At 65.7% G+C, this 56328-nt stretch carries 56 protein-coding genes, 2 tRNA genes and 1 pseudogene (2 of these 59 cut by a window edge); 49 read left to right on the top strand and 10 right to left on the bottom strand.

Annotated features, from left to right (window positions below; translation table 11 throughout):
- On the bottom strand, positions 1 to 746 hold the 5' end (the start) of the coding sequence (locus B2W22_RS14290; RefSeq protein ID WP_286938240.1) for a cation:proton antiporter. It extends 2086 nt beyond the left edge of the window; only the first 746 of its 2832 coding nucleotides appear in the window; the start codon lies at positions 744 to 746; the stop codon falls past the left edge of the window.
- Between the two features lie 197 nt (positions 747 to 943).
- Between B2W22_RS14290 and cpdA the strand changes: the two genes are divergently transcribed.
- The gene (cpdA, locus tag B2W22_RS14285) at positions 944 to 1783 is read left to right on the top strand and encodes a 3',5'-cyclic-AMP phosphodiesterase (RefSeq protein WP_175123889.1); all 840 of its coding nucleotides are present in this window, start codon (positions 944 to 946) and stop codon (positions 1781 to 1783) included.
- A 358-nt stretch (positions 1784 to 2141) separates the two neighbouring features.
- Here the strand turns inward: cpdA and rpoH are convergent, their stop codons facing one another.
- The 3 genes from rpoH to fghA form a co-directional block, all read right to left on the bottom strand.
- Complete coding sequence (gene rpoH / locus B2W22_RS14280) at positions 2142 to 3026, bottom strand: RNA polymerase sigma factor RpoH (RefSeq protein WP_175137069.1); 885 nt, start codon at positions 3024 to 3026, stop codon at positions 2142 to 2144.
- Between the two features lie 140 nt (positions 3027 to 3166).
- Positions 3167 to 3856, bottom strand: a complete 690-nt coding sequence (locus B2W22_RS14275) for a hypothetical protein (protein ID WP_105236942.1) — start codon at positions 3854 to 3856, stop codon at positions 3167 to 3169.
- Between the two features lie 97 nt (positions 3857 to 3953).
- Entirely contained in the window at positions 3954 to 4820 is an 867-nt protein-coding gene (gene fghA / locus B2W22_RS14270) for an S-formylglutathione hydrolase (protein ID WP_286938237.1), read from the bottom strand.
- A 238-nt stretch (positions 4821 to 5058) separates the two neighbouring features.
- Here fghA and B2W22_RS14265 point away from each other — a divergent pair, with 238 nt between their 5' ends.
- The 4 genes from B2W22_RS14265 (at position 5059) to B2W22_RS14250 (ending at position 13345) form a co-directional block, all read left to right on the top strand.
- Positions 5059 to 5823, top strand: a complete 765-nt coding sequence (locus B2W22_RS14265) for a hypothetical protein (RefSeq protein WP_175123892.1) — start codon at positions 5059 to 5061, stop codon at positions 5821 to 5823.
- Between the two features lie 462 nt (positions 5824 to 6285).
- Positions 6286 to 11025 (top strand): glutamate synthase-related protein, encoded by a 4740-nt coding sequence (locus B2W22_RS14260; RefSeq protein WP_175123893.1) that lies wholly within the window; start codon positions 6286 to 6288, stop codon positions 11023 to 11025.
- Positions 11026 to 11033: 8 nt separating this feature from the next.
- On the top strand, positions 11034 to 12500 hold the full coding sequence (locus B2W22_RS14255; protein WP_175123894.1) for a glutamate synthase subunit beta: 1467 nt from the start codon (positions 11034 to 11036) through the stop codon (positions 12498 to 12500).
- Positions 12501 to 12703: 203 nt separating this feature from the next.
- The gene (locus B2W22_RS14250) at positions 12704 to 13345 is read left to right on the top strand and encodes an OmpW/AlkL family protein (RefSeq protein WP_175123895.1); all 642 of its coding nucleotides are present in this window, start codon (positions 12704 to 12706) and stop codon (positions 13343 to 13345) included.
- A 39-nt stretch (positions 13346 to 13384) separates the two neighbouring features.
- Here the strand turns inward: B2W22_RS14250 and B2W22_RS14245 are convergent, their stop codons facing one another.
- Positions 13385 to 14257 carry a LysR family transcriptional regulator gene (locus tag B2W22_RS14245; protein ID WP_239215077.1) on the bottom strand — a complete coding sequence of 291 codons (873 nt, stop codon included), beginning with the start codon at positions 14255 to 14257 and terminating at the stop codon, positions 13385 to 13387.
- 65 nt (positions 14258 to 14322) lie between these two features.
- Between B2W22_RS14245 and B2W22_RS14240 the strand changes: the two genes are divergently transcribed.
- The 24 genes and pseudogenes from B2W22_RS14240 to tatB all read left to right on the top strand — a co-directional run.
- Positions 14323 to 15552: a YbfB/YjiJ family MFS transporter gene (locus tag B2W22_RS14240; protein WP_286938234.1), complete on the top strand. Its 1230-nt coding sequence runs from the start codon at positions 14323 to 14325 to the stop codon at positions 15550 to 15552.
- Positions 15553 to 15578: 26 nt separating this feature from the next.
- On the top strand, positions 15579 to 16556 hold the full coding sequence (locus tag B2W22_RS14235) for a Bug family tripartite tricarboxylate transporter substrate binding protein (RefSeq protein WP_286938232.1): 978 nt from the start codon (positions 15579 to 15581) through the stop codon (positions 16554 to 16556).
- Between the two features lie 18 nt (positions 16557 to 16574).
- Positions 16575 to 17636 (top strand): NAD(P)H-dependent flavin oxidoreductase, encoded by a 1062-nt coding sequence (locus tag B2W22_RS14230; protein WP_286938230.1) that lies wholly within the window; start codon positions 16575 to 16577, stop codon positions 17634 to 17636.
- Between the two features lie 373 nt (positions 17637 to 18009).
- Positions 18010 to 18846, top strand: coding sequence for an ABC transporter ATP-binding protein (locus B2W22_RS14225; RefSeq protein ID WP_175123900.1), 837 nt, complete (start codon positions 18010 to 18012; stop codon positions 18844 to 18846).
- On the top strand, positions 18843 to 19631 hold the full coding sequence (gene mlaE / locus B2W22_RS14220; RefSeq protein ID WP_175123901.1) for a lipid asymmetry maintenance ABC transporter permease subunit MlaE: 789 nt from the start codon (positions 18843 to 18845) through the stop codon (positions 19629 to 19631). Before B2W22_RS14225 ends, mlaE begins: the two co-directional genes overlap by 4 nt.
- A gap of 12 nt (positions 19632 to 19643) precedes the next feature.
- Positions 19644 to 20144 (top strand): outer membrane lipid asymmetry maintenance protein MlaD, encoded by a 501-nt coding sequence (gene mlaD / locus B2W22_RS14215; protein ID WP_175123902.1) that lies wholly within the window; start codon positions 19644 to 19646, stop codon positions 20142 to 20144.
- Positions 20145 to 20226: 82 nt separating this feature from the next.
- Entirely contained in the window at positions 20227 to 21036 is an 810-nt protein-coding gene (locus B2W22_RS14210) for an MlaA family lipoprotein (protein ID WP_175123903.1), read from the top strand.
- Between the two features lie 38 nt (positions 21037 to 21074).
- Entirely contained in the window at positions 21075 to 21704 is a 630-nt protein-coding gene (locus B2W22_RS14205) for an MlaC/ttg2D family ABC transporter substrate-binding protein (protein ID WP_175123904.1), read from the top strand.
- Positions 21705 to 21879: 175 nt separating this feature from the next.
- Positions 21880 to 22692: an ABC transporter ATP-binding protein gene (locus B2W22_RS14200; protein WP_175123905.1), complete on the top strand. Its 813-nt coding sequence runs from the start codon at positions 21880 to 21882 to the stop codon at positions 22690 to 22692.
- Positions 22689 to 23501: an ABC transporter permease gene (locus B2W22_RS14195; protein WP_175123906.1), complete on the top strand. Its 813-nt coding sequence runs from the start codon at positions 22689 to 22691 to the stop codon at positions 23499 to 23501. The genes B2W22_RS14200 and B2W22_RS14195 overlap by 4 nt, the downstream gene beginning before the upstream one ends.
- A gap of 5 nt (positions 23502 to 23506) precedes the next feature.
- Positions 23507 to 23752 carry a BolA family protein gene (locus B2W22_RS14190; RefSeq protein WP_175123907.1) on the top strand — a complete coding sequence of 82 codons (246 nt, stop codon included), beginning with the start codon at positions 23507 to 23509 and terminating at the stop codon, positions 23750 to 23752.
- Complete coding sequence (gene murA / locus B2W22_RS14185; RefSeq protein ID WP_286938356.1) at positions 23752 to 25020, top strand: UDP-N-acetylglucosamine 1-carboxyvinyltransferase; 1269 nt, start codon at positions 23752 to 23754, stop codon at positions 25018 to 25020. Before B2W22_RS14190 ends, murA begins: the two co-directional genes overlap by 1 nt.
- Entirely contained in the window at positions 25017 to 25691 is a 675-nt protein-coding gene (hisG, locus tag B2W22_RS14180) for an ATP phosphoribosyltransferase (protein WP_175123908.1), read from the top strand. Before murA ends, hisG begins: the two co-directional genes overlap by 4 nt.
- Positions 25692 to 25756: 65 nt before the next feature.
- Complete coding sequence (gene hisD, locus B2W22_RS14175) at positions 25757 to 27061, top strand: histidinol dehydrogenase (RefSeq protein ID WP_175123909.1); 1305 nt, start codon at positions 25757 to 25759, stop codon at positions 27059 to 27061.
- Positions 27058 to 28161: a histidinol-phosphate transaminase gene (gene hisC / locus B2W22_RS14170; protein WP_286938228.1), complete on the top strand. Its 1104-nt coding sequence runs from the start codon at positions 27058 to 27060 to the stop codon at positions 28159 to 28161. Before hisD ends, hisC begins: the two co-directional genes overlap by 4 nt.
- A gap of 1 nt (position 28162) precedes the next feature.
- Positions 28163 to 28750 carry an imidazoleglycerol-phosphate dehydratase HisB gene (hisB, locus tag B2W22_RS14165; RefSeq protein WP_105236925.1) on the top strand — a complete coding sequence of 196 codons (588 nt, stop codon included), beginning with the start codon at positions 28163 to 28165 and terminating at the stop codon, positions 28748 to 28750.
- Positions 28751 to 28798: 48 nt separating this feature from the next.
- Positions 28799 to 29497 carry an imidazole glycerol phosphate synthase subunit HisH gene (gene hisH, locus B2W22_RS14160; protein ID WP_175123911.1) on the top strand — a complete coding sequence of 233 codons (699 nt, stop codon included), beginning with the start codon at positions 28799 to 28801 and terminating at the stop codon, positions 29495 to 29497.
- Between the two features lie 56 nt (positions 29498 to 29553).
- Positions 29554 to 30294 (top strand): 1-(5-phosphoribosyl)-5-[(5-phosphoribosylamino)methylideneamino]imidazole-4-carboxamide isomerase, encoded by a 741-nt coding sequence (gene hisA / locus B2W22_RS14155; RefSeq protein WP_006224535.1) that lies wholly within the window; start codon positions 29554 to 29556, stop codon positions 30292 to 30294.
- The gene (gene hisF / locus B2W22_RS14150) at positions 30291 to 31112 is read left to right on the top strand and encodes an imidazole glycerol phosphate synthase subunit HisF (protein WP_175123912.1); all 822 of its coding nucleotides are present in this window, start codon (positions 30291 to 30293) and stop codon (positions 31110 to 31112) included. Before hisA ends, hisF begins: the two co-directional genes overlap by 4 nt.
- Before the next feature lie 2 nt (positions 31113 to 31114).
- Positions 31115 to 31519, top strand: a complete 405-nt coding sequence (hisI, locus tag B2W22_RS14145) for a phosphoribosyl-AMP cyclohydrolase (protein ID WP_175123913.1) — start codon at positions 31115 to 31117, stop codon at positions 31517 to 31519.
- The gene (locus tag B2W22_RS14140; RefSeq protein WP_175123914.1) at positions 31516 to 31866 is read left to right on the top strand and encodes a phosphoribosyl-ATP diphosphatase; all 351 of its coding nucleotides are present in this window, start codon (positions 31516 to 31518) and stop codon (positions 31864 to 31866) included. Before hisI ends, B2W22_RS14140 begins: the two co-directional genes overlap by 4 nt.
- A gap of 16 nt (positions 31867 to 31882) precedes the next feature.
- On the top strand, positions 31883 to 32251 hold the full coding sequence (locus B2W22_RS14135) for a histidine triad nucleotide-binding protein (protein ID WP_175123915.1): 369 nt from the start codon (positions 31883 to 31885) through the stop codon (positions 32249 to 32251).
- A 14-nt stretch (positions 32252 to 32265) separates the two neighbouring features.
- Positions 32266 to 32493, top strand: a complete 228-nt coding sequence (gene tatA, locus B2W22_RS14130) for a Sec-independent protein translocase subunit TatA (protein ID WP_056320404.1) — start codon at positions 32266 to 32268, stop codon at positions 32491 to 32493.
- A gap of 75 nt (positions 32494 to 32568) precedes the next feature.
- Positions 32569 to 32739 (top strand): annotated as a pseudogene (gene tatB, locus B2W22_RS28535) (Sec-independent protein translocase protein TatB); the annotation flags it as partial.
- Positions 32740 to 32752: 13 nt separating this feature from the next.
- Here the strand turns inward: tatB and B2W22_RS28530 are convergent.
- Positions 32753 to 33268, bottom strand: coding sequence for a pentapeptide repeat-containing protein (locus B2W22_RS28530; protein WP_414631964.1), 516 nt, complete (start codon positions 33266 to 33268; stop codon positions 32753 to 32755).
- Here B2W22_RS28530 and tatC point away from each other — a divergent pair.
- Positions 33222 to 34013, top strand: coding sequence for a twin-arginine translocase subunit TatC (gene tatC / locus B2W22_RS14120; RefSeq protein WP_175123917.1), 792 nt, complete (start codon positions 33222 to 33224; stop codon positions 34011 to 34013). The two genes, B2W22_RS28530 and tatC, sit on opposite strands and share 47 nt — an antisense overlap.
- A 99-nt stretch (positions 34014 to 34112) precedes the next feature.
- The gene (locus B2W22_RS14115) at positions 34113 to 34520 is read left to right on the top strand and encodes a helix-turn-helix domain-containing protein (RefSeq protein ID WP_175185561.1); all 408 of its coding nucleotides are present in this window, start codon (positions 34113 to 34115) and stop codon (positions 34518 to 34520) included.
- On the opposite strand, the gene B2W22_RS14110 is transcribed toward B2W22_RS14115, so the two are convergent.
- Positions 34517 to 35674, bottom strand: coding sequence for a trypsin-like peptidase domain-containing protein (locus B2W22_RS14110; RefSeq protein WP_286938222.1), 1158 nt, complete (start codon positions 35672 to 35674; stop codon positions 34517 to 34519). The genes B2W22_RS14115 and B2W22_RS14110 overlap by 4 nt on opposite strands.
- 19 nt (positions 35675 to 35693) lie before the next feature.
- Here B2W22_RS14110 and B2W22_RS14105 point away from each other — a divergent pair, with 19 nt between their 5' ends.
- A complete protein-coding gene (locus B2W22_RS14105; protein ID WP_105236918.1) occupies positions 35694 to 36470 on the top strand; it encodes a Nif3-like dinuclear metal center hexameric protein in 777 nt (258 codons plus the stop codon).
- 87 nt (positions 36471 to 36557) lie between these two features.
- Here the strand turns inward: B2W22_RS14105 and mscL are convergent, their stop codons facing one another.
- Complete coding sequence (gene mscL, locus B2W22_RS14100) at positions 36558 to 37004, bottom strand: large conductance mechanosensitive channel protein MscL (protein ID WP_105236917.1); 447 nt, start codon at positions 37002 to 37004, stop codon at positions 36558 to 36560.
- A 138-nt stretch (positions 37005 to 37142) separates the two neighbouring features.
- Here mscL and petA point away from each other — a divergent pair, with 138 nt between their 5' ends.
- From petA to B2W22_RS14055, 9 genes are all read left to right on the top strand, one after another.
- Entirely contained in the window at positions 37143 to 37784 is a 642-nt protein-coding gene (gene petA / locus B2W22_RS14095) for a ubiquinol-cytochrome c reductase iron-sulfur subunit (protein WP_063954111.1), read from the top strand.
- 71 nt (positions 37785 to 37855) lie between these two features.
- Positions 37856 to 39244 carry a cytochrome b gene (locus tag B2W22_RS14090; RefSeq protein ID WP_105236915.1) on the top strand — a complete coding sequence of 463 codons (1389 nt, stop codon included), beginning with the start codon at positions 37856 to 37858 and terminating at the stop codon, positions 39242 to 39244.
- 24 nt (positions 39245 to 39268) lie between these two features.
- Positions 39269 to 40120: a cytochrome c1 gene (locus B2W22_RS14085; protein ID WP_175123920.1), complete on the top strand. Its 852-nt coding sequence runs from the start codon at positions 39269 to 39271 to the stop codon at positions 40118 to 40120.
- Between the two features lie 151 nt (positions 40121 to 40271).
- The gene (locus B2W22_RS14080; protein WP_006388039.1) at positions 40272 to 40883 is read left to right on the top strand and encodes a glutathione S-transferase N-terminal domain-containing protein; all 612 of its coding nucleotides are present in this window, start codon (positions 40272 to 40274) and stop codon (positions 40881 to 40883) included.
- Positions 40884 to 40896: 13 nt separating this feature from the next.
- A complete protein-coding gene (locus tag B2W22_RS14075) occupies positions 40897 to 41349 on the top strand; it encodes a ClpXP protease specificity-enhancing factor (protein WP_175123921.1) in 453 nt (150 codons plus the stop codon).
- A 68-nt stretch (positions 41350 to 41417) separates the two neighbouring features.
- Positions 41418 to 41493 (top strand) — tRNA-Thr (locus tag B2W22_RS14070).
- A 362-nt stretch (positions 41494 to 41855) separates the two neighbouring features.
- Complete coding sequence (locus tag B2W22_RS14065) at positions 41856 to 42386, top strand: DUF3304 domain-containing protein (protein ID WP_175123922.1); 531 nt, start codon at positions 41856 to 41858, stop codon at positions 42384 to 42386.
- A gap of 209 nt (positions 42387 to 42595) precedes the next feature.
- The gene (locus B2W22_RS14060; protein WP_286938220.1) at positions 42596 to 43126 is read left to right on the top strand and encodes a DUF3304 domain-containing protein; all 531 of its coding nucleotides are present in this window, start codon (positions 42596 to 42598) and stop codon (positions 43124 to 43126) included.
- An 89-nt stretch (positions 43127 to 43215) separates the two neighbouring features.
- Entirely contained in the window at positions 43216 to 45030 is a 1815-nt protein-coding gene (locus B2W22_RS14055; RefSeq protein WP_286938218.1) for a T6SS phospholipase effector Tle1-like catalytic domain-containing protein, read from the top strand.
- A gap of 101 nt (positions 45031 to 45131) precedes the next feature.
- Here the strand turns inward: B2W22_RS14055 and B2W22_RS14050 are convergent, their stop codons facing one another.
- Entirely contained in the window at positions 45132 to 46520 is a 1389-nt protein-coding gene (locus B2W22_RS14050; RefSeq protein WP_191576268.1) for a GntP family permease, read from the bottom strand.
- A gap of 173 nt (positions 46521 to 46693) precedes the next feature.
- Between B2W22_RS14050 and B2W22_RS14045 the strand changes: the two genes are divergently transcribed.
- The 4 genes from B2W22_RS14045 (at position 46694) to B2W22_RS14030 (ending at position 49666) form a co-directional block, all read left to right on the top strand.
- A tRNA-Asn gene (locus B2W22_RS14045) sits at positions 46694 to 46769 on the top strand.
- 162 nt (positions 46770 to 46931) lie between these two features.
- The gene (gcvA, locus tag B2W22_RS14040) at positions 46932 to 47843 is read left to right on the top strand and encodes a transcriptional regulator GcvA (RefSeq protein WP_286938215.1); all 912 of its coding nucleotides are present in this window, start codon (positions 46932 to 46934) and stop codon (positions 47841 to 47843) included.
- A 118-nt stretch (positions 47844 to 47961) separates the two neighbouring features.
- Positions 47962 to 48435: a RidA family protein gene (locus B2W22_RS14035; protein WP_286938212.1), complete on the top strand. Its 474-nt coding sequence runs from the start codon at positions 47962 to 47964 to the stop codon at positions 48433 to 48435.
- A gap of 34 nt (positions 48436 to 48469) precedes the next feature.
- Positions 48470 to 49666: an aminotransferase class V-fold PLP-dependent enzyme gene (locus B2W22_RS14030; protein ID WP_286938210.1), complete on the top strand. Its 1197-nt coding sequence runs from the start codon at positions 48470 to 48472 to the stop codon at positions 49664 to 49666.
- A 56-nt stretch (positions 49667 to 49722) separates the two neighbouring features.
- Here B2W22_RS14030 and B2W22_RS14025 read toward each other — a convergent pair whose 3' ends face one another.
- Positions 49723 to 50631: a DMT family transporter gene (locus B2W22_RS14025; protein WP_286938208.1), complete on the bottom strand. Its 909-nt coding sequence runs from the start codon at positions 50629 to 50631 to the stop codon at positions 49723 to 49725.
- Positions 50632 to 50802: 171 nt separating this feature from the next.
- Between B2W22_RS14025 and B2W22_RS14020 the strand changes: the two genes are divergently transcribed.
- The 4 genes from B2W22_RS14020 to B2W22_RS14005 form a co-directional block, all read left to right on the top strand.
- A complete protein-coding gene (locus B2W22_RS14020; protein ID WP_175137050.1) occupies positions 50803 to 51693 on the top strand; it encodes a helix-turn-helix domain-containing protein in 891 nt (296 codons plus the stop codon).
- Positions 51694 to 51790: 97 nt separating this feature from the next.
- Complete coding sequence (locus B2W22_RS14015) at positions 51791 to 53236, top strand: DUF2868 domain-containing protein (RefSeq protein ID WP_286938207.1); 1446 nt, start codon at positions 51791 to 51793, stop codon at positions 53234 to 53236.
- Positions 53229 to 54617 carry a GTPase/DUF3482 domain-containing protein gene (locus B2W22_RS14010; RefSeq protein ID WP_286938204.1) on the top strand — a complete coding sequence of 463 codons (1389 nt, stop codon included), beginning with the start codon at positions 53229 to 53231 and terminating at the stop codon, positions 54615 to 54617. The genes B2W22_RS14015 and B2W22_RS14010 overlap by 8 nt, the downstream gene beginning before the upstream one ends.
- A gap of 355 nt (positions 54618 to 54972) precedes the next feature.
- A protein-coding gene (locus B2W22_RS14005; RefSeq protein WP_286938202.1) for an ABC transporter substrate-binding protein crosses the window boundary here: on the top strand, positions 54973 to 56328 show its 5' portion. 252 nt of this gene lie beyond the right edge of the window; only the first 1356 of its 1608 coding nucleotides appear in the window; the start codon lies at positions 54973 to 54975; the stop codon falls past the right edge of the window.

Raw genomic sequence — 56328 nt, 5'->3', positions numbered from 1 at the left:
TGCTCGGAGATGAAGAAGGACAGGTAGGCCAGCGTCAGGGTCAGCGTGATCTCGGCGGTAGGAAAGCCGCGCAGCCAGGCAAACAGGAAGCAGGCCAGACGCCCCATCGCAAAGCCGGCCACGCCGCCGCCGATGAAGTGCACGATGAAGTCGTTGAAGATGCCGCTGACGGACAATTCGCCCTTGCCGCTCAGCACCGCCAGCAGCACCGAATACAGCGCGATGGACGCCGCATCGTTGAACAGGCTCTCGCCCTCGACCAGCGTGGTCAGGCGCTTGGGCGCGCCCACTTCGCGAAAGATGCCGACCACCGCCACCGGGTCGGTCGTGGCCACGATGGCGCCGAGCAGCAAGCACACCACCAGCCCATAGGGCGAGATGGCGTCCAGCGTCACGCCGACCACAACCGTGCAAACGACCACGGCCACGATGGCCATCATCAGGATCGGACCGATGTCGTCCATCAGACGCCGCACGTTCATCGACAGCGCCGTCTCAAAGAGCAGCACCGGCAGGAACACCATCAGGAAGGTCTCTGACGAGATCTCGAAGCGCTCCAGCGAATCGAGAAAGTCGCCGATCCAGGCCGGCGCCCAGCCGTGCACGTGAATCACGATCCCGAGCAGACAGCCAACGATGGCGAGCAGCACCGAATAGGGCAGCTTGACGCGGCCGGCCAGGGGCGGCATGAAGCAGACCAGCGTGAGCAGGCCCGCAAGACCAAATACAAGAAAACCAACATCCATGGGTAGCGCCGCGTCCCGATCGTAGTGCGTGTGGAAAGTTCCACAAGAATAGCGGCTTTTTTCCGACGCTCGCGGCCGGGGCGTGACGGGAATCGAGGAGAATGCACGTTTCGTTACCCCAATGGACGCTTGCGAAACGTGCCGCGCCATGTTTTTTGGGTAATGTGGCATCACGCGAACTTTTGCAGGAGCGGCACGTGGCACGCATCCACACCTTGACCCGGCGCCACGACGCGCCCGCGATGCTCGTCCAGTTGACCGATAGCCATCTGTTCGGCGAGCCCGAAACGTCGATGCTGGGCGTCAATACCGACGCGAGCCTGCGCGCCGTGCTGCGCCAGATCGAGGCCGATGGCAAACATCCCGACCTGCTGCTCGCCACCGGCGACCTGTCGCAGGATGGCGAGGCCGCGGGCTACCAGCGCTTTGCGCGCATCCTGTCCGAATCGGCCGCGCTGGATCGTGCAACGATCCGTTGCCTGCCGGGCAATCACGATCAACCGTCCGTCCTGCGCCAGGAATTGTCCGACTGGTCGATGCCGGTGACGGACGTGGGCGCATGGCGCGTCGTCACGCTGGACACGACGGTGCCCGGCTCGAACGCCGGCCATCTGTGCAATAGCGAACTCGACATGCTGGAAGCGGCGCTGGCCCAGGCGCCCAACCGCCACACGCTGGTGGCGATGCACCACAACCCGATGCAGATCGACAGCCACTGGCATGACTCGATGATGATCGACAACCCGCAGGCGCTCTTCAAGCTGCTGGCGCGGTTTCCGCAGGTGCGCGTGCTGCTGTGGGGCCATGTGCACCACGAGTTCGACCGCCGCCGCCACAACCTGCGCATGCTGGCCACGCCGTCCACATGCTTTCAGTTCAGCATCCGCGACGGCAAGCACATCGTCGACAACATGGCGCCGGGCTACCGGTGGATCAAGCTTTATCAGGATGGATCGATGGCGACCGGCGTGCGTCGCGTGCAGGACGCCCTGTGGCACACCGCGCTGCAACCGCCAGACAGCGCGCGCGCGGCTTGATCTGTCCGAGGACGGCGTCGAAACAGGCGCCGTTTTTTATGGGCGCTACGTTCCGAGCGCGCATAAAAAACGGGGCACCGATATGCTAGGTGCCCCGCAAGCATCCGTCTCATAGGGGAGGGGAAAGAGGAGAAGCCGAGACGGATGACAAGACTGCTAACCGAAGTTTGCGGTCTACATGAAGTTAGGCGGCGCCTTCCTCATTAAGTTTCTGCGAACGCAGAAAATTTGCCCCCGAATTTGTATCAATTTATTGGCCGTCCCGTTGTCATCGGCCGGCTGTTGAAAGCGGCGCGCAATGTCAGGCGCCAAAGAAAAAGGCCGCAATGAGCGGCCTTTGTCATGCGCGGGGCAGCAATCACGAGGCGAGGTTGCCGCGCATCTTCTTGAGCGCCGCCGCTTCGATCTGGCGAATGCGTTCGGCCGACACGCCGAACTCTTGCGCAAGCTCGTGCAGGGTGGCGCCGCCGTCGTCCTGCAGCCAGCGGGCTTCGACGATGCGGCGCGAGCGCGGATCCAGCGCTTCAAGCGCGGTGGTCAGGCCGGCGCTTTGCAGGTGATCGCGCGCAGCGCGCTCCAGCACGCGCGTGGGTTCCTGGCGGCCTTCGTCGGACAGGTAGGCGATCGGCGCATAGCTGTCGTCGTCGTCGTCCTGGTTTTCCAGCGACATGTCGCGGCCGGACATGCGGACTTCCATTTCGCTCACGTCTTCGTTGCGCACGTTCAGCTCGCGAGCGATGTGGTCGACCTGCTCGGGATCCAGGGTCTGGCCGTCGGGACGCATGCTGCGCAGATTGAAGAACAGTTTGCGCTGCGCCTTGGTCGTGGCCACCTTGACCAGCCGCCAGTTGCGGATGATGTATTCGTGGATTTCGGCCTTGATCCAGTGAACCGCGAAGGACACCAGGCGCACGCCGCGCTCGGGGTCGAAACGCTTGACGGCCTTCATGAGGCCGACGTTGCCTTCCTGGATGAGGTCGGCGTGGGGCAGGCCGTAACCCAGATACTGACGGGCCACGGACACCACGAGACGCAGGTGCGAAAGAATCAGCTCGCGGGCGGCGCCCAGATCTTCCTGGTCGCGCAGGCGGCGGCCGAGTTCCGTTTCGCGATCCGCGGACAACACCGGCAGGCGGTTGACCGCGGAAATATAAGCGTCGATCGTACCGAGAGCGCCCGGATTGGCGATGGCCAACGCCAGAGCGTTGCCGGAGGCGGTCAACGAGGTACTGGGTTGCTTCATAGCGGGGGTCTCCGGATGGCGAGAAAACGACATGAATTCGATGTTAGCACTCAAGTAATAGGAGTGCTAATTCGACTGTTGCGACGCGTCAAAGTTTCATTTCCGCGACGCGTCCCCGTTTATTCGAGAACCGGCCGGGGCTACCACCCGAGGCGCTTCAGCCCTTCGGCGGTGGCTTCGCCGTCCGGACGGATGAAGAGCGCGCCGCGCGGGTCCATGAAGACCTGGTAACGGGCCCCGTCGAACAGGGGCATGTAGGCGCCGCTGCCAAATTGGACATCGACAAAGGGGAACCAGTTCGGAAAACTTTTCTTCAGGGATCCGAGGTCCGGCGCGGGCCAGTCGTCCAGGGGATGCACCGAACGCGTGGCCGTCGCTTCGCGGGCGGCATCGCTGTAGCGGCCCGACAGGCGCTCCAGCCGATACAGGGGCGGCACGCCGGCCATGAGCGCCGGCAGTTTCCAGCGCACGACCCGGGCGTCGATCTGCCACTGGTCGCCGTAAAGTACATATTGCTTGTCGCCGATGCCCGGGGCGTTGGCGTTGACCTGGAACTGACCCTCGGCCTGTTGGCGGATGTCGATGCGGGCGACCGGCTGGTCGGTGGTCAGGCGAACGAACTGCACCAGCGACAGCGCGAGCAGGCCCGATACGCATCCCAGGCATACCAGCAGCAGGCCGCATGCGCGGCGCACCGGCCGGAACTGGAACATGCGGCGTCCGCGTTCGTCGCGGGGACCACCCCTGCCCAGCAGCATGACGATGCCGGGCAACAGGACGATGACGGCGCCCAGCAGGATCCAGGCGAAGGGAGCAATTCCGTTGATCAAATCAGGCGTTCCTATTCAAGCCGCCGCGTCGTACAGCGCGGCGGGCGCAGGAAGCCGCCACCCGCCGCGGCAGGCATCCCAGTATAGAAGCGCGTCTTCAGGCGTCCGGTTTTCCAAGCCGTTCGACGTGAAACCGGATGTGATCCTCGATGAACGTCGAGATGAAGTAATAGCCGTGGTCGTAGCCGGCTTGGCGACGCAAGGTGAGCGGCTGTCCGGCGGCGGCGCAGGCCGCCTCGAATACCTCGGGATACAACTGTTCAGCCAGAAACTGGTCGGCTTCGCCCTGGTCGATGAGGATGCCGCCGGGGAAGGGCTGCTGCAGTCCGCGCATCAGGGCGGACGCATCGTAGGCCGCCCAGTCTTCGGATTGCGCGCCCAGGTAAGCGCCGAACGCCTTTTTGCCCCACGGGCATTGGCTGGGCGCCGCGATCGGTGCAAACGCCGACACCGAACGGAACTTGCCGGGATTGCGCAGCGCCAGCACCAGCGCGCCGTGGCCGCCCATGGAGTGCCCGAAGATGCCGGTTCGCGAGGCATCCCCCGGCAGTGCGCCGCCGGTGACGATGCCGTGCAGTTCCTGCGTGACGTAGCTGTACATGCGGTAGTGATCGCGCCATGCAGTAGTGGTGGCGTCGACATAGAAGCCGGCGCCGGTGCCCAGGTCCCAGCTTTCGTCCTCGCCGGGCACGCCCGCGCCGCGGGGGCTGGTGTCGGGCGCCACCAGCATGACGCCCAATTCCGCTGCCAGCCGCTGCGCGCCGGCCTTGATCATGAACGTTTCTTCGGTGCAGGTCAGGCCCGCCAGGTAGAACAGCACCGGCACCGGGCCGTGCTCGGCCTGCGGCGGCACGTACACGGAAAACCGCATGGGCAGGCCGATCTCGGTGGAGTCGTGGCGGTAGTAGCGCTGCGTGCCGCCGAAGCACCGATGCTGCGAGATGAGTTCGAGGGACGCGGCCATGGGCTTGCTCCGGAGAAGAATAAATCGAGGTGGATAAAACGTCGGCGGGTTAGGGGAATCCACGGTGCGACGTTCCGTCGCCGAATGTTAACCTGCCCCTCAATGAGCGCTCGCCACAAAAAAATACGATTCCGCGCTCAGATTGTGATCACGGCACTTGACCAGCGCCCACCGTGGCACTATTTATATACCGTGTGTGAAGACAACCCGTTCTTCCTGATACGCAAGCCCTGACACTATGGCCCGTCTGCCCCGTCTGTATGCCCCTGGGCTGCCCCAACTGGTGCAGGCCAACTTTATTCAGCCGTTGGCGGCGCCATCGCAACCCGCGCCCGCCGACATCCTGAATCAGCTCGCCACGTGGCTGGGCGAGTCGGCCCAGCGGCACCGCGTATCGGTGCATGGCTGGCTCCTCGCCAACGACCGCATCCTGCTGCTTGCCACGCCCGCAGACGAAGAAGGCCTGCCGCGGCTGATGCAGACGCTGGGCCGCAATCTTGCGGCGCGGCTGCGCGGCGGGCGGGTGTTCGCCGGCCGTTACCGGTCGGCGCTGCTGGAACCCGGCGCGTGGGTGCTGCCCTCGCTGGTCTGGCTGGAAACGTATCCGGTTCGCAGCGGGGCTTCGCAGGACCCCGATTCGTGGCCCTGGTCGTCCGCGTCCAGCCATACCGGCAACACCAGCGCCGCGCCGGCCCAATGGCAGTCCGATCACGCCGACTACTGGGCTTGCGGCAACACGCCGTTCGACCGGCAGGCCAATTACCGCAAGCGGCTTCAGGATGGGCTGTCGCGCGAGGAAACCCAACGCATCGACCAGGCGGTCTCTGGCCAGTGGGCGCTGGGCGGTCCCAGCTTTATTGCCAGCCTGGCTCATACGGCCAGCCGGCGTGTGGCGCCCGGCCAGCGTGGCCGGCCCCGCAAGAAACCGGCCGCGGCGCCCGCGGACAATGAGTCCAGCCCGCCGACGCCACCGACCACCACACCACCGGTCAACAACTCCTGACCCCCCGACCCGCCATCACGGCGGGTTTTGTTTGTCTGCGTCCGGACATTGCGGTGCCGCGCTGCCGCCGCAAGGCATTCGGGCAACCCGCGGAGTCGGCGCCGCAAAAACACGATCTGCTCGTGCGCTTGACTCACATCATCGAGGGACCTGCGCGACGACAAGGTGCAATTTCGCCACACCTGAGGTTGATCGCGCACAGAAAAACATGCCTTTAAATAGGGACGTATAGCGTGATTTTGCACCGCTTTGGACGCCCGAGTCACTGCGACAAAAGACCTGCTCCGGCGACAGCCAATAACGGCGCGGCCGGTGTTATGTCCCTATATTCACGCACTATGACGGCGCACCTATTTAATTAGGGTCATACCCCGTTTGTTCCTGTTGCACCCTACTTGCGTCGGGGGTATTGTCCGACTCCTGCACTGCAACATTAGACGCAGGCCCACTGCGGAGCGCGCCATGCCCCAAATTACCCCGACCGAATCCTGTCCCACCTCCAAGGCAGTTGCCATCGATGCGACCCGCATCGGCCTGCCTTCGGCCCAGGGCCTGTACAACCCCAAGAACGAACATGATGCCTGCGGCGTCGGCTTCGTTGCCCACATCAAGGGCAAGAAAAGCCACGCGATCATCCAGCAGGGTCTGAAGATTCTTGAGAACCTGGACCACCGCGGCGCGGTCGGCGCAGACAAGCTCATGGGCGACGGCGCAGGCATCCTGATCCAGATCCCCGACACGCTGTACCGCGACGAACTCAGCCAGCAAGGCATCATCCTGCCCCCGCCCGGCGAGTACGGCGTGGCCATGGTGTTCCTGCCCAAGGAAACGGCCTCGCGCCTGGCCTGCGAACAGGAACTGGAGCGCTCGGTGCGCGCCGAGGGCCAGGTCGTGCTGGGCTGGCGCGACGTGCCGGTGGATGTCGACATGCCCATGTCGCCCACCGTCCGCGACTGCGAACCCGTGATCCGCCAGCTGTTCATCGGCCGCGGCGCCGACGTGATGGTGCCGGACGCGCTGGAACGCAAGCTCTACGTCATCCGCAAGACCGCCAGCCACGCCATCCAGAACATGCATCTGGCGCACGGCAAGGAATACTTCGTGCCCTCGGCCTCGGTGCGTACCGTGGTCTACAAGGGCCTGCTGCTGGCCGATCAGGTCGGCCGCTACTACCGCGACCTGGCCGACACCCGCACGGTGTCCGCGCTGGCGCTGGTCCACCAGCGTTTCTCGACCAACACGTTCCCCGCCTGGCCGCTGGCCCACCCGTACCGCATGATTGCCCACAACGGCGAAATCAATACGGTGAAGGGCAACTTCAACTGGCTGCGCGCCCGCGAAGGCATGATGCAGTCGGCCGTGCTGGGCGACGATCTGAAAAAGCTGTACCCCATCGTCTACGAAGGCCAGTCGGACACCGCGACGTTCGACAACTGCCTGGAACTGCTGGTGAATTCGGGCTACTCGCTGGCCCACGCCATGATGATGATGATCCCGGAAGCCTGGGAACAGCACACGCAGATGGACGAAAGCCGCCGCGCTTTCTATGAGTACCACGCCGCCATGATGGAGCCGTGGGACGGCCCCGCCGCAGTCGCGTTCACCGATGGCCGCCAGATCGGCGCCACGCTGGACCGCAACGGCCTGCGTCCTGCCCGCTACCTGGTCACCGACGACGACATGGTCATCCTGGCTTCCGAAGCCGGCACGCTGTCGATCCCCGAAAACCGCATCGTCAAGAAGTGGCGCCTGCAGCCGGGCAAGATGTTCCTGATCGACCTGGAACAAGGCCGCATCATCGACGACGCCGAGATCAAGCTGCAGTTGGCCAACAGCCGTCCGTACCGCCAGTGGATCGAACGCCTGCAGATCAAGCTGGAATCGCTGCCCGCGCCGCGTCAGGTCGCCGTGGCCACGCAATCGGCCGTGTCGCTGCTGGACCGCCAACAGGCATTCGGCTGGACCCAGGAAGACTACAAGTTCATCCTGGAGCCCATGGCATCGAGCGGCGAGGAAGTCATCGGCTCGATGGGCAATGATGCCCCGCTGGCCGTGCTGTCGGACCGCGCCAAGCCGTTCTACAACTATTTCCGCCAGCTGTTCGCCCAGGTCACGAACCCGCCGATCGACCCGATCCGCGAACAGCTCGTGATGTCGCTGGTGTCCTTCATCGGTCCCAAGCCGAACCTGCTGGACATCAACAACGTCAACCCGCCGCTGCGCCTGGAAGTGTCCCAGCCGGTGCTGGACTTCGCCGCCATGGCGCAGATCCGCGACATCGACCAGGTCACGGGCAAGAAATTCCGCAGCTTTGAACTGGACATCACGTACCCCGCCGCCTGGGGTCCCGAGGGCATCGAAGCCCGCGTGGCGGCCTTGTGCGCGCGCGCCGTCGACGCGGTGCGCAGCGGCTACAACATCCTGATCGTGTCGGACCGCCTGGTCGACAGCGAGCGCGTGGCCATCCCTGCGCTGCTGGCCACGTCGGCCGTGCACCAGCACCTGATCCGCGCCGGCCTGCGCACCAACACGGGTCTCGTCGTCGAAACCGGTTCGGCCCGCGAAGTGCATCACTTCGCGCTCCTGGGCGGCTACGGCGCCGAAGCCATTCACCCCTACCTGGCGCTCGAATCGCTGGGCAAGATGAATGACCCCGAAAAGGCCGTGAAGAACTACATCAAGGCGCTGGGCAAGGGCCTGAACAAGGTCATGTCCAAGATGGGCATTTCCACGTACATGTCCTACACCGGCGCGCAGATCTTCGAAGCCGTTGGCCTGCAGAGCGCCCTGGTGAACAAGTACTTCACCGGCACCGCTTCCAACATCGAAGGCATCGGCATCTTCCAGGTCGCCGAAGAAGCGCTGCGCCAGCACCGCGCCGCCTTCAGCACCGACCCCGTGCTTGCCAACGACCTGGACGCCGGCGGCGAATACGCCTACCGCGTCCGCGGCGAAGAGCACATGTGGACGCCGGATTCGATCGCCAAGCTGCAGCACGCGTCGCGCGCCAACAACTACCGCACGTACAAGGAGTACGCGCAGATCATCAACGACCAGAGCCGTCGCCACATGACCCTGCGCGGCCTGTTCGAGTTCCGCTTCGACCCGTCGCGCGCCATCCCGCTGGACGACGTCGAGCCGGCCAAGGAAATCGTCAAGCGCTTTGCCACCGGCGCCATGTCGCTGGGCTCGATCTCGACCGAAGCCCACTCGGTGCTGGCCGTTGCCATGAACCGTATCGGCGGCAAGTCCAACACCGGCGAAGGCGGCGAGGACGAACTGCGCTACCGCGCCGAAATGCGCGAAGGCAAGAGCACCATCAAGGACGGCGACACGCTGGCCTCGGTGCTGGGCACGGACCGCATCGAAGCCGACGTCGAACTCAAGCGGGGCGACTCGCTGCGTTCGAAGATCAAGCAGGTGGCGTCGGGCCGTTTCGGCGTGACCGCCGAGTACCTGTCGTCCGCCGACCAGATCCAGATCAAGATGGCGCAGGGCGCCAAGCCCGGCGAAGGCGGCCAGCTGCCCGGTCACAAGGTGTCGGAATACATCGCCAAGCTGCGCTACTCGGTGCCCGGCGTGGGCCTCATCTCGCCCCCTCCGCACCATGACATCTACTCGATCGAAGATCTGGCGCAGCTGATCCACGACCTGAAGAACGTCAATTCCAAGTCCTCGATCTCGGTCAAGCTGGTGTCCGAAGTCGGCGTGGGCACGGTGGCCGCGGGCGTGGCCAAGGCCAAGGCCGACCACGTCGTGATCGCCGGCCATGACGGCGGCACGGGCGCGTCGCCGGTGTCGTCCATCAAGCACGTGGGCACGCCCTGGGAACTGGGCCTGGCCGAAACGCAGCAGACGCTGGTGCTGAACCGCCTGCGCAGCCGCATCCGCGTGCAGGCCGACGGCCAGATGAAGACCGGCCGCGACGTCGTCATCGGTGCGCTGCTGGGCGCCGACGAATTCGGCTTCGCGACCGCGCCGCTGGTCGTCGAAGGCTGCATCATGATGCGCAAGTGCCACCTGAACACCTGCCCGGTGGGCGTGGCCACGCAGGATCCCGCGCTGCGCAAGAAGTTCCAGGGCAAGCCCGAGCACGTCGTGAACTTCTTCTTCTTCATCGCCGAAGAAGTCCGTGAAATCATGGCCCAACTGGGCATCCGCAAGTTCGACGACCTGATCGGCCGCGCCGATCTGCTGGACATGCGTTCGGGCGTTGAGCACTGGAAGGCACAAGGGCTGGACTTCACCCGCGTGTTCCACCAGACGGTGTCCGACGCCGAAGTGCACCAGACCGAAGAGCAGGATCACGGTCTGGCCGGTGCGTTGGATCACCTGCTGATCGAGCGCAGCAAGCCCGCGCTGGAGCGTGGCGAGAAGGTGTCGTTCATCGTGCCGGTGCGCAACCGCAACCGCACGATCGGCGCGATGCTGTCCGGCGCCGTGGCCTCGCGCTACGGCCATGACGGCCTGCCCGACGACACCATCCACATCCAGTGCAACGGCACCGCCGGCCAGAGCTTCGGCGCGTTCCTGGCGCACGGCATCACGATGGACCTGGTGGGCGAAGGCAACGACTACGTGGGCAAGGGTCTGTCCGGCGGCCGCATCATCGTGCGCTCGCCCAACGACTTCCGCGGCTTCGGCCCCGACCACATCATTGCCGGCAACACCGTGCTGTACGGCGCGCTGGCAGGCGAGGCGTTCTTCAACGGCGTGGCGGGCGAGCGTTTCGCGGTGCGCAACTCGGGCGCAGCAACCGTCGTGGAAGGCACCGGCGATCACGGCTGCGAATACATGACCGGCGGCACCGTCGTCGTGCTGGGTTCCACCGGCCGCAACTTCGCGGCGGGCATGTCCGGCGGCGTGGCGTACGTCTGGGATCCGGACCGCACGCTCAAGCACCGTGTGAACCTGTCGATGGTGGAACTGGAATCGGTCGTGCCGCACGCCGAGCAGCAGTCGCTGAACAACATCGACATCTGGCACAGCGCGCAGCGCGGTGGCGAACGCGAGACGGACGAGTCCATCCTGCGCCGCCTGGTGGAAGATCACTTCCGCTACACCGGCAGCTACCGTGCCCGCGAAATCCTGGGCGACTGGGAAGCCTCGCGCGGCAAATTCGTGAAGATCATGCCGACGGACTACCGCCGCGCATTGGGTGAAATGTGGCGTGCAGCCAACCCGCAACAACTGGCTGCGTGAGGGATACCATGGGAAAGATCACTGGATTTATGGAATTTCAGCGTCTGCAGGAGGCCTCCGAGGCCCCGCAGAAGCGGCTGAAGAACTGGCGCGAATTCGTGCTGCACCTGACCGACGATCAGGCCAAGCAGCAGGCGGCGCGCTGCATGGACTGCGGCATCCCGTTCTGCAACAACGGCTGCCCGGTCAACAACATCATCCCGGACTGGAATGACCTGGTGTACAAGCAGGACTGGCGCCGCGCGCTGGACGTCCTGCATTCCACCAACAACTTCCCGGAGTTCACGGGCCGCATCTGCCCGGCGCCCTGCGAAGCCGCCTGTACCTTGAACATCAACAGCGACGCCGTGGGCATCAAGTCCATCGAGCACGCGATCATCGACAAGGGTTGGGCCGAAGGCTGGGTCGCGCCGCAAGTGCCGGCGCGCAAGACGGGCAAGAAGGTCGCCGTCGTGGGCTCGGGCCCGGCCGGCATGGCATGCGCGCAGCAACTGGCGCGTGCTGGCCACTCCGTGACCCTGTTCGAAAAGAGCGACCGCATCGGCGGCCTGCTGCGCTACGGCATCCCCGACTTCAAGCTCGAAAAGCACCAGATCGACCGCCGCATCTCGCAGATGGAAGCCGAGGGCGTGGAATTCGCGCCGTCGACCTACGTCGGCGATCCGAAGGATCCCGTTGCCGATGGCTTGACGGTGCGCACCCCGAAATCGCTGATGGCCGAATTCGACGCCGTCGTGATGAGCGGTGGCTCGGAAACGCCGCGCGATCTGCCGGTGCCGGGCCGCGAGCTCGACGGCGTGTACTTCGCCATGGACTTTCTGCGTCAGCAGAACAAGGCCGTGGCGGGCGACCGCCTCACCAACCAGACGCTGGCCAAGGGCAAGCACGTGGTGGTGATCGGCGGCGGCGATACGGGTTCCGACTGCGTCGGCACCAGCAACCGCCACGGCGCCGCATCGGTCACGCAGTTCGAACTGATGCCCCAGCCGCCCGAGTCCGAAAACAAGACCATGACGTGGCCGTACTGGCCGCTGAAGATGCGCACGTCGTCCTCGCACGAGGAAGGCTGCGAGCGCGACTGGTCGGTGACCACCAAGCTGCTCAAGGGCGCCAACGGCAAGGTCGAGAAGCTGGTCGGCGCGCGCGTCGAATGGTTCAAGGACGACGCCACCGGCCAGATGAAGATGCGCGAAGTCGAAGGCTCGGAGTTCGAGATCAAGGCGGATCTGGTGCTGCTGGCCATGGGCTTCGTGTCGCCGGTGCAGAACGTGCTGGACGCGTTCGGCGTGGACCGCGATGGCCGCGGCAATGTGCGCGCCAACACCGACGACTACCGCACCAATGTGGAAAAGGTCTTCACCGCCGGCGACATGCGCCGCGGCCAGTCGCTGGTCGTGTGGGCCATCCGCGAAGGCCGCCAGTGTGCGCGCTCGGTCGACGCCTACCTGATGGGAAGCAGTGAATTGCCGCGTTGATCGTATTGCGACATATCAACGCCGCCGGTTGCCTCGCGCACCGGCGGCGTTTTTTTTGCCCTTGCGTTGCGGTTAACCGCAGTTGTTGCGACATAACCACTTTCTGAAAACGGTCTTTTCACGAATTGACACACGTCAAGAACGGGGACGGGGCGGTCTGAGAACCTGTCGTCTCACCCCACACGGAAAGATCGGAGAAGAAAATGTTTTCGCTGAACGGGCGTATCCGCGCCACCGCCATTGCCGGTTTGATCGCTGCCGGCGCCTTTGCCGCTCCCGCCCACGCCCACGAAGCGGGCGACGTGCTGTTCCGCGTCGGCGTCACGCAAGTCCGCCCCTCGCAAAACAATGGCACCGTGCTCGACGGCAGCGTCAAGCTGGACGTGAACAACAACGTGCGCCCCAGCTTCACCCTCGCCTACATGGCCACCCGCAACATCGGCATCGAACTGCTCGGCGCCTGGCCCTTCCAGCATGACGTCAGCGGCAGCGGCGGCCTGGGCAAGATCGGCTCCTCCAAGCAACTGCCCCCCACGCTCAGCCTGCAATGGCACATCCTGCCCGACAGCATGATCCAGCCGTACATCGGCGTCGGCATCAACTACACCCACTTCTTCGACACCAAGGCCGAGGGCGCGCTCAAGGGCTCGAACCTGAAGCTGGGCGATTCCTGGGGCGTGGCCGCGCAACTGGGCGCGGACATCAAGATCAATGATCGCTGGTTCATGAACGCCGACATCCGCTACATCGACATCAAGTCGAAGGTGACGCTGGACGGCGAACGTGTCGGCACCGCGCGCATCGATCCGTGGGTGGCCACGGTGGGCGTTGGTTACCGCTTCTGATCGCTGGCCTGACGATGCGCGCGGCCCCGCGCGCATCTATCAATTCTGCGGCGGCGCAAGCCGGCTGCGCAGCGCCTGCAATGCCGGCGTGTCGTCGTCGGCGCGCCAGATCAGCTGGGTAAGCGCCTGCCCATGGGACCCGGACAACGCGCCCACGCGCACCGAATGCTCCGCCCCCAGCACCGCCAGCACGGACCGCGGCACGATCGCCACCCCGGTTCCCGCTGCCACACACGCCACGATGGCGTGATACGACGCAAACTCCATCACCTTGCCGGGCGCAATGCCCTCCTGGTTCAACCACGACTCCAGAATGCGCCGGTATGAGCAGCCCGCCGCAAAGGCGATGACGCTCCGGTTGCCCAGGTCTTTCGGACTGCCGATCGGATCCCACGCCAACGGCGAGATCAGCGCCAATTCCTCCCTGAACGCATCCATCGCCGCCAGTCCCTCTGCGGGGAAGGGTTGCGCCACGAAGGCAGCCTCGATCTCGTAATTGCGCACCTTGGCGGCCAATGCGCCCGAGGTGCCGGTGACCAGCTCGATCCGCACCTGCGGCCAGGCCGCGTGATAGGCCGCCAGGATGGGGGGCAGGCGGGCGGCGGCCGTGCTTTCCATGGTGCCGATGCGCAGCACGCCCTGCAGGGCGCCTTCCCGGACGGCCGCCTGCGCCTCATCGGACAGGCGCAGCAGGCGGTCGGCGTAGGACAGCAGCACGCGGCCCTGATCCGACAGCACCAGCCGGCGGTTCTGCCGCCGAAAGAGCGGCGTTCCCAGCGAGGATTCCAACTGCTTCAGGCGCGTCGACACATTGGACTGCACGCGGTTCAGATGCGCGGCGGCGCGCGCCACGCCACCCTGATCCGCGACGGTCTTGAAGATTTGCAGCGCGTCGAGATCCAAGTTTCTCATTTTGGGAACTCACGTTCTTAATAATTCACTATTCAAGATATAAGTACAGCCGTAGAGTAGGCTCCATGTCAACGCCTGCTTTCCCTTCCCCCCACCCCTCGGCCAGCGCCGCAAGCCTGGCTTGGCCCGCGGCGCTTGCGCTGGCGGCGGCCATGGGCATCGGCCGCTTCGCCTTCACGCCGTTATGGCCGCTGATGGCGCAGGAGTCCGGCCTGTCGCTGGCGCAGGGCGGCTGGATGGCGTCGGCCAATTACGCGGGCTATCTGTTGGGCGCGCTGGCGGCGATCGTCTGGCCGGTGCGCCGGCTGCGCATCACGCTGGCGGCCAGCCTGGCCGCCGTGGCCGCGCTGACGCTGGCCATGCCAATGCTCAACAGCGTGGCGGGCTGGTCGGTGCTGCGGCTGGCGGCCGGCTATGCCAGCGCCAGTGCCTTCATCTGCGTCGTCGCATGGCGGCCGGTGCCCGCCGGCGACCCGCGCGAGGCCGCGGCTTCGGCGGTGACGTATGCAGGCGTGGGCGCGGGCATTGCGCTGACGGGATTGGCCTGTCTGGCCTTGATGGCCTCGCACGCGAGCGCCGGCGTGACCTGGACCGCGCTGGGCGGCCTGGCGCTGGCGTTGTCCGTGGCGGCGTGGCCCGGACTCAGCCGGCAATCGCCTCCCGTGCGACGGACGGCTGCTGACGCGCCGCAAACCCGCCTGCCGCGCGGCATCGCCGCGCTGTCGCTGCACTACGGTGTCTTCGGGGTCGGCTACATCATTCCCGCCACCTTTCTGCCGGCCATGGCCAAAGAGATCTTTCCCGACCCGGCGATCTTCGGCTGGGCCTGGCCCCTTTTTGGCATGGCGGCGGCGCTGTCGTGCCTGCTGGTCCCGCGGCTGGCGCGCGGCCGAGACGACCGGCAGGTGTGGCGCGGCGCGCAGGCGCTGATGGCGGCCGGCATGCTGACCGTGGCGCTGTGGCACCACATCGCCGCCGTGATCCTGGCAGCGCTGCTGGTCGGCGGCACCTTCATGGTGATCACGCAGGCGGGCATGCTGACCGCGCGCCGCCTGTCCGGCCCGGCGGCGCCGCGGGCGGCGGCCATCATGACGGCGGCGTTTGCGGCGGGGCAGATTCTGGGGCCGTTGCTGGCCTCGTGGGCGGCGCGCTGGGGCGCCGGCCTGCCGCAGGTGCTGGCGGCCAGCGCGGCGTTGCTGGCGGCGTCGGCGTGGGCGCTGGGAAAAGTCACGACAGACGGCAATGGCGCTGGGCATAATGCCATCGGCCCTTCGGGCCAACCACACAGCAATTAGAAAGCAGGTAAAGAGGAGTTCCCAGCATGAAAGCACTACGCCCCCTGATCGCCGCCCTGGCCGCCACCGCCGCCTTTGGCGGCGCTGCCCAAGCCCAGACCGGCGAATGGCCCGCCAAACCCGTGACTATGATCGTGCCCTACGCGCCGGGCGGTTTTGCCGACACCCGCGTGCGCCTCTTGGCCCGCAAGCTGGGCGAATCGCTGGGCCAGCCCATCGTTGTCGAAAACAAGGCGGGCGCAGGCGGCGTGGTCGGCACCAACCTCATCGCCAAGGCGGCCCCGGACGGCTACACGATCGGCACGGGCAACCTGGCCCCGATGGCGGTCAACCGGTCGCTGATGAAGGAAATGCCCTACAACCCGCAAAAGGATCTGGCCCCGATCATCCTGATCGAGAACAGCCCGCTGGTCCTGAGCGTGAACAACGAACTGCCGGTCAAGACGCTGGCCGACCTGATCGCACTGGCCAAGAAGGAACCGGGCAAGCTGACCTTCGGCTCGTCCGGCGTGGGCGGCGCGCACCACTTGTCGGGCGAAATGTTCCGCGAGCAGGCCAACATCGACATCGTCCACGTGCCCTACAAGGGCGGCAGCCTGGCTGCGACCGATCTCATGGGCGGCCACATCGCGATGATGTTCGAAATGGGCTATTCCGCGCTGCCCGCCATTCAGGGCAAGAAGATCCACCCGATCGCCGTCACATCCGCCAAGCGCCTGGACGTGCTGCCCGATGTACCCACCATGGCCGAATCCGGCCTGCCGGGCTTCGAGTCCTACAACTGGCAGGGCATCGTGGCGCCCGCCGGTACGCCCGCGCCGATCATCGCCAAGCTCAATGCCGAATTCAACCGCATCCTGAAGGACCCGGATGTGCAGAAGGCCATTGCCGACACCGGCAGCCAGGCCGGCGGCGGCACGCCCGAGGAATTCGCCGCCTTCATCAAAACCGAAAGCGACAAGTGGGCGCACGTCATCAAGGCTGGAAACATCCAGCTCCAATAACCTCCCAGGAGTTTTCCCATGGCCACCCCTTTGATTGAACTGCTCAAGCTGATCCATCCCATCATCCAGGCGCCCATGGCGGGCGGCGCCACCACGGTGGACATGGTGGCGGAGGCATCGAAGGCGGGCGCCCTGGGATCGCTCGGCGGGGCGTACATGACGCCCGAACAGATCGAGGCGGCGGCCGAAGGGGTCCGCGCCCGCACGGATCGCCCGTTCGCCATCAACCTGTTCGCATCCGTGCCGCCAGAGCCCATGCAGGGCGATGCGAGCCGGATGCTGGCCCTGATGGCGCGCTATCACGAGCAACTTGGTCTGCCGGCGCCCGAGGCCCCCGGCCCGCAGGCCGATCCGCTGCCGGGCCAGCTCGAGGCCGTGCTGCGCATCCGGCCCGCCGTCCTCAGCTTCACCTTCGGCCGCCTGCCGGCCGAAGCGCTGGCCCGCTGCCGCGAACTCGGCATCCTGACCGTGGGCACGGCCACGACCGTCCGCGAGGCGCAAGCGCTGGAGCAGGACGGCGTTGACGCCATCGTGGCGCAGGGCGCGGAGGCGGGCGGCCACCGCGGCACGTTCCTCGACACGTTCGAGGCGTCCATGATCGGCACCATGGCACTGGTCCCGCAGGTGGCGGACGCCGTCTCGGTGCCAGTCATCGCGTCGGGCGGGATCATGGACGGGCGCGGCATCGCGGCCGCCCTGGCGCTGGGCGCCGACTTCGCCCAAATGGGGACGGCCTTCCTCACCACGGAAGAATCCGGCATCAGCGACGCCTACAAGGCGGTCGTGGCGGCCTCCCGCGCCGAACAATCCCGGATCACTCGCGGCTTCTCCGGCCGCCCGGCGCGCGGCATCGCCAATGCCTTCATGCGTGATGTGGACGCCATCGGCGGCGACATCCTGCCGTATCCGCTGCAGAACGCCCTGACCCGGCCCATGCGCACGGCGGGCGGCAAGAGCGGCAACATCAATGTCCTGTCCCTGTGGGCCGGCCAGGGCGCACCGCTGGCGCGTCGCGAGTCGACGGCGGAACTGATCCAGCGGCTGGCCCGGGAAACGGCGGCGGCTCAGGCGCGACGTTGAGTGCTGGCGGCGGTCTGTCCGGAATGGGTGTCTGACACCCGTGTAGGAGCCGTGTGTGCCGGGCCAGTGCCTCAAGGGTGTCAGACACCCATGGAGCATCGGCAAACGCCATCAGCACCGACACGGCGACGACCCGATTGTTCCTGAAGCCGAAAACACTGTTCCACGGGCGGCCGCTCCAATTGTGATTACACAGCGTCGGGCTACAATGGCGCCTCGCCGCCGGGAGCGAACGCTTACGCTTGCCCCGGTATCTGAGTAACAGGGCGCTTCCCGACGCAGTCTGTCTTGCCCGCGCCGGCCAGGTCCTCGGTCCCGCGTGTCGACAGGACCGCAGGGCAAGCTCCGCCGCCGAAACTCCCTTTCGTTGCCCATGCCCGCTCAAACCAGCAGCACCCCGGAATTCGCCCTGCGCCTGGAAGGTGTGGCGCTTGGCTACGGTGATTTCACCGTCTTGCGCGATATTTCCATGGACGTCCGGGCGGGCCAGGTGGTGGCAGTCATGGGCGGCTCCGGTTCCGGCAAGACCACGCTGCTGCGTGCGGCCACCGGCCAGATCACCGCCCAGCAGGGCCGCGTGCTGGCATTCGGCCAGGATATCGGCGCAGCCTCCCGCGCCGAAGTGCAATCCCTGCGCAAGCGCATGGGGGTGCTGTTCCAGCAGGGCGCGCTGTTCACCGACCTGAACGTCTTCGAGAACGTGGCGTTTCCGCTGCGCGAACACACGCGCATCAGCGAGGCCGAAGTCACCGACCGCGTGCTCGACAAGCTGGATGCCGTCGGCCTGCGCGCCGCCGCGCACCTGAAGGTCTCCGAAATATCCGGCGGCATGGCGCGGCGCGTGGCACTGGCCCGCGCCGTGGTGCTTGAGCCGGAACTCATCCTGTACGACGAACCCTTCGCGGGGCTGGACCCGATCTCGCTGGGCATCACCGCCCGCCTGATCCGCAGCCTTGCCGACCGGCTGGGCTGCGCCTCGGTGCTGATCACCCACGACGTGCAGGAATCCTTTGCCATCGCGGACCAGGTCTATCTGGTGGGCCGCGGCCAACTGGCTGCCGCCGGCACGCCGCAGATGCTGGCCGCCTCGCCGGACCCCTACGTCCAGCAATTCCTCAAGGGCCAGCCGGACGGTCCGGTCGCGTTCCAGTATCCCGAAACGCCCGCCTTCCAGAAATGGCTGTCGCAACAGAAAGGGCGCAAAGCATGAGCGCTTCCAATAACGCCGTCGCCGTACTGGGCCACTGGGTGCGCTCCCGCGTCGCCGGCATCGGCTACTTCACCCGCTTCTTCGGCGCCATGCTGGCGCGCAGCGGCATCGCGCTGTCGCGGCCGCGCCTGGTGTCTCAGCAGGTCCACTTCATCGGCAATTATTCGCTGCTGATCATTGCCGTCTCCGGCATGTTCGTGGGCTTCGTGCTGGGTCTGCAGGGTTATTACACGCTGAACCGCTACGGCTCCGAGGAGGCATTGGGCTTGCTGGTGGCCCTGTCGCTGGTACGCGAACTGGGTCCGGTGGTCACTGCACTGCTCTTTGCGGGGCGCGCCGGCACCTCGCTCACCGCCGAGATCGGGCTGATGAAAGCGGGCGAACAGCTGTCGGCCATGGAAGTCATGGCCGTCGACCCGATCCGCCGCGTGCTCGTGCCGCGCCTGTGGGGCGGCATCATCGCCATGCCCATCCTGGCGGCTGTGTTCTCCATGGTGGGCATCCTGGGCGGCTGGGTCGTGGGCGTGCTGCTCATCGGTGTGGACGCAGGCGCCTTCTGGTCGCAGATGCAGAACGGCGTCGATGTATGGAAAGACGTCGCCAACGGCGCCATCAAGAGCGTCGTCTTCGGCGTCACGGTGACGCTGGTGGCGCTTTATGAAGGCTGGCAGGCCAAGCCCACCCCCGAAGGCGTTGCCCGCGCCACCACGCGCACCGTGGTCGTGGGCTCCCTGGCGGTTCTCGGGCTGGACTTCCTGCTCACCGCCTTGATGTTTGGAAATTGATACGGATCGATCATGTCACGCGAAAAAACCGACTTCTGGGTAGGCCTGTTTGTATTGCTGGGCGCGATCGCGCTTGGGTTCCTGGCGTTGCGCGCCGGCAACTTGAGCACGTTTTCCTTTGCCCCGACCTATACCGTGACCGCCAACTTCGATAACGTAGGCGGCCTCAAGGTGCGCGCGCCGGTCAAGAGCGCCGGCGTGGTGGTGGGCCGGGTCACGGGCATTTCCTTCGACGACAAGACCTTCCAGGCGATTGTGTCGGTCGATCTGGAGACGGCCTACCAGTTCCCCAAGGACTCGTCGGCGGCCATCCTGACCTCCGGCCTTTTGGGCGAGCAATACCTGGGCCTGACCGCCGGCAGCGAGGAAGATAACTTTACCGACGGCGGAAAAATCCGCTATACACAAAGCGCCGTGGTCCTGGAGCAGCTGATCAGCCAGTTCCTGTACGGCTCGGCGGAAAAGCAAGGCACGACCGCCGCGCCGGAATCGGCCCCCAAAGCCCAGGACTAAAGGCGCGGCGCCATCAAGCTGTTACAACGCTGCGTCTCGCCGTCGCGATAACAAAAGAATTGTTGATAGGGATACCCGGAACATGAATAAGAAAGCTATTTCCCGAATTGCCACTGTCGCCGCCGCGGGCGCGCTGATGGCTGGTTGCGCCGCCCCCAAGAATCCGGATCCGCGCGACCCCTGGGAAGGCTTCAACCGCGGCGTCTACCAGTTCAACGACACCGTCGACCGCGCGGTGTTCAAGCCGGTTGCGCAGGCCTACACGTTCGTGACGCCGCAGCCGGTGCGCAGCTGCATCCACAACATCTTCAGCAACGTCGGCGACCTCTGGTCCGGCACCAACAGCTTCCTGCAGGGCCGCGGCCACGACTTCGTCAACACGCTGGGCCGCTTCCTGTTCAACACGACCATGGGCGTGGGCGGCTGCTTCGACGTCGCCTCGGCCAATGGCGCGCGCAAGATCCCCAACGACTTCGGCACCACGCTGGGCGTCTGGGGCTTCAGCCAGGGTCCGTACCTGGTGCTGCCGTTCTTCGGCGCCTCCAGCGTGCGCGACGGCGTCGGCCTGGTCGGCGACCTGTACGGCACCACCTACGGCTACATGGGCGTGGACTCGATCGACAACGTGCGCCTGCGCAACTCGCTGTGGGGCCTGCGCATCGTCGACACGCGCGCCAGCCTGCTCGACACCACCGACACCATCGACCGCGTGGCGCTCGACCCGTACAGCTTCGTGCGCGACGCCTTCCTGCAACGCCGTGCCGCCATGGTGCTGGGCCACCGCGTGGACGAGGAAGGCTCGCTGCCCAACTACGAAGACGACGGCGACGACGACACCCCCGCCGCGCCCGCGCCGGCCCCCGTGCCTGCGCCGCAACCCGCGAACAAGTAAGCTGAGGCCTTGCGCTTTCGGTATTTGAAGGAGATTTGATGCGATTTTCCATTCCCTCTCTGTTGCAGCGGCTGGTTTTCACGGGCCTCGTCGGCCTGGCGGCCGCCACGGCCGCGAACGCCAAGCCGGACCCCAACGGCCCGCCCGAGCAGTTCGTCCTGGCCGCCGCCAACGAGGCCCTCGCGGTCCTGAAGTCCGACGGCGCGCTGCGGGCCGGCAACACCGCCCGCATCAACGAAGTCGTTGACCAGCACATCCTGCCGTACGTCAATTTCCAGAAGACCACGCGCCTGGCCGCCGGCCGCTACTGGCGCCAGGCCTCCGACCAGCAGAAAACCGCGCTGGCCGACGCCTTCCGCGGCACGCTGATCCGCACGTACAGCGGCGCGCTGACCCGCGTCACGTCCAGCACCACCATCACCGGCCTGCCGTTCCGCGGCGATCCCAAGGCCGACGACGTGGTCGTGCGCACCCTGATCAGCCAGTCCAACAGCCAGCCGGTGGGCGTGGATTACCGCCTGGAAAAGACGCCCCAAGGCTGGAAGATCTACGACATGAACGTCGAAGGCATCTGGCTGATCGAGAACTACCGCAACCAGTTCGCCCAGCAGATCAACCAGAACGGTATCGACGGCCTGATCCAGGCGCTGAACCAGCGCAACAAGTAAAGATTCGCTCAGGCTTGCCTCGGCCCGGCGCGACCCCTCGGGGGTCCGCCGGGCCGATTGTTTTGGGGGACGCAACAGTGCGCCGCCCCCATCGCCACCGGGGCCATCCCCGGTTTCCGCCACATCGCGCTTATATAATGGTCAATTCGCTCTTTTCGGGCCATCTCCCCCCGTCATGTCCGCCGTCAGCCTAGAAAACGTCTCCAAGATCTACTCGCCGCGCCAGCGCGGCTGGCAGAAGCTGCTCGGGCGCACGCCCCGGCCCGGCTTCCAGGCGCTGGACAATGTCAGCCTGAATATCGAGCACGGCGAGTTCTTCGGCCTGCTCGGTCCCAACGGCGCGGGCAAGACCACGCTCATTTCCATTCTGGCGGGCCTGGCGCACGCCACCGCGGGCCGCGCCACCGTCTGTGGATACGACGTCGTGGCCGACTACAAGTCGGCACGGCGGGCGCTGGGCGTCGTGCCGCAAGAATTGGTCTATGACCCGTTCTTTACCGTGCGCGAAACGCTGCGCATCCAGTCCGGGTATTTCGGCCTGCGCAAGAATGACGACTGGATCGACGAAATCCTGTTCAACCTGGGCCTGGCCGACAAGGCCAACTCCAACATGCGCGCGCTGTCGGGCGGCATGAAGCGCCGCGTGCTGGTGGCGCAGGCGCTGGTGCACCGGCCGCCGGTCATCGTTCTGGACGAGCCGACCGCCGGCGTCGACGTGGACCTGCGCCGCACGCTGTGGGAGTTCATCTCGCGGCTGAACAAGGCCGGCCACACCATCATGCTGACCACGCACTACCTTGAAGAAGCCGAGGCGCTCTGCAATCGCATCGCCATGCTCAAGGGCGGTCGCATCGTGGCGCTGGACACCACCCAGGCTCTCCTGGCCCGCGTCGGCGGCGTGGACCTGGAAGACGCCTTCGTGCGCATCATGCATCAGGACGACGAGCCCGGCGCGCGCGCCCTGCAACCCGAAGAGATCTCATCATGACCCAGCCCGCCACGTCTGCCGGCCAGCCGCTGGTGCAGCCCCGCCTGGACGCGGGTTCCGGCTTTCCGACCCTGCTGCGCAAGGAATTGCTGCGCTTCTGGAAGGTCAGCTTCCAGACCATCGCCGCCCCCGTCATCACGGCGCTGCTGTATCTGCTGGTGTTCGCCCACGTGCTGGAAGGGCGCGTCACCGTGTACGGCACCGTGCCCTACACGTCGTTCCTGATTCCCGGGCTCATGATGATGAGCATGCTGCAGAACGCGTTCGCCAACCCGTCCTCGTCGCTCATACAAAGCCGCATCACCGGCAATCTGGTTTTTATGCTGCTGCCACCGCTGTCGCACCGCGATATCTTCGGCGCGTACGTGCTGGCCGCCATCGCGCGCGGTCTCGCCGTCGGGCTGTGCGTGTGGGCCGTGGCGCTGTTCTTCGTGCCGCTGTCGCCCGCGCATCCGCTGTGGGTACTGGTGTTTGCGGTGCTGGCGTGCGGCATCATGGGCACACTGGGGTTGATCGCGGGCCTGTGGTCCGAAAAATTCGACCAGCTTGCGGCCTTTCAAAACTTCCTGATCATGCCGGCGACCTTTCTGTCCGGCGTGTTCTATTCCATCCATACGCTGCCGCCGTTCTGGCAAAGCGTCTCGCACTGGAACCCCATCTTCTACACCATCGACGGATTCCGCCACGGATTCTTCTCGGTGTCGGACGTCTCGCCCTGGCACAGCCTGGCGGTGGTGACGGCGGTGTTCCTCGCGCTCTCCGCTTACGCGCTGCGGCTTCTGTCCAGCGGCTACAAACTCAGGAACTGACGTCCATGCTTCCCACTCCCGCGCAAGTCCGCCAATACATCGCTGACGGCCTGCCCTGTGAACATCTCGACGTGCAGGGCGACGGTTCGCACTTTGACGCCGTCATCGTCAGCACCGCCTTTGAAGGCAAGCGCCTGATCCAGCGTCACCAGCTTGTCTACGCCGCGCTGGGCGACCGCATGAAGGCCGAGATCCACGCACTGTCGATGCGCACCCTTACCCCCGCCGAATACAACAAAGCGGGCGAATGATGGACAAGCTACGCATCACCGGCGGCGCGCAGCTGCACGGCGAGATCTCGATCTCCGGGGCCAAGAATTCGGCGCTGCCGATCCTGTGCGCGGGTCTGCTGACCGCCGACACGCTGGTCCTGTCCAACGTGCCGCGCCTGAACGACACCGGCACCATGCTGCGCCTCCTGGCCCAGATGGGCGTGCGCGCCGAGCGCGCCGACGACGGCGTGGTGACGCTGCAAGCCGGCAACGTCGACAGCCTGGAAGCCCCGTACGACCTCGTCAAGACGATGCGCGCCTCGATCCTGGTGCTGGGTCCGCTGGTCGCACGCTTTGGCGAAGCCCGCGTCAGCCTGCCGGGCGGCTGCACCATCGGCCAGCGGCCGGTCGACCAGCACATCAAGGGTCTGGCCGCGCTGGGCGCTGAAATCAGCATCGAACACGGCTTTGTCGTGGCGCGCGCCAAGCGTCTGAAGGGCGCCTCGATCCGCACCGACATGGTCACGGTCACCGGCACGGAAAACCTGCTGATGGCCGCCGTCCTGGCCGAAGGCCGCACCGTGCTGGAAAACGCCGCGCGCGAACCCGAGGTCGTGGACCTGGCCGAACTGCTCATCAAGATGGGCGCCCGCATCCAGGGCCACGGCACCGACCGCATCGTCATCGATGGCGTCGACCGCCTGCACGGCGCCGAACACCGCGTCATCTCCGACCGCATCGAAGCCGGCACCTTCCTGTGCGCGGTGGGCGCAGCCGGCGGCGACATCCTGCTCAAGAACGCGGATGCCGGCATCCTGGGCGCCACGCTCGACAAGCTGGCCGAAGCGGGCCTGACCATCGAGACCGGCCCGGACTGGATCCGCGGCGCCATGGACAAGCGGCCCAAGGCCGTGGGGTTTCGCACGCACGAGTACCCGGGCTTTGCCACCGACATGCAGGCCCAGCTGATGGCGTTGAACGCCGTGGCCGACGGCACGTCGGTCATCGTCGAGACCATCTTCGAAAACCGCTACATGCACGTGCAGGAACTGCGCCGCATGGGCGCCCAGATCGACATCGACGGCCACACCGCCATCGTGCGCGGCGTGCCGCGCCTGTCCGGCGCCACCGTCATGGCGACCGACCTGCGCGCCTCGGCCAGCCTGGTCATCGCCGGCCTGGCCGCCGATGGCGACACGCTGGTCGACCGCATCTATCACCTGGATCGCGGCTACGACCAGATGGAAGTGAAACTGCGCGCCCTGGGCGCGAACATCCAACGAGTTACCGGCAAGGAACAGCGATGAACGGTGCGACCGTCACCCCCCTGACCCTGGCGCTGTCCAAGGGCCGCATCTTCGAAGAAACCATGCCGCTGCTGGCGGAAGCCGGCATCGAAGTCCCGGAAAACCCGGAAAGCTCGCGCAAGCTCATCCTGCCCACCAGCGATCCCGGCCTGCGCCTGATCATCGTGCGCGCCTCGGATGTGCCCACGTACGTGCAGTACGGCGCGGCCGACCTGGGCATCGCGGGCAAGGACGTGCTGATCGAGCACGCCAAGGAACAGCCCGGCGGCCTGTACCAGCCCATCGACCTGAACATCGCCAAGTGCCGCCTGGCCGTGGCCGTGCGCAACGGCTTCGACTACGAGGCAGCCGTCCACCAGGGCGCGCGCCTGCGCGTGGCCACCAAGTACGTGCACTCAGCCCGTGAACACTTCGCGAGCAAGGGTGTGTACGTGGACATCATCAAGCTGTATGGTTCGATGGAACTCGCGCCGCTGGTCGGTCTGGCCGACTGCATCGTCGATCTGGTGTCCACCGGCGGCACGCTGCGCGCCAACGACCTGGTCGCCGTGGAAGACGTCATGCCGATCTCGTCGCGCCTGATCGTCAACCAGGCCGCCCTGAAGACCCGCGGCGACCGCCTGCAACCGCTGCTGGACGCTTTCGCAAGAGCCGCCTCCCGCAACGTCTGATTCCCGACCGTCCGCCGCGCCCGGCGTGGCGGACGTTACCGTTACCCGCTTTGCTCCATGACGCCATGGCCCTGATCAATCGTCTCGACTCCCGCGATCCCGGTTTCAAAACCGCCCTGTCCACGCTGCTGGCCTTCGAGGCCACCGAGGACGAATCCATCGACCGCGCCGCCGCCAGCATCCTGGCCGACGTGCGCACCCGCGGCGACGCCGCGCTGGTGGAATACACGCAGCGGTTCGACCGCATGCCGGACGCGGCAGCGCATACGCTGGAGATCCCCAAGGCCGATTGGCATGCGGCCCTGGCCGCGCTGCCGGCCGCCCAGCGCAATGCGCTGGAAGCCGCCGCCGACCGCGTGCGCGCCTACCACGAGCGCCAGCGCGCCGAGACGTGGACCTACACCGAAGCCGACGGCACGCTGCTGGGCCAGCAGGTCACCCCGCTGGACCGCGTGGGCCTGTACGTGCCCGGCGGCAAGGCCGCCTACCCGTCGTCCGTGCTGATGAACGCCATCCCGGCCAAGGTCGCCGGCGTGCAGGAACTGGTCATGGTCACGCCCACGCCTGACGGCGTGCGCAACCCCATCGTGCTGGCCGCAGCCGCCATCAGCGGCGTGGACCGCGTGTTCGCCATCGGCGGCGCGCAGGCCGTTGGCGCGCTGGCGTATGGCACCGACACCGTGCCGGCCGTGGACAAGATCGTCGGCCCGGGCAACGCCTATGTGGCGGCCGCCAAGCGCCGCGTGTTCGGCGTCGTCGGCATCGACATGATCGCCGGCCCCAGCGAAATCCTGGTCATCTGCGACGGCAAGACGCCGGCCGACTGGATCGCCATGGACCTGTTCTCGCAGGCCGAGCACGACGAGCTGGCCCAGTCCATCCTGCTCTGTCCCGACGCCGCCTTCATCGAGGAAGTCGAAGCGTCCATCGCCCGCCTCTTGCCCACCATGCCGCGCGCCGACATCCTGCGCGTCAGCCTGGCCAACCGCGGCGCGCTGATCCTGGTGCGCGACCTGGAAGAAGCCTGCCAGATCGCCAACGACATCGCCCCCGAGCATTTGGAGATCTCCACCGAGCAACCCGAAGTCTGGACCGCCCGCATCCGCCACGCCGGCGCCATCTTCATGGGCCGCTTCAGCTCGGAAGCCCTGGGCGACTACTGCGCCGGCCCGAACCACGTGCTGCCCACTTCGCGCACGGCGCGTTTCTCGTCGCCGCTGGGCGTCTACGACTTCCAGAAGCGTTCCAGCCTGATCCAGGTCTCGCACGCCGGCGCGCAGACGCTGGGCCGCATCGCCGCCGAACTGGCGCTGGGCGAGGGCCTGCAGGCGCACGCCGCCAGCGCCCAGTACCGGATCGACAAGTCATGAGCGTCGGACCGGCGGACGTCGCCGGCCGCATTAAAGGCACCGTCCGGGCGGACATTCGCGGGTTGGCGGCATACCCCGTCGCCCATGCCGAAGGCTGCATCAAGCTGGACGCCATGGAATGCCCGTACGAGCTGCCCGACGCCGTGCGCGACGACATCGCGCGCGCCGTCCGCGACACGCCGCTCAACCGCTATCCGTCCGCCGACCTGCCCGCGCTTGAGGCCGCCGTCAAGATGGCCTTTGGCGTGCCGGACGCCGCAGACGTGCTGTTCGGCAACGGCTCGGACGAGCTCATCCACCTGATGGTGCAGGCGTGCTGCAACCCGGGCGACGTGGTGCTGTCGCCGTGGCCGTCGTTCGTGTATTTCGACATGGCGGCCCGCTTCGATCATGCGCGCTTCGTGGGCGTGCCGCTGACAGCGGACCTGGCCTTGGATCTGCCGGCCATGCTGGCCGCCATCCGCGAACACCAGCCCCGGCTCGTGTTTCTGGCCACGCCCAACAACCCCACCGGCGGCCTGTGGTCGCCGGAAGACGTCAACGCCATCATCCAGGCCGCGCCCGGGCTGGTGGTGATCGACGAGGCCTACCAGCCGTTCGCCGACTACACGTTCATGCCGCGCGTGCTGGATGCGCCCAACGTGGTGGTCATGCGCACCGTGTCCAAGATCGGCCTGGCCGGCCTGCGTTTCGGCTACCTGGCCGGGCATCCCGCGTGGATCGCCGAACTGAACAAGGTACGTCCGCCCTACAACCTGAACGTGCTGACCCAGGCGACGCTGCTGGCCGTGCTGCGCCACAAGGCCGTGCTGGACGACCAGGCCGCACGGCTACGCGCGGACCGCGAACCGCTGGCCGCGGCGCTGGCGCAACTGCCCGGCGTCAGGGTATTCCCTTCCGCCGCCAACTTCATACTCGCCCGCTTTTCCGGCAAGCTCGACGGCAACGCCGTGCATCTTGCCCTGAAAGCGCGCAAAATATTGATTCGCAACTTCTCCAATGCCCACCCGCTGCTGGCCGACTGCCTGCGCATTTCGGTGGGCGCCCCGGCCGAGAACGCCGCCTTGCTGGCTGCCCTGCAAGAGATCTTGAGTGCTTAACATGCGTACCGCAGAAATCACCCGCAACACCAACGAAACCCGCATCCGCGTGGCCATCAACCTCGACGGCACCGGCAAGCAGACGATCGACACCGGCGTGCCCTTCCTGGACCACATGCTGGACCAGATCGCGCGTCACGGCCTGATCGACCTGGACATCAAGGCCGAGGGCGACCTGCACATCGACGCGCATCACACGGTGGAAGACGTGGGCATCACGCTGGGCATGGCCATCGCCAAGGCCGCCGGCACCAAGGCGGGTCTGCGCCGCTACGGTCATGCGTACGTGCCGCTGGACGAAGCCCTGTCGCGCGTCGTGATCGACTTTTCCGGCCGTCCCGGCCTGGAATATCACATCCCCTTCACGCGTTCGCACATCGGCAGCTTCGACGTGGACCTCACGCGCGAATTCTTTCAGGGCCTGGTCAATCACGCGCTGATCACCATGCACATCGACAACCTGCGCGGCTTCAACTCGCATCACCAGGCGGAAACCGTGTTCAAGGCCTGTGGCCGCGCGCTGCGCATGGCCCTCGAAGTCGACCCCCGCATGGGCGACGTCGTGCCGTCCACCAAGGGCGTGCTGTAACGCTGTAACGTACGCATTCCACCTTCGCACCGCACCAGGCAGACAGAAGTGACCACTATCGCCATCGTCGACTATGGAATGGGCAATTTCCATTCCGTCGCACGCGCCCTGAAATACGCCGCGCCTGACGCCGACATCCGCATCTGCAACCAGCCCCAGGAAATCGCCGCCGCCGACCGCGTCGTGTTCCCGGGTCAGGGCGCCATGGCGGACTGCATGCGCACCCTGAACGAATCCGGCCTGCGCGACGCCGTCGTGCGCGCCGCCCGCGAGAAGCCCCTCCTGGGCGTCTGCGTCGGCGAACAGATGCTGTTCGAATCCAGCGAAGAGGGCGGCACCGCCTGCCTCGGCCTGTTCCCGGGGGTCGTGCGCCGCTTTTCCGGCCCCGGCTTTGCCGACCTGATCCCCGCCGACGACGAGGCCTGCCTGGCCGACACGGGCGCGGCCGGTCTCGTGGACACCCGTCCCGAGCGCCTGAAGGTTCCGCACATGGGCTGGAACAAAGTCCGTCACACCCGCTCTCACCCGATCTGGGACGGCATTCCGGACGACTCGCACTTCTATTTCGTCCACAGTTATTACGCCGATCCGGCCGATCCGGGCCTGACGGTTGGTGAAACCGATTATGGCGTCGCCTTTACCTGCGCGGTGGCGGCAGCTAACATTTTCGCGGTGCAGTTCCACCCCGAAAAAAGCGCCGAGCACGGTTTGCGCCTGTATCGCAATTTTGTAGACTGGCAGCCCTAGGCCTCGAGCCGCGTGCGCCAGCCCGTTCAACCCCACTTTCTTACTCGCTGCCAACCATGCTGCTGATCCCCGCCATCGACCTCAAAGACGGGCGCTGTGTTCGCCTGCGCCAGGGTGACCTGGACGATGCAACGGTGTTCTCCGAAGACCCCGCCGCCATGGCCACCCGCTGGCTGGACCAGGGCGCCCGCCGCCTGCATCTGGTCGACCTGAACGGCGCCGTCGCCGGCAAGCCCAAGAACGAAGCGCCCATCAAGGCGATCCTGGACGCCGTCGGCGACGACATTCCCGTCCAGATCGGCGGAGGCATCCGCGACCTCGACACCATCGAGCGCTACCTCGACGCGGGCATCTCGTACGTCATCATCGGCACCGCCGCGGTCAAGAACCCGGGCTTCCTGCAGGACGCCTGCGGCGCCTTCCCCGGCCAGATCATCGTCGGCCTGGACGCCCGCGACGGCAAGATCGCCACCGACGGCTGGAGCAAACTCACCCGCCACGACGTGCTGGATCTGGCCAAGAAGTTCGAAGACTACGGCTGCGAAGCCATCATCTACACCGACATCGGCCGCGACGGCATGCTGTCGGGCGTCAACGTCGAAGCCACGGTCCGCCTGGCCCAACACGTGCGCATTCCCGTGTACGCCTCGGGCGGCATCGCCGGCATCCAGGACATCGAGGCGCTGTGCGCCGTCGAAGAAGAGGGTGTCGAAGGCGCCATCCTGGGCCGCAGCATCTACGAAGGCACGCTCGACTTCCAGGCCGCGCAGGCGCGCGCCGACGAATTGGCAAAATGACCACATCCAGCAGCACCCCCGGGGCCGGCGCGTCCGCACAGAACGCGCTGACCCGCCGCATCATTCCCTGCCTTGACGTCACGGCCGGCCGTGTCGTCAAGGGCGTGAACTTCGTCAACCTGCTCGACGCGGGCGACCCCGTCGAGATCGCCCGCCGCTACAACGAGCAGGGCGCCGACGAACTCACGTTCCTGGACATCACCGCCACCAGCGACGGCCGCGACCTGATCCTGCCCATCATCGAGCAGGTGGCCTCGCAGGTCTTCATTCCGCTGACCGTGGGCGGCGGCGTGCGCCAGGTGTCCGACATCCAGCGCCTGCTCAACGCCGGCGCCGACAAGATCAGCATCAACAGCGCCGCCGTGGCCAACCCTGAACTGGTTCGCGCCGCGTCGGACTACCACGGCTCGCAATGCGTGGTCGTGGCCATCGACGCGCGCCGCGTGTCCGCGCCCGGTGAACCGGCACGCTGGGAAGTCTTCACGCACGGCGGCCGCAAGGCCACCGGCCTGGACGCCGTGGCGTGGGCGCGCCGCATGGCCGCCTACGGCGCCGGCGAAATCCTGCTGACCAGCATGGACCGTGACGGCACCAAGTCCGGCTTTGACCTCGAACTGACCCGCACCGTCTCGGACGCCGTGCCGGTGCCCGTCATCGCCTCCGGCGGCGTGGGCAACCTGCAGCATCTGGCCGACGGCGTCACCACCGGCCGCGCCAGCGCGGTGCTGGCCGCCAGCATTTTCCATTTTGGCCAGCATACCGTCGGCGAGTGCAAGCACTTCATGGCCGAACAGGGCATCGCCGTACGATTGGACTGATTATGAGCAACGAACCCGCCTGGCTGGCCGACGTCGTCTTCGACGAAAACGGCCTGATTCCCGCCATCGCCCAAGACGCCGAAAACGGCCAGATCATGATGGTGGCCTGGATGAACCGCGAATCCCTGGCCGAAACGGCCGCCACCGGCCGCGCCGTGTACTGGTCGCGTTCGCGCCAGCGCCTGTGGCGCAAGGGCGAAGAATCCGGCCACGTCCAGGAAGTCCACGAACTGCGCCTGGATTGCGACGGCGACGTGGTGCTGCTGAAGGTGCACCAGGAAGGCGGCATCGCCTGCCATACCGGCCGCGCCAGCTGTTTCTTCCGCCGCCTGGAAGGCCAGACCGATCACGCGTCCTGGGTCACGGTGGATCCGGTGCTCAAAGATCCGGAACTCATCTACAAATGACCGATCAGACCCTGACCGCGGCCGACATCCTGGCCCGCATCGCAGACACCCTGGAAACCCGCCGCCCGCAGAATGGCGGCGACCCTGCCGCCTCCTATACGGCCAAGCTGCTGGCCAAGGGGCCGGATGCCTTCCTGAAGAAGATCGGGGAAGAAGCCACGGAACTGGTCATGGCCGCCAAGGACGGCGTGCCCGACCGCATCGTCAGCGAAACCGCCGATCTGTGGTTCCATTGCCTGGTGGCGCTGACGCATTTCAACCTGCGGCCCGAAGACGTGCTGGCTGAGCTGGCCCGCCGCGAAGGCCTGTCGGGCCTGGTGGAAAAGGCAAGCCGCCCCAAGGACTGACCACGGAAACCACCCCATGAGCGACAACTGTCTTTTCTGCAAGATCGCCGCCGGCGAGATCCCGTCCAAGAAGGTCTACGAGGACCAGGACTTTGTTGCATTTCACGATATCAATCCGGCCGCACCGGTGCATTTACTGCTGATCCCTCGACGTCATGTCACATCCATGCAGGATATTACGGGCGAGGACGCAGATTGGTTGGGTAGAATGATGTCGTTGGCGCCGCGGCTTGCCGCCGAGAACGGTTGCCGTCCGGGCCCTGATGGCGGATTTCGCATCATGATCAATTCTGGCGTCGAAGGCGGCCAGGAAGTCCCGCATCTGCATTTCCACATCATCGGCGGCTCGCGTCCCTGGAAAGGGCGCGTGGCCCCCACTGCGTAATTCGGAGAATCATCATGGGTAGTTTCAGCATTTGGCATTGGTTGGTCGTCCTGGTCATCGTTGCGCTGATTTTCGGCACCAAGAAGCTGCGCAACATCGGCGGCGATCTGGGCGGCGCGGTCAAGGGCTTCAAGGACGGCATGAAAGAAGCCAACAGCGACAAGCCCGCTGAACCGGTCACGCAGCAACGCGTCGCCGGCGACACCATCGACGTGCAGGCCAAGGAAAAGTCCAACTCCTGAGCGCCAGCCAGTCTCCCTCCGGGCCAGCCCTGAACGGGCCGGCCCTTATTGCTTCAATTCCCGAGCGGCCGTCGAATGTTTGATGTCAGCCTCACTGAACTGATGGTGATCGGCGTCGTCGCCCTGATCGTCATCGGCCCCGAACGCCTGCCCAAGGTTGCCCGCACCGTCGGCCACCTGCTCGGGCGCGCGCAGCGTTACGTCAATGACGTCAAGTCCGATATCCAGCGCGAAATCGAACTCGACGAACTCCGCAAATTCAAGACCGAAATGGAAGACGCGGCCCAGGGCGTGCAGCAATCGCTGAACGAAACCGGGGCCTCGCTGCAGGAACCCGTGCAGCAGTTCCGCGCCGAACTCGACGAAGTCGCCCGCGAAGCCAGCGGCAAGGCGACGCCGGCGGTTGCGCAGGCGCCGGTGACGGCCCAGGTGGCTGACGCTGCACAAGCGCCTGCCGCAGGTTCGCCTGCCGCAGGTTCGCCTGCCGCAGGTTCGCCTGCCGCAGGTTCGCCCACTGCCGAGGCGTCCGTCGCTGGCGCGCCCGCTGAGCCTGCGCGCACGATCGCGCCGCCCAGCCAGAACCACAATCTGGACCTGGACCTGCCTGCCGCCGAGCCCGCACCGCGTCCGGCCGCCGCCCCTCAACAACCCGCCCCGGCGCCCAGCGCGCCTGCGGCCGACGTCGCCGCGCCCGCCGCCAAGCCCGTCTCGCCCTCCGGAACTCCGTCGTGACCCAGGACGCAACCCAAGAAGAAGGCCAGCAAGAGACCTTCATCTCCCACCTGGTCGAGCTGCGCACGCGCCTCTTGCGCGCCGTCGGCGCCGTGGTGGCCGTGTTTATCGTGCTCTTCATCTATCCCGGCGCGTCGGCCATCTATGACGTGCTGGCCGCCCCGATGCTGGCCTCGCTGCCCGAAGGCACCCGCATGATCGCCACAGGCGTCATCACGCCCTTCATGGTGCCGGTCAAGGTCACGATGATGGCCGCGTTCATCCTGGCGCTGCCCGTGGTGCTGTACCAGGCGTGGGCTTTCGTCGCGCCCGGGCTGTACCGCCACGAAAAGCGCCTGGCGCTGCCGCTCATCGTGTCCAGCACCTTTCTCTTCATCGCGGGCATGGCGTTCTGCTATTTCGTGGTGTTCCGCACGGTGTTCCACTTCATCGCCACGTTCGCGCCGCAGTCCATCACCCCCGCGCCGGACATCGAGGCCTATCTCAGCTTCGTCATGACGATGTTCCTGGCGTTCGGCATCACGTTCGAAGTGCCCGTGGCCGTGGTGCTGCTGGTGAAGATGGGCGTGGTCGAATTGTCCAAGCTGAAGGCCGCGCGCGGCTACGTCGTGGTGGGCGCGTTCATCATCGCCGCCGTCGTCACCCCGCCCGACGTGGTCAGCCAGTTCATGCTGGCGGTGCCGCTGTGCCTGCTCTATGAAGTCGGGCTGATCTGCGCCCGCATGGTCACACCGAAAGAAGGTGCGTCGACAGATGACGCCGCCGACTCCCTGACCGAACGCCACTGAAATCACGCAGACGGCAGGGTAGAAGGAAACCAGAACGGTCCGCACAAAAGCGGACCGTTTTACCTTGTCGGCCCATGACTGCAGTCCTACATTGCAGTCATGTCGCTCTCACAAAGACTGCGCACCCTCATGCGGTGGCGCGGCATCCATAGCCAGAACCAGCTTTCGCGCCTGTCGGGCGTGCCGCAGTCCTGCATCCACCGCATCCTCACCCGCGAAGACCGCTATTCGCCAGCGCGCAACACGGTGGTGCGGCTGGCGCAGGCCCTGGGCACCAGCGCGGCGTGGCTGACGGATGGCGTGGTGCCCGCCACTTCCCCGGGGTCTGGACCGCAGGACGCCGCCGCCAACGGCATCGACGGCTATTGCGCCGAAATCTGCGCGCGGCTGGCACCGCAACCCGACAGCACCAAGCGCCTGATCCTGGCCCTGGTGCGTGAACTCTCCGACAAACCAGACACCGTCGCCACCCCCGCCACCCGTCCAGCGGCGCGAAAATGCGCCTAGCGCGGCTGGCCCGGCCGCGTCCCCACCACCACCGCCAGTTCCGCAGGTTTGCCGCTGCGCAAGATGCCCAGCGTGGCCCGCTGGCCCGGCGGCACCTGCGCAATCTCCGACAGCAGGCCGTTTGTGTCTGCCACCCGCTTGCCATTGACCGACTGGACAATGTCGCCCACGCGCAGGCCGCCGCGCGCGGCCGGGCCGTCGCGCATCACCCCGGCAATGATCACGCCCGCCGCGTCGCGCGGCAGCTCGAAGGCCCGCGCCAGTTCCGGCGTCATGTCCTGCGGCTCCACGCCCAGCCAGCCGCGCTTGACCGCCCCGGTCTTGACGATGTCGTCCATGACCTTGCGCGCAATCTCGATCGGCGTCGCAAAGCCGATACCCATCGACCCGCCCGATTCCGAATAGATTGCGGTGTTGATGCCCACCAGGTTGCCGTAGGCATCGACCAGCGCGCCGCCCGAATTGCCCGGATTGATCGCCGCGTCGGTCTGGATGAAGTTCTCGTACGTGTTCAGCCCCAGGCCGTTGCGGCCCAGCGCCGACACGATGCCCTGCGTGGTGGTCTGGCCCACGCCGAACGGATTGCCGATCGCCAGCACCACGTCGCCTACGCGCAAGCCTTTGTCGGACGCCAGCGTTGCGGCAGGCAAGTCGCGCAACTTGGACAGCTTGAGCACCGCCAGATCCGTGTCCGGGTCCGCGCCCACCACTTTGGCGGTATCGCGCCGTCCGTCGCGCAGCGCCACCTCAATGGCATCGGCGGCCTGCACCACGTGGTAATTGGTCAGCACGTAGCCGTCCGCATTCACGATCACGCCCGAACCCAGACTGGTCGACGCCTCGCGCCGGCTCACGCCCGGCACCTGCCCGAAAAGCTGGCGCAGCACCGGATCATCGGGCAGCGGAATCAAGGGCACGTTCACGTGCTTGGTGGTGAACACATTCACCACCGACGGCGCCGCCTTCGCCACGCCGTCCGCGTACGACACAGCACCCACATCACCCGCGGGCGCGCCGCCCGCTGCGGCGGCGGCTGGCGGGACCGTGCCGGGCCCGTTCACCCGCAGCAGGTCGGGCCGCAACGTCGTCACCACGAATAGAATAGCCAGGCAGACCGTGACGGCCTGAGCAAAGATCAGCCAATATCGGCGCATGTTTCTGATAGGACTAGCAATGAATAAAGTGGACTCCCGCGTCCTGGCCAACTGGCTGGACGACACCCTGCAGGCAGCCCGTTTCAAGGACTACTGTCCCAACGGGATGCAGGTGGAAGGCCGATCCGAGGTCGGACACATTATCACCGGTGTCACGGCCAGCGAAGCATTGCTGCGCGAGGCGGTCGACCGCGGCGCCGATGCGGTGCTGGTGCACCACGGCTGGATGTGGCGCAACGAAGACCGCCGCGTCATCGGCACCCGCCGCACGCGCATGGCGTTGACCCTCAAGAACGACTTGAACCTGTTCGCCTACCATCTGCCGCTGGATGCGCACCCGACGCTGGGCAACAACGCGCAACTGGCGCGCGTGCTGGGTCTGACGCCGGCGCTACGCGACGACGGCGCCCCGCGGACCTGCGGGCAGGACGGGCTGATCTGGCTGGGCGAGGCCAGCGGCCTGCAGACGCTGGGCCAACTGGGCGACCAGGTGGCCCAACGCCTGGGCCGCCAGCCGCTCGTCGTGGGCGACCCGGACCAGCCGTTGGGGACAGTCGCGTGGTGCACCGGTGGCGCCCAAGGCATGATGGGCGACGCCGTTGACGCGGGCGCCAGCGTCTACATCACGGGCGAGGTCTCGGAGTCCACGGTACATCTGGCGCGGGAAACCGGCGTGGGCTTCATCGCCGCCGGGCACCACGCCACCGAACGCTATGGCGTTCAGGCACTGGGGCAGGCCGTGGCCGAGCGATTCGGCATCAAGGTCGAATTCGTCGACATCGACAACCCGGCCTGAATCCTTGACGCCGGCGCGCCAGAGCGCCGGACCGCCGGCCGTCGACCCGGCAGAAAACAAAAGCGCCCCGATGGGGCGCTTTGCTGTTTACGGCCGCTTCAGCAGGTCGCGAATCTCGCGCAGCAGGGCCACGTCTTCCGGCGTCTTGGCGGGCGCCGGCGCTTCCTCCTGCTTGTTGCGGGCCTTGTAGATGGCCTTGACCATCCAGAAGATCACGAACGCCAGCAAGACGAAGTTGATGATGATGGTGACGAAGTTGCCCCACGCGAACACGTTGGCGCCGGCCTTGGTGAGATCCGCGTAGGTCATCGGCCCGGCATAGCCTTCAGGCATCGACAAGACCAGGAACTTGTTCGAGAAATCGACCGATCCGCCAAGAATGAAATTGACGAGCGGCATGATGATGTCCCGGACCAGCGAGTCGACAATCCTGCCAAACGCCGCACCGATGATCACACCAACGGCCAAGTCGACCGCGTTGCCCTTGACCGCGAAATCTCGAAACTCTTTGACGAAACCAGTCGATTTGCTCATAAATCCGCTCCATTCGTGATACGCCTGGGGTAGGCTGGCCTATAATACGCGGTTGCTATGTTGTTACATATTCCCGCGAACCCGATGCCGCAGAAGTGATGCTACTCGTTGAGCGGGCGCATCAACAAGGATAGGAAGATGAGTCAGGATACGCTGGTGCATGACGATGACGGTGCGGTTGATCCCAACCTGCCACCTGATCCTTCGCGACGTTTCTGGGTTACCACCGCCTGTGCTGTGGGTGGCGTAGCAGGTGTCGCAACGGCAGTGCCGCTTGTGAGCACGTTTTCCCCCTCCGAAAAAGCCCGCGCGGCCGGAGCGCCCGTTGAAGTGGATATCGGCGACATTCCCGTCGGCGCCATGAAAACGGTCGAATGGCGCGGCAAACCGGTCTGGATCATCCACCGCTCGCCCGAGCAGCTGGCCGGACTGAAAGCGCTGGATCCCCAGCTCGCCGACCCGCAATCCAAGCGGCCCGGCTTTACCCCTCCCTATGCAGAAAACGAAGCCCGCTCGCGCAAGCCCGAGATCTTCGTCTGCGTCGGCATCTGCACCCACCTGGGCTGCTCGCCCACCGCGCATTTCGAAACGGGTGGCGGCGGCGGTCTGGGCGCGGATTGGCAAGGCGGATTCCTCTGTCCGTGCCACGGCTCCACGTTCGACCTGGCTGGCCGGGTCTTCAAGAACAAGCCTGCTCCCGATAATCTCGAAGTTCCGCCGTACCAGTACCTCACCGACACCCGCATCATCGTGGGCGTCGATGAAGACAACAAGGCCTGACGCTCGCGTCGCGCTTTTTTCCCGATCTACGTAAGTAAGAACAATACGCCACGTATAGAAGGAGCCGTTACATGGCTGGCGAGAAAACCGTCGAGACGACAGGCCTGTTGGGCTGGCTGGACCGGCGCTTTCCGGTGACCTCCACCTGGAAAGCCCATCTGTCCGAGTACTACGCACCCAAGAATTTCAACTTCTGGTATTTCTTTGGCTCGCTGGCGCTACTGGTGCTGGTGCTGCAGATCGTGACCGGCATTTTCCTGGTCATGCATTACAAGCCGGACGCCGAGCGCGCGTTCCAATCCGTCGAATACATCATGCGCGAGGTCCCGTGGGGCTGGCTGGTGCGCTACATGCACTCGACCGGCGCGTCGATGTTCTTCGTCGTCGTCTACCTGCACATGCTGCGCGGCCTGCTTTACGGTTCCTACCGCAAGCCCCGCGAACTGGTGTGGATCTTCGGCGTCGCGATCTTCCTCTGTCTGATGGCCGAAGCCTTCTTCGGCTACCTGCTGCCCTGGGGCCAGATGTCGTACTGGGGCGCCCAGGTGATCGTGAACCTGTTCGCAGCCATTCCGTTCATTGGTCCTGAACTGTCCATCTGGATCCGCGGCGACTACGTCGTGTCCGATGCCACGCTGAACCGCTTCTTCGCCTTCCACGTCATCGCCATTCCGCTGGTGCTGATCGGTCTGGTCGCGGCTCACCTGGTGGCGCTGCACGAAGTCGGCTCGAACAACCCGGACGGCATCGAAATCAAGCAGGGCCCGAAAGACAAGTACGGCCGCCCGAAAGACGGCATCCCGTTCCATCCGTTCTACTCGGTGCATGACCTGGTGGGCGTGGCGGGCTTCCTGCTGGTGTTCGCGGCCATCGTGTTCTTCGCCCCGGAAATGGGCGGGTACTTCCTCGAGTTCAACAACTTCATTCCTGCTGACTCGCTGAAGACGCCTCCGCACATCGCCCCGGTCTGGTACTTCACGCCGTTCTACTCGATGCTGCGCGCCACCACGGATGAATTCACGTGGGTGCTGGCGGGCGCGTCGGTGCTGGGCGCCATCGTGCTGTTCGCCAAGAGCAACCTGAAGGGCTTCATGCGCATCGCCGTCCCCGGCATCCTGATCGTCGTCGCCGTGCTGCTGCGCGTCATCGACGCCAAGTTCTGGGGCGTGGTGGCCATGGGCGGCACGGTCGTCATCCTGTTCTTCCTGCCCTGGCTCGATCATTCGCCGGTCAAGTCGATCCGCTACCGCCCCACGTGGCACAAGTGGATCTACGGCATCTTCATGGTCAACTTCCTGGTGCTCGGCTACATCGGTACGCAGCCGCCCAGTCCGCCGTTGAACCTGACGTCGCAGATCGGCACGCTGCTGTACCTGGCCTTCTTCTTCCTGATGCCGGTATGGAGCCGCCTGGGCACGTTCAAGCAAGTGCCCGACCGCGTCACGTTCCACGCCCACTGAGCCAACGAGAATAACGGACTAACCATGATCAAGAAGCTGATTGGTGCCGTGGCCTTGATGCTCACGTGTACCGCAACCTTTGCCGCCGGAGGCGGATTCCCGCTGGACAAGGCGCCTTACCGCGTCAACGACATGGCGTCGCTGCAAAACGGCGCCAAGCTGTTCGTCAACTACTGCCTGAACTGTCATAGCGCGTCTTCGATGCGCTACAACAAGCTCCGGGATATCGGTCTGACCGACGAACAGATCAAGGAAAGCCTGCTGTTCTCCGGCGAAAAGATCGGCGACATGATGCACGTCGCCATGACGCCGAAGGACGCCAAGGCCTGGTTTGGCACGACGCCCCCGGACTTGTCCGTGATCGCCCGCGCCAAATCCGTGAACGCCGGCCCCTCGGGATCCGACTACCTGTACACCTACCTGCGCACGTTCTACCGCGACACGTCGCGCGCCACGGGCTGGAACAACCTGGTCTTCCCGTCGGTCGGCATGCCGCACGCGCTCTGGCAGGAACAGGGTCCGCGCGAGCTCACCACCGTCGCCGTTCACGAAGTCGAAGGCAAGGAAGGCGCCCCCAAAACGTGGGAACGCGTCACAACGGTGTACGATGCACAGGGTTTTGCCACGGTGAAGGCCGAGCCGTTAGCCAATCACCATGGCCATGCCACCTTCGATGCCAAATTCAAGGCCGCCAACCCGGCCCAAACCGCAACATACGACAACGACGTCGCTGATCTGACCGCATTCATGTCCTGGATGGCCGAGCCCGTCCAGACACTGCGCGTCCGCATCGGCGTCGGCGTCATGTTGTTCCTGCTCCTGTTCTTCTTTGTTACGTGGCGCCTGAATGCCTCGTACTGGAAACACGTGCGCTAACCGTAACGCCCCGCCAGGTTCCCCAGCCACCCCGTCTATCGGGGACGGAAGAGGCGGATAGGGCTGTAAGCCTATCCTGCCTGGCAATTGGGGCCAGCGCCTGCTAGATTTAGGCGCTGGCCTTTCGTTTTTCAATAAAGGACTTACCGCCATGATGGTGCTCTATTCCGGAACCACGTGTCCGTTTTCGCAACGCTGCCGCTTCGTGTTGTTCGAAAAGGGTATGGATTTCGAGATCCGCGACATCGACCTGTACAACAAGCCCGAAGACATCTCGGTGATGAACCCGTACGGTCAAGTGCCCATTCTGGTCGAACGTGACCTGGTGCTGTACGAGTCGAACATCATCAACGAGTACATCGACGAGCGCTTCCCGCACCCGCAGCTCATGCCCGCCGACCCGGTCATGCGCGCCCGCACGCGTCTGTTCCTGTACAACTTCGAGAAGGAACTGTTCGTTCACGTCTCGACGCTGGAAGACCGCAGCGCCAAGCCCGACGAAAAGAAGCTCGCCAACGCTCGCCAGAACATCCGCGACCGCCTGGCCCAGCTGGCCCCGATGCTGCTCAAGAACAAGTACATGCTGGGCGAGGAATTCTCCATGCTCGACGTGGCCGTCGCTCCGCTGCTCTGGCGCCTGGACCACTACGGCATCGAACTGCCCAAGAATGCGGCTCCGCTGCAAAAGTACGCCGAACGCATCTTCTCGCGCCCGGCCTACATCGAAGCGCTGACGCCTTCGGAAAAAGTGATGCGTCGTTAAGGCTGGCTGTGTAATGGGTGAAACTTCGACCAAACCGTACCTGATCCGCGCGCTGCACGAATGGTGCACCGATAACGGCTACACACCGTACATCACCGTGCAGGTCGACGAGCACACCATGGTGCCCGTCGCCCACGTGCGCGACGGCCAGATCACGCTGAACGTGGGCACGCTGGCCACCAACCGCCTGGTGTTGGGCAACGAATTCATCGAATTCCAGGCCCGCTTCAGCGGAGTGACCGAAAACGTCTACGTCCCCGTGGGCGCCGTCAGCGCCATCTATGCGCGCGAAACCGGCGCCGGCATGGGCTTCGAGGTGCAGCCCTACGAGCCGCCCGAGGCAGGCGCCCAAGGCGCCACGCCGAACCCCGCCGCCCCCGAGGGTTCGGACGCCAATCCTGCCTCCGGCGACGATGACGGCGACGACGACGAACCCAAGCGCCCGCGCCTGACCATCGTCAAATAACGACCCCACAAGAGGGGCTGCATTTTTTTCATTACAATGCAGTCCCTGCGCGTGCCCCGGCACGCATCGCCGGTGTAGCTCAGTTGGTAGAGCAGCTCACTTGTAATGAGAAGGTCGAGGGTTCGATTCCTTTCACCGGCACCAAAAATCTCCACCAGTTTCATCTGGCGCAGTACGCGAAACCCGCATCCAAACTAGCGATGCGGGTTTTTTCTTGCCTGTGAAAATCGACCGTCAGATTGCGCCGGGAGACGGCACATTTGACGGCGTGCGGCGGACACTGCGGCCTGTGACTTTCATGCCACGGCAACCGCGCAATCGTTGAACCCCGATTGACGCGGCCCCGGGACATCTGCGCCGGACTCCATGATCGTGGTCGGATCGGCCGCACAAATAATAGAAATCCTATTTACCGACCTTGAGCATGGCGTCTACAAGTGGGTCGCGGAAACACCCGTCCTGGGGTAATTCAATCCACCTGTAGTCAGAACCAACAACGCGTCGGCATGAAAGTTTTCCCTCTTGTTTTTCTAGCACTCGCCTTGCTCGTGGTCCAGCTGACTAGCTGTGACGGTCGGCAGGCCAAGCAGGACACCGTGGGCACGTCCATGACCGGAATCGATCACTTGCCGGATCACGTGAGCGTGCAGAACTTCTGGGTCAATGGCGCCAGCGGACATCAAGCAGGCACTGGTGGCAGCGTCGTCTGCTGCGCGACGCTGCCGCGGAAATGGCATCCCGATCTAACGGTGGTGGTGAACTGGAACGTCACCAACTGGCGAGACTGCCAATGGGGAAGCTACGAACGGCGCGTGGCGGTGGACCGCTACGAGAAAGTGGGACATTTGTTCGTTCACTTCCTGGCCGACGGCAGCGTTCGTGTCGTTTCAGCGAACATCGGACCCGGCTACCCCGGCAACGGTTATCCGGGTCCGGAGGATTTGATTCCGAACAAGGATCCCTGGGATGTCTATGGAAGCTATCGCGGACGATGCCCACCGCAGGAGATGCCCACGGTGATAGAGCGCGCGAAATGACCTGGCTGCTCCGAGTCCTTCCGGCGACCCCAGCAGTCGGTATCCAGTCGTCTTCGACTCAATACCTTCACGCCACCGACGCTCGCATTCTTTCACCGGCGCCGCATCCCATTTCAGATTCCACTGGCGTGTTTGCTCAGAACCGCATCCAGATTATCGAGACCAGAAAGTAGCGCCCCCCCCGTTGTCTGAACCAACAAAGAGTCGGCATGAGAATTTACTCCCTCATCATCATGGCATTTGCACTGCTAGTGATCCCCTTAACTAGCTGTGACGCTCGGCAGGCCAAGCAGGACACCGTGGGCACGTCCATGACCGGAATCGATCACTTGCCGGATCACGTGAGCGTGCAGAACTTTTGGGTCAATGGCGCAAGCGGACATCAAGCAGGCACCGGTGGCCGCATCGTCTGCTGCGCGACCTTGCCGCGGAAATGGCATCCCGATCTAACGGTGGTGGTGAGCTGGAATGTCACTAACTGGCGAGATTGTGTCGGACAAAGCTACGAACGACGCGTGGCAGTGGACCCCTACGAAAAGGTGGGGCATATGTTTGTTCACTTCCTGGCAGATGGAAGCGTTCGTGTCGTTTCAGCAAACGTAGGTCCTGGTTACCCTGGCAATGGCTACCCCGGACCGGATGACTTGATTCCTAACAAGGACCCCTGGGATGTCTACGGCAGCTATCGCGAGCGCTGTTCGTGGGCAGGCGGCCCGGTCATGATGGAAAGAGCGCAGTGAATAAACTCCTTCGAGCCCATCCCGTCGGCCCTACGCCGAGTATCCAGCCGTCGTTTCCACAGTGCCTTCCCGCCTCGGAGAACTGCGAGGTGGATCTACAGATCGGCGTATTCTTTGACGGGACGGGCAACAACCAATATTGGGACGATGCGAACGAATGCGCGCCAGGCCTTGGCCCGGGGATTACCCAACTCATGGCGCGGAAAGACACAAATGTGGCTCGGCTGTTCAGGGCATACCCCGAAAAGTTCACGGAGGGTAAGCGCAGGCTATATGTTCCAGGCGTGGGTACACCCTTTCCAGAAATCGGCGAGAACGACGACGCCGCTTTCGGACCGTCGAGCGGCCAGGGCGGTGACGGACGCATCAACTTTGGCTTGCTGAGCGTGCTGGATTTTATTCATCGTGCGATCAGCGGCAATAGATTTCGCTACGCAGACGAAGTCATCATGGCGCTATGCCGCAACGGCAAGCGCATTTATTTCGAGCGCACAGACACCTATTCCCCTCTGGAGGGAGGCGTTCAGGATGTGCAGGCGCTGGATGCGGTGGGCATGCGTACGGAGGGGGGCTTGCTGTGCTTTGGAGACGGTGCTCGCCCGCACGCAGAGGCGTTTTACCGGCGTGAGGTCCAGGCGTTGGCAGACAGGATCGCCAGGACAGTCAAGCCCAAGCTGATCAGTATTTCGCTGGACGTGTTCGGTTTTTCCCGAGGAGCAGCCCAGGCCCGGGTGTTCTGCAATTGGCTGCGCGCTCTGATGGACGGTGACCGCTTGTGCGGCGTGCGGACGGAGATTCGGTTTGTCGGCCTGTTCGACACGGTGGCCTCAATCGGCATTCCGGCCAGCGCCGGTGGCGATGGGCATTTCGCTTGGGCCACGCCCGACGCACTAGCGGTGCCGGCCAACGTGCAATGCGTGCATTATGTGGCCATGCACGAGAATCGCACCTCGTTTCCGCTGGACAGCATACGCAGCCCTGATGGCAGCCTTGCGCGCAGGCACAAGGAATACGCGGTGCCTGGTGTGCATTCCGATGTGGGAGGCGGCTATCTGCCCGGAAGTCAGGGGCGCGGTCCCAGCGGACGATATGACGACATGCTGTCGCAGATTCCCTTGAAACTCATGTACGACGCCGCACGCAGCGCACAAGTCCCGCTCAACAAGAAGTTGGCTGAAGAAGGTAACTATGACCCCTTCGCCATTCACCCTAATGTCCGCAATGCCTACGACGCCTTCATGCAAGCGGTTCCAGCGGAAGCGACCGCCAGCCATTGGCTGATTTCCTACATCGCGTGGCGTTATCAGGTGCGAAACGTCTTTTCAACCAAACTAACCTGGGTGGCCCGCGCGAAGAAAGCCTTCCCCCACGACTTTCAGGACTTGGAAGGCGCCAACCAGACGCTACTGAAGGACATCTCCGCCCTGGACGGGATGACCGAAGAGGAGAGTGAGTACCTCAAACGTGCGGCCATGGTGAGTCCGTTGGCGTATGGCGGCGATGCCGTGACGAAAACTTCGCGCCGATTGGTGCTGGCCGACGAAGCCGGGGACGTGCTGGAGCACATCAAGGCACATCCGACGTTGGCGACTCCCGAGAATCCGGAGCACTTGACGCCGCAAGCCTATTTGTTTGCCAACTACTTGCATGATTCCTACGCGGGCTTCCGTCCGCTCGATCAACCGCTTAGCCGCCTTGGCTGTGCAGATCCCGTGCCCGGCAGGTGGGAACTCCAAGGCTATCTGCGCTACCGTCGCATCTATCGGGGCACAGGCAAGCCCGTGACCCAGGCGCCACCCACCGAGCAACAGCGCCAGGAAGCGGAGCAGCGCGAGTACGAAGCGACGAGGCGCGCGCTGCAGAACAGCATCGATATGAAGAAGCTGTTCAGTCTGCCACGGTGATCAATGCCGGGCACCGGGCAGATCGGCATCCTTTTACTAAGCGCCCGCATAGGTAATGAGAAGGCGGCGCGCGCACGCCGCGCCTCCGCCCCCGGCCCTCGTCACCCCAGCGCCGGCAACAAGTTAAACAGCAGCACCATCACCAACCCCACCACCGACACGATCGACTGCACGACCGAGATCGTCTTCGTGGCTTCACCCATCGTCATGCCGAACGATTCCTTCACCATCCAGAAACCGGCGTGATTCGCGTAGTTGAAGAACAGTGAGCCGCAACCGATCGACAGGGCAAGCAGCGGCAAATTCAGGTTGGGGTCGGCGCCAGCAAGCGGCGCCAGCAAACCCGCAGCGCCCACGATGCCGACGGTGGCCGAACCAGTCGACACCGACAGCAGCATGGCGATCAGCCAGCCCAGGATCAGCGGCGGGAACGCGAACTGGTGGGTCAGGTGCACGATGGCGTCGCCGACCTTGGCGTTCGTCAGGACCTGTTGAAAGGCGCCCCCGCCGGCGATGATCAGCATGATGCCGGCAATGGGCTTCAAGCTTTGGCCCAGCGCGCCGCGCAGCTTTTCCGGGTCGCCGCCGCGCATGAAGACCAGTGTCACGGCCGCGAACAGCACGCCCAGCAGCATGGCGACGACGGGGTTGCCCAGAAAGCCAGCCACGTGCGTCACGCTGGAGTCCTTGGGCAGCAGCATTTCGGCCACGGCATGGACCAGCATCAGCAAGGCCGGCAGCAGTGCCGCCAGCACGCCCAGGCCGACGCTGGGCGCATTCTGGCCCGCGGGGCTGTCGGTGGAGGCGGTGAACTGTTCAAGCAGCGCCTCGTCCGGCCGCGTCGTCATACGCGGGGCAATGAATGCGCCATACAGCGGTCCGCCGAAGATCATGGCCGGCAGGGCTGCGATGAAGCCGTAGATCATGGTCGGGCCGACCGTGGTCTTGAGCGTGGCGATGGCCGTCAGCGGTCCGGGATGCGGCGGCACCATGCCGTGCATGGCGGCCAGGGCCGAAATCACCGGCACGCCTACGTAGACATAGGCCGAACCCTTGAAGCGCGCCTGGCTTTCCAGCTTGCGCGCCACGCTGAAGATCAGCGGCAGCATCACCACCAGACCCACTTCAAAGAACATGGGGATGCCGATCACGAACGCCACCAGCGTCATGGCCCAGGGAATCAGGCGCGGGGAGGTGTGGCGCAGGATTGCATTGGCCAGGCGCTCGGTGGTGCCGGAGTCCGCGAGGATCTTGCCCAGCATCGCGCCCAGCGCGATCACCACGCCCACGGCGCCCAACGTCTTGCCGGCGCCGTCGGTCAGGCTTTTGACGATGGCGCCCGGGGCCATGCCCGTTGCAAAGCCGACGCCGATCGACACGATCAAGAGCGCCAGCAGCGGATGCATGCGTATCCGCGAGACGATCAGTGCGACCAGGACCAGAACGCTCACCAGAGCGGTGAGCAGCAATTGAATGTCGAACGAAGACATATGAGAACCCAGAAAAATCGAGAGAGGTCGCGAGCCCTCTGCGCGCCATCATACGGGATCGGGTTGACGGCAAGCTTGAAAAAAAGGGCCGGTTTCGGCCGCCGAAACGCGCTTTTTCGGCCCCGCTTTGCATTCTTCCGTTTTTTTGTGCATAATTCGCCCCCTCTACCTGTTCCCCGATAGCTCAGTCGGTAGAGCGACGGACTGTTAATCCGCAGGTCGCTGGTTCGAGCCCAGCTCGGGGAGCCAAGAATTTGCAGTACCGCAGTACCCTTAAAAAAGCCCGCAACTTGTTTGCGGGCTTTTTGCATTGGGGCGCGGCGGCTTGCGCGGGATGGCGCACGAGTTGCCAACTCGCGCGCATCGCGTAGCATCACCCGGATCTGCCGCACCTACCATCCCCGCACAACAATGCGTTCCTCGCGATCCCTGCCGCCTCTGGTCTCCCTGCGCGCCTTCGAGGCCGCCGCGCGGCGCTTGAGCTTTTCGCAGGCCGGAGAAGAGCTCTTCGTCACGCAGAGCGCGATCAGCCACCACATCCAGCGGCTGGAAAAGGAACTGGGCGTGGCGCTCTTTGAGCGACGCACGCGCGCCGTTGCGCTGACCGACGCGGGCCAGGCCTATTACACCCGCGTGCACGCGGCATTCGAGCTGTTGCGTCAGGGCACGGACGAACTGCGCGCGCCCGAGCCCGCGCGCCATACACTGCGGATCGGCTTGCTGGCGTCGTTCGCCACGCGCTGGCTGGCGACGCGCCTGCCCGCCTTTGCCGCCGCGCATCCCCACATCGATCTGCAGTTGCAGCCCGACATCGCGCTGGCGGATGTGGCGGGCGGCGAGGTCGACGCCGCGATCCGCTATGGTCGCGGTGGCTGGCCCGGCGTGCGCAGCACGTTGTTGATGACGGAACGCCTGTCGGTCGTGTGCGCGCCCGCGCTGGTGGCGGGCAGGAAGCGGCCGAAAACGCCCGCAGACCTGCTGCGCCACCCGCTGCTGGTCTCGCACGCGCGGCAGCAGTTCGAATGGGACGCCTGGGCGCACCGGTACGGGCTGGATCTGGGCGCCGCGCGCACGGTGCGCCTGCACGACTACAACATCGTCGTCGAGGCCGCGCTTGCAGGGCAGGGCCTGGCGATGGGCCGGGAACGGCTGATCGCCGCGCACCTGGCGAGCGGGGCGCTGGTCGAGGCGCTGCCCGGTGCGGTGCTGGAAGATCCGCGCATCGGCTGGTGGTTCGTCACGCCGCGCGGTGCATTCAGCGAACCCGTCCAGGCCTTGCACGACTGGCTGGCGCACACCGCGGCCCAATCCACGGGTGTCTGACACGTATTAGTTTTACTCATACGTACCAAGCAAGAATTGATTGGTCATGCCGCGCCGCGGCCGATAGCATCGGGGAAGCGTCAAGACGCGCTTTCCCTTTCTTCATAGGTGATCCGATATGACCCAAAGCATTTCCGCCCGCGTTGCCGAACTTGGCCTGGTCCTGGAAGCAGCCGCCGCGCCGGCCGCCAACTACGTGCCCTTCGTCCAGGAAGGCAACCTGCTCTATATCTCTGGCCAGATCTCGCGCAAGGACGGCAAGGCGGCCTATCTGGGCCAATTGGGCCATCAGGTGTCGGACGCCGACGGCGTCCAGGCGGCACGGGCCAGCGCATTGGGCATCCTGTCGCAGATCGCCGCCGCCACGGGCGACCGCCTGGATCGCGTGGCGCGCGTCGTCAAGCTGGGCGTGTTCGTTGCCAGCGCGCCGGACTTCAACCGCCAGAGCGCCATCGCCAATGGCGCGTCCGACCTGATGGTCGAGGTGTTCGGCGACGCGGGACGCCATGCCCGCAGCGCCGTCGGCGTCGCCGCGTTGCCGCAAGGCGTGTCGGTGGAAGTCGAGGCCGTGATCGCGCTGACCCCGGCCTGATGCCTGCCGACTGAAAGCCACAACAGGAACCGCCATGACCGCCCCCCTGACCCCGAGCGCCGTCCAGGCGCTGCGCGCCCTCACGCCCGGCGCGCAAAGCACGGTGCACTTCAATCACGCCGGCGCATCGCTGCCGTCAGAAGCCACGCTGCTGGCCATTCATGCGCATCTGAAGCGCGAAGCGGCGCAGGGGCCGATGGAAGCGGGCGTGGCGGCGCGCGATCTCATCGAAGCAGCCCGCACGCTGGCCGCGCAGCTCTTCAATGCGCAGATCGAGGAGATCGCGCTGACGGGCGGCAACTCGCCGGGTTGGGGCGCCGCGTTTGCGGCGCTGCCGGCGTGGCGGCCCGGTGATCGCATTCTGGTCGGCCGCCACGAATGGGGCGGCAATCTGGCCGCCATGCGCCTGATTGCGCAGCGCGCGGGCGCAACGCTGGAAACGATCCCGTCGGACGACAGCGGCTGCGTGGACGCAGAGGCGCTGGAAGCCATGCTGGACGACCGGGTGCGGCTGATCGCGCTGACCTGGTTGCCCGCCAACGGCGGCCTCATCAACCCCGCCGCCGCCATCGGACGCGTGGCGCGCAAGCATGGCATTCCGTACTTTGTGGACGGCGCGCAGGCGGTGGGTCAGTTTTCCATCGACGTGCGCGAGGTCGGCTGCGACGTGCTGAGCGGCGCCGGCCGCAAGGCCTTGCGCGGACCGCGCGGCACGGGCTTGCTGTACGTGCGGCGCGACTTCCTGGATCGGCTCACGCCCGCCTTCGTGGACACGCATTCCGCGCCGCTGGGCACTGACGGCGAGCCCATGCTCCGCGCCGACGCCGCACGCCTGGAATCCGCGGAGAACTCGCTGGCGCTGCGCTGCGGCCTTGCCAATGCCCTGCGCGAAGCACTGGATGTGGGCCTGGACACGATCCGGGCGACCATCGACGCCAACGCCCAGGCACTGCGCGCCGAACTGGCGGTCATTCCCGGCGTGTCGGTGCTGGACCAGGGCCGCGACAAATCCGGGCTGGTCGCCTTCAACCTCGCCGGACACGACGCGGCCGACGTGCAACGAGCGCTGGCCGCGCAGGGCATCACCATCGGCAGCAACGGCGTGCCCTACACCCCGCTGGACATGCAGGCCCGCGGCCTGGACCGGGTCGCACGCGCATCGGTGAGCTATCTGACGAGCGGCAACGAGATCGACCGGCTGCTGGAAGCCTTGCGCAAGCTGGCCTCATAACGGGTGCTGGATCGAGCCGCCCGCGTATGACTGCGCGGCGGCGCCTCCGGCCCGCATTACGCGATCCTGCCCGCCGCGCCCGCCCACTTCGAAAACGGCGACCATTTCGTGAACACGAGCAGGTTGCCCAGCATCACCAGCGCCAGGCCGGCGAACGCGTAGGGCGTCCAGCGGTAGCCTTCGACGACGGTCGATATGCTCAGCGCCACGACCGGAAACAGCACCGTGCAGTAGGCGGCCCGCGCCGGTCCCATGCGGCCGACCAGCGTCAGATAGGCGGTAAAACCCACGACCGACCCCAGCACGGCCAGATAGAGCAACGCGCCCACATAGGCCGGCGAGGAATCGAAGCCGAACGGCAGACCGGCAACCACGCAGCCCGCCAGCAGAATCGCCGCGCCATAAAGCATGCTGTACGCATTGCCCGTCAGCGGCCGGATGCCGGCGCGCTGCTGCAGGGACGACAGCATGTTGCCCGTGGAAAAGCAGAGCGTGCCGAGCAGCGCAAAACCCAGCCCCAGCAGCGTCTCGTGACTGGCCTCCTGGCCCGCCAGTTCCGGCCAGAACAGCAGCACCAGGCCGCAGAATCCCAGCGCGCCGGCCACCATGATGCGCGGCGAGATGCGGGTGCCGAACCAGATCCGCGCGTTAAGCGCGTTCCACAGCGTGGCAGCCGAAAACACGACTGACACCAGGCCGCTCGGAATCCATTGCGTGGCCGAATAGAAGCACAGGAAGTTCAGACAGAACAGGCACAGGCCCTGACCCACGCACAGCCAGTGGCCGCGCCGGTCCAGCTTCTGCAGCTTGCGCATCGCCAGCAGCGTCACGAACAGCAGCAGCCCCGCCAGCGCGAAACGGTAGAAGATCGACACGGGAATGGCCACCACGCCAAGCTGCAGCTTGATGGCGATCCAGGTGGTGCCCCAGATCAGGACGGTGAGCAGATACAGGAAAAGATTCATGATGCGAGGGGCGCGGTAAAGCAGCCCTGAGAGCCGATTCGGACACCGGCGGCCACCTGGCGCACCGTGCATCCAGTGTGCGCCCCCGAGCCACGCCGCAATTGCCGTTTCTTGCGCTTTTGTCCGGATCGGGCGCGTCACGCGCGCGCGAACGCAGTAGCATTCCTTCCCATGGGCAACACCGCTACGGCCCCGGCCGATTTCTCCGTATTCCGCACGCTGTCGCGCTCGACCGCGACGCTGCAGCGCGCCACGTCGCTGGGCGAGGGCATGGCGATCTCGCAGTGGTCGCGCACCGCCCGCGAAACGCTGGGCTACGAAACGCCCGGCCACCACACGCTGTCGCTGTACCTGCACGGCGGCGACCGGTCGTTTCGCGTGGGCCAGGACTCGCTGCATGGCGGTGCGGGCAAATTCTGCGTGCTGCCCGCCGAGCACCATTCCCGCTGGAGCATGAACGACAACGTGCGCTTCCTGCACCTGTACATCGCTCCGCAGCGGCTGGCGCGCGAAGCCGTCATGCGGCTGGACTGCGAACCGCGCACCCTCGAACTGCGCGACCGCACCTACATCCAGGACGACTCGCTGATCGACGTCTGCCGCCGCCTGCTGGGCGCGGACTGGAACGAACCCGCCGACCGGCTGGCCGCCAGCAGCGCGGCCGAGACCGTGTTGCACCATCTGCTGATGCAGGGCGTGGCGCGCAAAACGCCGCAGCCCGCGCGCGGCGGCCTGGCGCCGGGCGTGCGCCGCCGCGTGATGGACTACGTGGACGCGCATCTGGCCGATCCGCTGTCGCTCGACGAGCTGGCTGGCGTCGCCGCGCTGTCCACGTATCACTTCGCCCGCATGTTCCACGCCTCATTCGGCGAGCCGCCCCACGGTTGGGTACGGGGCAGGCGTCTGGCCCGCGCCCAACACCTGCTGGCGGCCGGCAAGGGCGACCTCGCCCGCATTGCGCAGGCCTGCGGCTTTGGCAGCGCCAGCCACCTCGCCCGCGTCTTCCGGGACGCCATCGGCGTCACGCCGGGCCAGTACCGCAGTGCGCACGCCGGACACTGACACCGCCCATCCGGCATCATGCCGGCCGCAGCGCGCGGTCTACAATGGCGCATCGCCCTAGCGGCTCACCCGGCCACCTCCCGCCTGCTCCGACGCGATGCCGCTTCCGACCTCTCGCGATACTTCCCCCCTCATCGACAGCGCCGGTCAGCGCCCCTTGCGCGCGCACTGGCTGGCCGAACTCATCCGGTTGCGCGAAACGCACTGGGGGCCGCTCGAAGACGCGCAGGCGGTGCGCCAGGTGCGCCAACTTGATGCCGACCTGCCGTCGCGCATCCTGGCCCGCGCCGCGCTGCTGGCGCAACGCGAAAACCTCAATCCCCTCGTCGACGCCTGGCGCCGCAGCGCCACGGCCATGCTGGCCGCCCTGTTTGTGCTGGCGCTGGTTTCCGGCGCCGCGGCTGCCATGGGCGCGCTGGGCGATGGCACGCGGCCCGTCAACGTGCTGTGGGCCGTGGGTGCCCTGCTGGGGCTGCATGCGCTGACCTTCCTGCTGTGGCTGGCTAGCTTTCTGCTGCGGCCAGGGGCCGTAACCGGCTTTGGACGGGTTTGGTTATGGGCAACGCGCCAGCTGGCGCGCGGACCCGATGGCGCGTTGGTGCCCCAGGCCTTCCTGAATCTGCTGTCACGCGCCGGCGCCTTGCGCGGCCTGTTCGGCAGCATCAGCCATCTGCTGTGGCTGACCGCGCTGTGCGCCGCGCTCGCGACGCTGCTGGCCGTGCTGTCCACCGCCAGCTACCGCTTCATCTGGGCCACCACGTTGCTCGCGCCCGACACCTTCGTCTGGCTGACGCAGGTCATCGGCTGGCTGCCCGCGCATCTGGGCTTTCCCATGCCCGACGCCGAAACGATCCGCGCCAGCGACGGCACGCAGGTCCTGCCGGCTGGCGCGCAGGCGCAATGGTCGCTCTGGCTGATCGGTGTGCTCGTGGTCTACGGCATCGTGCCGCGCCTGATCGCAGGCGCGCTGTGCGTCGCCGCCACGCTGCGCGCGCTGCGCCGCGTGCGCATCGATCCCGCGCTGGCAGGTTTCTCCCCCCTGCGCGACCGGCTTGAACCGCCCGCGCTGTCCACCGGCATCGACCGCCCCGTCGATCCGCTGCACGAACCGCGGGTGCGTGCCCCGGCGCTGGACGGCCTGGGCGGGCAGCCCGTGCTGCTGGCGCTGGAGCTGCCCGCGGACCTGACATGGCCGCCCGCGGATGTGCCCAGCACCATCCGCCAAGCCGGCAACCTGGATACCCGCGAAGAACGCAACCGCGTGCTCGATGCGCTGGCCCAATCGGCGGCCTCGCGTCTTTTGATTGCCTGCGACGCGCGCCAGACGCCCGACCGGGGCACGCTGTCGCTGGTGGCGGACCTGTCGGCCCACGCGGGACAGACGCGCGTCTGGCTGATCACGCCGCGCGCCGGCGACGACACGTCTGCCGAAACCCGCGCCGGCCTCTGGCGCGACCGCCTGCTGGCGCTGGGCCTGCCGCCAGACGCCATCCTGCAGGCGCCCGTCGCACCGCTCGCCTGGCTGGAGTCCGGTCATGGCTGACCCGCTCATCAAGATCGCGCTCGTCGGCCACACCAACACCGGCAAGACGTCGCTCTTGCGCACGCTGACCCGCGACACGACGTTTGGTGAAGTGGCCGATCGCCCCGGCACCACGCGTCACGTCGAAGGCGCACGCCTGCGCCTGGACGGGCGGCCCGTGCTGGAATGGTTTGACACGCCCGGCATGGAAGACAGCATCGCCTTGCTGGAATACCTGGAACGGCTGGACCGCCCCGGCGAAAGGCTGGACGGCCCGGCGCGCATCCGCCGTTTCCTGGACACGCCCGAAGCGCACGGCCGCTACGAACAGGAGGCGCGCGTCCTGACCAAGATGCTCGATTGCGATGCCGCGTTGTACGTCATCGACGCCCGCGATCCGGTGCTGGGCAAGCATCGCGATGAACTCGCCATCCTGGCCGCGTGCGGCCGGCCCCTGCTGCCGGTCCTCAACTTCGTCAACGCACCCGCGCACCGCGCCGACGAATGGCGCGATGCCATGGCACGACTGGGCCTGCACGCCGTGGTGGAGTTCGACACCGTCGCGCCGCCGCTCGACGGCGAACAGCAGTTGTACGCCAAGCTCGGCGTGCTGTTGGATCGCCACGCCGGCGCGCTGGCCCGGCTGTCGGACAGCCTTGCCGCCCAGCGCCGCGAACGCCACGCCGCCGCCTACGATCTTGTCGCGGACCTGCTCATCGACGTGGCTGCGCTGCACCTGTCGAGTCCAAGCGATGAAGCCGCGCTGGCCGCCGCGTCCAGCCAGCTACGCGATCAGGTGCGCCAGCGCGAACAGACCTGCGTCAACGCGCTGCTCGCGCTGTACAACTTCCGCGCCACCGATTACACCGACGACGCGTTGCCCCTGCAGGGCGAACGCTGGGGCATGGATCTCTTTCATCCGCAGGCGCTCAAGGACATGGGCGTGCAGGTCGGCATGGGCGCGGCCGCAGGCGCCATGGCCGGCGCCGCCGTGGACCTGATGAGCGCGGGCCTGAGCCTGGGCACCGGCATGCTGATCGGCGCGGCCGCGGGCGGCTTGTGGCAAGGCGTCGAAAAGCTGGGCAAGCGGGTCGCGGGCAAGCTGCGCGGCTATCGCGAGATCAGCGTCGACGATGCCGTGCTGCGCCTGCTCGCCTTGCGCCAACGGCAGCTGATCGAGGCACTGGAGCGCCGTGGCCACGCGGCCCGCGATCCATTGCGCCTGGACCTTCCCGCCGATGATGCATGGCGCAAGGGCCCGTTGCCCGACGCGTTGAAGGAAGCGCGCAGCCGGCCCGAATGGTCGGCCCTGGGTAAACACTATGAAGACAGCGACCGCCGCAAACGCATGCTGCACGAATTGGCGAAAACCCTAGCATCCGCGCCGCTCCCGGCCGAATGACCGCCGGCCCGCGTGCCCCGCAGGACGCACCATTCACGGCATCCGGCAAGCGCGTGATAACCCCAACCCAAAGCAATTGACGCTTAAACGAATGCGTCGATAAGATTCGATCTGCATCGGCGCGGGTCCGTCCCCGTCATGCCAATCACAAGGGGTCGGTCTATCGTGAAGTCGAAGTCCTGCGCAGTGATTACCGGCATCGCCAACCACGGCCTGCGCGCAGTTCGCGCCGCGCGCCGCCCGGCCCCCATCCTTCCATCGTCGTAAGCAGCAACGCCATGCCCCGGATCCCCTTGGGGCCGGGGCCCTGTCACTTCTGTCGCGCGATCCGCGCACCACACGGAGCATGAGGGCTATGCGTACTTTTCCCCACTTCAAGCAGGCGGCGCTGGCCGCTGCCGTGGCCGCCTCGCTGGCCTTCAGCGCCGGCGCAGCCGCCAAAACGCTGCACTGGTCGTATCAGGGCGACGCCACGTCGATGGATCCGATGGCCCTGAACGAGACCTTCACGCTGGGTTTCCAGGGCAACATCTACGAAACGCTGGCCGGCTACGACGGCAATCTGAAACTCACGCCGCTGCTCGCGGAAAGCTGGGAGAACCCCGAGCCCACCAAATGGGTCTTCAAGCTGCGCAAGAATGTGAAGTTCCATGACGGTTCGCCGTTCACCGCCGACGACGTGATCTTCTCGTGGAAGCGCAGCCTGACGCCCGGCTCGGACATGAAGGGCTACGGCGCCAAGGCCAGCGACATCAAGAAGGTGGACGACTACACCATCGAAGTCACCACCCCGACGCCCAACCCCATCCTGCCGCGCGAATGGGTTTTCCTGTACATCATGAGCAAGAACTGGGCGGAAAAGAACAAGACCACCGAGGCCACCAACGTCAAGGGCGATAACCAGGGCAACTACGCCAACCTGCACGCCAACGGCACCGGCCCGTTCATGCTGACCGAACGCCAGCCCGACGTGAAGACGGTGCTCAAGCGCTACGGCGGCTACTGGAACAAGAACATCAAGACCAACATCGACGAAGTCGTCTTCCAGCCGATCACGCAAGAAGCCACGCGCGTGGCCGCGCTGATCTCCGGAGAGATGGACGTCGTGCAGCCCGTGCCGGTGCAGGACTGGAAGCGCCTGGAAGACGCCAAGGGCGTCAAGCCGCTGACCGCGCCCGAAGCCCGCGCCATCTTCATCGGCATGGACCAGGACCGCGACGAGCTGCTGTTCTCCGACGTGAAGGGCAAGAACCCGTTCAAGGATGTGCGCGTGCGCGAGGCCGTCGTGCTGGCCGTGGACACCAAGGCCATCAACGAGAAGATCATGCGCGGCGCGGCCAAGCCGCTGGGCTCGCTGATCGCCACGTCCATCAACGGCTACGACGAGTCGTTCGGCGCGCCGTACAAGCCCGATCCCGAACGCGCCAAGAAGCTCCTGGCAGAAGCCGGTTACCCCAAGGGCTTCACCGTGACGATGGACTGCCCGAACGACCGCTACGTCAACGACGAAAAGGTCTGCCAGGCCGTGGCCGGCATGCTGGCGCGCGTGGGCATCAAGATCAACCTGCTGGCGCAGACCAAGTCCAAGTACTTCGGCAAGATCCTGCTGCAGGCCGGCAACCAGACCAGCATGTACATGCTGGGATGGACCCCCAGCTCCACCGACGCGCACAACACGCTGCTGAACCTGACCTCGTGCCGCGACGCCAAG

It is taken from the genome of Achromobacter sp. UBA4530 (assembly GCF_002388205.1).
Taxonomy (GTDB): Bacteria; Pseudomonadota; Gammaproteobacteria; order Burkholderiales; family Burkholderiaceae_B; genus Achromobacter; species Achromobacter animicus.
Note: the sequence above shows the minus strand (reverse complement) of the source record. Positions and strands in the feature narration are given on the sequence as shown.

Bases quoted from the DNA above. Each gene is read 5' to 3' on its own strand.
- rpoH (WP_175137069.1), bottom strand. From the start codon at position 3,026: ATGAAGCAACCCAGTACCTCGTTGACCGCCTCCGGCAACGCTCTGGCG.
- fghA (WP_286938237.1), bottom strand. From the start codon at position 4,820: ATGGCCGCGTCCCTCGAACTCATCTCGCAGCATCGGTGCTTCGGCGGC.
- B2W22_RS14265 (WP_175123892.1), top strand. From the start codon at position 5,059: ATGGCCCGTCTGCCCCGTCTGTATGCCCCTGGGCTGCCCCAACTGGTG.
- B2W22_RS14260 (WP_175123893.1), top strand. From the start codon at position 6,286: ATGCCCCAAATTACCCCGACCGAATCCTGTCCCACCTCCAAGGCAGTT.
- B2W22_RS14255 (WP_175123894.1), top strand. From the start codon at position 11,034: ATGGGAAAGATCACTGGATTTATGGAATTTCAGCGTCTGCAGGAGGCC.
- B2W22_RS14250 (WP_175123895.1), top strand. From the start codon at position 12,704: ATGTTTTCGCTGAACGGGCGTATCCGCGCCACCGCCATTGCCGGTTTG.
- B2W22_RS14245 (WP_239215077.1), bottom strand. From the start codon at position 14,257: ATGAGAAACTTGGATCTCGACGCGCTGCAAATCTTCAAGACCGTCGCG.
- B2W22_RS14240 (WP_286938234.1), top strand. From the start codon at position 14,323: ATGTCAACGCCTGCTTTCCCTTCCCCCCACCCCTCGGCCAGCGCCGCA.
- B2W22_RS14235 (WP_286938232.1), top strand. From the start codon at position 15,579: ATGAAAGCACTACGCCCCCTGATCGCCGCCCTGGCCGCCACCGCCGCC.
- B2W22_RS14230 (WP_286938230.1), top strand. From the start codon at position 16,575: ATGGCCACCCCTTTGATTGAACTGCTCAAGCTGATCCATCCCATCATC.
- B2W22_RS14225 (WP_175123900.1), top strand. From the start codon at position 18,010: ATGCCCGCTCAAACCAGCAGCACCCCGGAATTCGCCCTGCGCCTGGAA.
- mlaE (WP_175123901.1), top strand. From the start codon at position 18,843: ATGAGCGCTTCCAATAACGCCGTCGCCGTACTGGGCCACTGGGTGCGC.
- mlaD (WP_175123902.1), top strand. From the start codon at position 19,644: ATGTCACGCGAAAAAACCGACTTCTGGGTAGGCCTGTTTGTATTGCTG.
- B2W22_RS14210 (WP_175123903.1), top strand. From the start codon at position 20,227: ATGAATAAGAAAGCTATTTCCCGAATTGCCACTGTCGCCGCCGCGGGC.
- B2W22_RS14205 (WP_175123904.1), top strand. From the start codon at position 21,075: ATGCGATTTTCCATTCCCTCTCTGTTGCAGCGGCTGGTTTTCACGGGC.
- B2W22_RS14200 (WP_175123905.1), top strand. From the start codon at position 21,880: ATGTCCGCCGTCAGCCTAGAAAACGTCTCCAAGATCTACTCGCCGCGC.
- B2W22_RS14195 (WP_175123906.1), top strand. From the start codon at position 22,689: ATGACCCAGCCCGCCACGTCTGCCGGCCAGCCGCTGGTGCAGCCCCGC.
- B2W22_RS14190 (WP_175123907.1), top strand. From the start codon at position 23,507: ATGCTTCCCACTCCCGCGCAAGTCCGCCAATACATCGCTGACGGCCTG.
- murA (WP_286938356.1), top strand. From the start codon at position 23,752: ATGGACAAGCTACGCATCACCGGCGGCGCGCAGCTGCACGGCGAGATC.
- hisG (WP_175123908.1), top strand. From the start codon at position 25,017: ATGAACGGTGCGACCGTCACCCCCCTGACCCTGGCGCTGTCCAAGGGC.
- hisD (WP_175123909.1), top strand. From the start codon at position 25,757: ATGGCCCTGATCAATCGTCTCGACTCCCGCGATCCCGGTTTCAAAACC.
- hisC (WP_286938228.1), top strand. From the start codon at position 27,058: ATGAGCGTCGGACCGGCGGACGTCGCCGGCCGCATTAAAGGCACCGTC.
- hisB (WP_105236925.1), top strand. From the start codon at position 28,163: ATGCGTACCGCAGAAATCACCCGCAACACCAACGAAACCCGCATCCGC.
- hisA (WP_006224535.1), top strand. From the start codon at position 29,554: ATGCTGCTGATCCCCGCCATCGACCTCAAAGACGGGCGCTGTGTTCGC.
- hisF (WP_175123912.1), top strand. From the start codon at position 30,291: ATGACCACATCCAGCAGCACCCCCGGGGCCGGCGCGTCCGCACAGAAC.
- hisI (WP_175123913.1), top strand. From the start codon at position 31,115: ATGAGCAACGAACCCGCCTGGCTGGCCGACGTCGTCTTCGACGAAAAC.
- B2W22_RS14140 (WP_175123914.1), top strand. From the start codon at position 31,516: ATGACCGATCAGACCCTGACCGCGGCCGACATCCTGGCCCGCATCGCA.
- B2W22_RS14135 (WP_175123915.1), top strand. From the start codon at position 31,883: ATGAGCGACAACTGTCTTTTCTGCAAGATCGCCGCCGGCGAGATCCCG.
- tatA (WP_056320404.1), top strand. From the start codon at position 32,266: ATGGGTAGTTTCAGCATTTGGCATTGGTTGGTCGTCCTGGTCATCGTT.
- B2W22_RS28530 (WP_414631964.1), bottom strand. From the start codon at position 33,268: ATGAAGGTCTCTTGCTGGCCTTCTTCTTGGGTTGCGTCCTGGGTCACG.
- B2W22_RS14115 (WP_175185561.1), top strand. From the start codon at position 34,113: ATGTCGCTCTCACAAAGACTGCGCACCCTCATGCGGTGGCGCGGCATC.
- B2W22_RS14110 (WP_286938222.1), bottom strand. From the start codon at position 35,674: ATGCGCCGATATTGGCTGATCTTTGCTCAGGCCGTCACGGTCTGCCTG.
- B2W22_RS14105 (WP_105236918.1), top strand. From the start codon at position 35,694: ATGAATAAAGTGGACTCCCGCGTCCTGGCCAACTGGCTGGACGACACC.
- mscL (WP_105236917.1), bottom strand. From the start codon at position 37,004: ATGAGCAAATCGACTGGTTTCGTCAAAGAGTTTCGAGATTTCGCGGTC.
- petA (WP_063954111.1), top strand. From the start codon at position 37,143: ATGAGTCAGGATACGCTGGTGCATGACGATGACGGTGCGGTTGATCCC.
- B2W22_RS14090 (WP_105236915.1), top strand. From the start codon at position 37,856: ATGGCTGGCGAGAAAACCGTCGAGACGACAGGCCTGTTGGGCTGGCTG.
- B2W22_RS14085 (WP_175123920.1), top strand. From the start codon at position 39,269: ATGATCAAGAAGCTGATTGGTGCCGTGGCCTTGATGCTCACGTGTACC.
- B2W22_RS14080 (WP_006388039.1), top strand. From the start codon at position 40,272: ATGATGGTGCTCTATTCCGGAACCACGTGTCCGTTTTCGCAACGCTGC.
- B2W22_RS14075 (WP_175123921.1), top strand. From the start codon at position 40,897: ATGGGTGAAACTTCGACCAAACCGTACCTGATCCGCGCGCTGCACGAA.
- B2W22_RS14065 (WP_175123922.1), top strand. From the start codon at position 41,856: ATGAAAGTTTTCCCTCTTGTTTTTCTAGCACTCGCCTTGCTCGTGGTC.
- B2W22_RS14060 (WP_286938220.1), top strand. From the start codon at position 42,596: ATGAGAATTTACTCCCTCATCATCATGGCATTTGCACTGCTAGTGATC.
- B2W22_RS14050 (WP_191576268.1), bottom strand. From the start codon at position 46,520: ATGTCTTCGTTCGACATTCAATTGCTGCTCACCGCTCTGGTGAGCGTT.
- gcvA (WP_286938215.1), top strand. From the start codon at position 46,932: ATGCGTTCCTCGCGATCCCTGCCGCCTCTGGTCTCCCTGCGCGCCTTC.
- B2W22_RS14035 (WP_286938212.1), top strand. From the start codon at position 47,962: ATGACCCAAAGCATTTCCGCCCGCGTTGCCGAACTTGGCCTGGTCCTG.
- B2W22_RS14030 (WP_286938210.1), top strand. From the start codon at position 48,470: ATGACCGCCCCCCTGACCCCGAGCGCCGTCCAGGCGCTGCGCGCCCTC.
- B2W22_RS14025 (WP_286938208.1), bottom strand. From the start codon at position 50,631: ATGAATCTTTTCCTGTATCTGCTCACCGTCCTGATCTGGGGCACCACC.
- B2W22_RS14020 (WP_175137050.1), top strand. From the start codon at position 50,803: ATGGGCAACACCGCTACGGCCCCGGCCGATTTCTCCGTATTCCGCACG.
- B2W22_RS14015 (WP_286938207.1), top strand. From the start codon at position 51,791: ATGCCGCTTCCGACCTCTCGCGATACTTCCCCCCTCATCGACAGCGCC.
- B2W22_RS14010 (WP_286938204.1), top strand. From the start codon at position 53,229: ATGGCTGACCCGCTCATCAAGATCGCGCTCGTCGGCCACACCAACACC.